Annotated in this window: 57 protein-coding genes, 1 tRNA gene and 1 pseudogene (2 of these 59 only partly in view); 28 read left to right on the forward strand and 31 right to left on the reverse strand. The window is 59.6% G+C overall.

Translation table 11 applies throughout. From position 1 onward, the window contains the following. The 5 genes from tauB to CAF63_RS07735 form a co-directional block, all read right to left on the reverse strand. Positions 1–148: the start of a taurine ABC transporter ATP-binding subunit gene (tauB, locus tag CAF63_RS07715; protein WP_085684175.1), read on the reverse strand. It extends 647 nt beyond the left edge of the window; the window shows 148 of its 795 coding nt (coding positions 1–148); it begins with the start codon at positions 146–148; its stop codon lies off the left edge, out of view. A 16-nt stretch (positions 149–164) separates the two neighbouring features. Then, positions 165–1,142 carry a taurine ABC transporter substrate-binding protein gene (gene tauA, locus CAF63_RS07720; RefSeq protein WP_085684173.1) on the reverse strand — a complete coding sequence of 326 codons (978 nt, stop codon included), beginning with the start codon at positions 1,140–1,142 and terminating at the stop codon, positions 165–167. 347 nt (positions 1,143–1,489) lie between these two features. Further along, on the reverse strand, positions 1,490–3,073 hold the full coding sequence (gene gshA, locus CAF63_RS07725; RefSeq protein WP_085684171.1) for a glutamate--cysteine ligase: 1,584 nt from the start codon (positions 3,071–3,073) through the stop codon (positions 1,490–1,492). 317 nt (positions 3,074–3,390) lie between these two features. After that, complete coding sequence (locus tag CAF63_RS07730) at positions 3,391–3,774, reverse strand: PaaI family thioesterase (protein ID WP_085684169.1); 384 nt, start codon at positions 3,772–3,774, stop codon at positions 3,391–3,393. Continuing rightward, positions 3,774–6,098, reverse strand: coding sequence for a Tex family protein (locus CAF63_RS07735; protein WP_085684167.1), 2,325 nt, complete (start codon positions 6,096–6,098; stop codon positions 3,774–3,776). The genes CAF63_RS07730 and CAF63_RS07735 overlap by 1 nt, the downstream gene beginning before the upstream one ends. Positions 6,099–6,458: 360 nt before the next feature. Between CAF63_RS07735 and ompR the strand changes: the two genes are divergently transcribed. Together ompR and CAF63_RS07745 are read left to right on the forward strand one after the other, a co-directional pair. Beyond that, on the forward strand, positions 6,459–7,199 hold the full coding sequence (gene ompR, locus CAF63_RS07740) for a two-component system response regulator OmpR (protein ID WP_007952694.1): 741 nt from the start codon (positions 6,459–6,461) through the stop codon (positions 7,197–7,199). A gap of 114 nt (positions 7,200–7,313) precedes the next feature. Beyond that, the gene (locus CAF63_RS07745) at positions 7,314–8,627 is read left to right on the forward strand and encodes an ATP-binding protein (RefSeq protein ID WP_085684165.1); all 1,314 of its coding nucleotides are present in this window, start codon (positions 7,314–7,316) and stop codon (positions 8,625–8,627) included. Between the two features lie 130 nt (positions 8,628–8,757). Here the strand turns inward: CAF63_RS07745 and rimK are convergent, their stop codons facing one another. Genes rimK through CAF63_RS07760 form a run of 3 tightly spaced genes read right to left on the reverse strand, consistent with a single transcriptional unit; the run spans position 8,758 to position 10,935 of the window. Next, on the reverse strand, positions 8,758–9,663 hold the full coding sequence (rimK, locus tag CAF63_RS07750; RefSeq protein WP_065257794.1) for a 30S ribosomal protein S6--L-glutamate ligase: 906 nt from the start codon (positions 9,661–9,663) through the stop codon (positions 8,758–8,760). Continuing rightward, positions 9,660–10,106, reverse strand: coding sequence for an ATP-dependent zinc protease (locus tag CAF63_RS07755; RefSeq protein WP_170844915.1), 447 nt, complete (start codon positions 10,104–10,106; stop codon positions 9,660–9,662). Before CAF63_RS07755 ends, rimK begins: the two co-directional genes overlap by 4 nt. 49 nt (positions 10,107–10,155) lie before the next feature. After that, positions 10,156–10,935: an EAL domain-containing protein gene (locus tag CAF63_RS07760; RefSeq protein ID WP_085684163.1), complete on the reverse strand. Its 780-nt coding sequence runs from the start codon at positions 10,933–10,935 to the stop codon at positions 10,156–10,158. 116 nt (positions 10,936–11,051) lie between these two features. Here CAF63_RS07760 and CAF63_RS07765 point away from each other — a divergent pair, with 116 nt between their 5' ends. Beyond that, entirely contained in the window at positions 11,052–11,459 is a 408-nt protein-coding gene (locus tag CAF63_RS07765; RefSeq protein ID WP_085684161.1) for an RNA-binding S4 domain-containing protein, read from the forward strand. A gap of 68 nt (positions 11,460–11,527) precedes the next feature. On the opposite strand, the gene CAF63_RS07770 is transcribed toward CAF63_RS07765, so the two are convergent. Beyond that, the gene (locus tag CAF63_RS07770) at positions 11,528–12,328 is read right to left on the reverse strand and encodes a phosphatase PAP2 family protein (RefSeq protein WP_085684159.1); all 801 of its coding nucleotides are present in this window, start codon (positions 12,326–12,328) and stop codon (positions 11,528–11,530) included. A 104-nt stretch (positions 12,329–12,432) separates the two neighbouring features. Between CAF63_RS07770 and hslO the strand changes: the two genes are divergently transcribed. Next, on the forward strand, positions 12,433–13,335 hold the full coding sequence (hslO, locus tag CAF63_RS07775; protein ID WP_085684157.1) for an Hsp33 family molecular chaperone HslO: 903 nt from the start codon (positions 12,433–12,435) through the stop codon (positions 13,333–13,335). 181 nt (positions 13,336–13,516) lie between these two features. Then, positions 13,517–15,058: a phosphoenolpyruvate carboxykinase gene (locus CAF63_RS07780; RefSeq protein WP_007952682.1), complete on the forward strand. Its 1,542-nt coding sequence runs from the start codon at positions 13,517–13,519 to the stop codon at positions 15,056–15,058. Between the two features lie 172 nt (positions 15,059–15,230). On the opposite strand, the gene CAF63_RS07785 is transcribed toward CAF63_RS07780, so the two are convergent. The 5 genes from CAF63_RS07785 to CAF63_RS07805 form a co-directional block, all read right to left on the reverse strand. Continuing rightward, entirely contained in the window at positions 15,231–15,503 is a 273-nt protein-coding gene (locus CAF63_RS07785; RefSeq protein WP_085684155.1) for a type II toxin-antitoxin system RelE/ParE family toxin, read from the reverse strand. Continuing rightward, complete coding sequence (locus tag CAF63_RS07790) at positions 15,503–15,946, reverse strand: hypothetical protein (protein WP_085684408.1); 444 nt, start codon at positions 15,944–15,946, stop codon at positions 15,503–15,505. Before CAF63_RS07790 ends, CAF63_RS07785 begins: the two co-directional genes overlap by 1 nt. A gap of 157 nt (positions 15,947–16,103) precedes the next feature. Further along, positions 16,104–16,403 carry a hypothetical protein gene (locus tag CAF63_RS07795; RefSeq protein WP_085684153.1) on the reverse strand — a complete coding sequence of 100 codons (300 nt, stop codon included), beginning with the start codon at positions 16,401–16,403 and terminating at the stop codon, positions 16,104–16,106. Positions 16,404–16,750: 347 nt separating this feature from the next. Next, positions 16,751–17,878 (reverse strand): hypothetical protein, encoded by a 1,128-nt coding sequence (locus CAF63_RS07800; protein WP_085684151.1) that lies wholly within the window; start codon positions 17,876–17,878, stop codon positions 16,751–16,753. 102 nt (positions 17,879–17,980) lie between these two features. Then, positions 17,981–18,262, reverse strand: a complete 282-nt coding sequence (locus CAF63_RS07805) for a hypothetical protein (protein WP_085684149.1) — start codon at positions 18,260–18,262, stop codon at positions 17,981–17,983. A gap of 304 nt (positions 18,263–18,566) precedes the next feature. Here CAF63_RS07805 and CAF63_RS07810 point away from each other — a divergent pair, with 304 nt between their 5' ends. The 4 genes from CAF63_RS07810 to CAF63_RS07825 all read left to right on the forward strand — a co-directional run bounded on the left by CAF63_RS07810 (position 18,567) and on the right by CAF63_RS07825 (position 23,166). After that, positions 18,567–19,070 carry a polysaccharide deacetylase gene (locus tag CAF63_RS07810; RefSeq protein ID WP_085684147.1) on the forward strand — a complete coding sequence of 168 codons (504 nt, stop codon included), beginning with the start codon at positions 18,567–18,569 and terminating at the stop codon, positions 19,068–19,070. A gap of 371 nt (positions 19,071–19,441) precedes the next feature. Further along, positions 19,442–21,370, forward strand: coding sequence for an ATP-dependent DNA helicase RecQ (locus CAF63_RS07815; protein ID WP_085684145.1), 1,929 nt, complete (start codon positions 19,442–19,444; stop codon positions 21,368–21,370). A gap of 109 nt (positions 21,371–21,479) precedes the next feature. Then, positions 21,480–22,703, forward strand: coding sequence for a 3-hydroxyacyl-CoA dehydrogenase (locus tag CAF63_RS07820; protein WP_085684143.1), 1,224 nt, complete (start codon positions 21,480–21,482; stop codon positions 22,701–22,703). Between the two features lie 31 nt (positions 22,704–22,734). Further along, positions 22,735–23,166, forward strand: coding sequence for a thioesterase family protein (locus CAF63_RS07825; protein ID WP_085684141.1), 432 nt, complete (start codon positions 22,735–22,737; stop codon positions 23,164–23,166). Between the two features lie 64 nt (positions 23,167–23,230). On the opposite strand, the gene CAF63_RS07830 is transcribed toward CAF63_RS07825, so the two are convergent. The 4 genes from CAF63_RS07830 to CAF63_RS07845 all read right to left on the reverse strand — a co-directional run bounded on the left by CAF63_RS07830 (position 23,231) and on the right by CAF63_RS07845 (position 28,158). Further along, positions 23,231–23,710: a YMGG-like glycine zipper-containing protein gene (locus tag CAF63_RS07830; RefSeq protein ID WP_011331978.1), complete on the reverse strand. Its 480-nt coding sequence runs from the start codon at positions 23,708–23,710 to the stop codon at positions 23,231–23,233. A 283-nt stretch (positions 23,711–23,993) separates the two neighbouring features. Beyond that, positions 23,994–26,342 (reverse strand): FdhF/YdeP family oxidoreductase, encoded by a 2,349-nt coding sequence (locus CAF63_RS07835; RefSeq protein ID WP_085684139.1) that lies wholly within the window; start codon positions 26,340–26,342, stop codon positions 23,994–23,996. Continuing rightward, positions 26,339–27,178, reverse strand: coding sequence for a formate dehydrogenase accessory sulfurtransferase FdhD (gene fdhD / locus CAF63_RS07840; protein WP_085684137.1), 840 nt, complete (start codon positions 27,176–27,178; stop codon positions 26,339–26,341). The genes CAF63_RS07835 and fdhD overlap by 4 nt, the downstream gene beginning before the upstream one ends. 92 nt (positions 27,179–27,270) lie before the next feature. Continuing rightward, positions 27,271–28,158 carry a LysR family transcriptional regulator gene (locus CAF63_RS07845; RefSeq protein ID WP_085684135.1) on the reverse strand — a complete coding sequence of 296 codons (888 nt, stop codon included), beginning with the start codon at positions 28,156–28,158 and terminating at the stop codon, positions 27,271–27,273. A 137-nt stretch (positions 28,159–28,295) separates the two neighbouring features. Here CAF63_RS07845 and lysM point away from each other — a divergent pair, with 137 nt between their 5' ends. Continuing rightward, a complete protein-coding gene (lysM, locus tag CAF63_RS07850; RefSeq protein WP_085684133.1) occupies positions 28,296–28,736 on the forward strand; it encodes a peptidoglycan-binding protein LysM in 441 nt (146 codons plus the stop codon). Between the two features lie 92 nt (positions 28,737–28,828). Here lysM and yrfG read toward each other — a convergent pair whose 3' ends face one another. Beyond that, entirely contained in the window at positions 28,829–29,491 is a 663-nt protein-coding gene (gene yrfG / locus CAF63_RS07855; protein ID WP_085684131.1) for a GMP/IMP nucleotidase, read from the reverse strand. 88 nt (positions 29,492–29,579) lie between these two features. Here yrfG and nudE point away from each other — a divergent pair, with 88 nt between their 5' ends. Both nudE and cysQ read left to right on the forward strand, forming a co-directional pair. Continuing rightward, the gene (gene nudE, locus CAF63_RS07860; RefSeq protein ID WP_085684129.1) at positions 29,580–30,146 is read left to right on the forward strand and encodes an ADP compounds hydrolase NudE; all 567 of its coding nucleotides are present in this window, start codon (positions 29,580–29,582) and stop codon (positions 30,144–30,146) included. A gap of 5 nt (positions 30,147–30,151) precedes the next feature. Beyond that, on the forward strand, positions 30,152–30,985 hold the full coding sequence (gene cysQ / locus CAF63_RS07865; RefSeq protein ID WP_085684127.1) for a 3'(2'),5'-bisphosphate nucleotidase CysQ: 834 nt from the start codon (positions 30,152–30,154) through the stop codon (positions 30,983–30,985). A gap of 13 nt (positions 30,986–30,998) precedes the next feature. Here cysQ and CAF63_RS07870 read toward each other — a convergent pair whose 3' ends face one another. The 4 genes from CAF63_RS07870 to rfbC all read right to left on the reverse strand — a co-directional run bounded on the left by CAF63_RS07870 (position 30,999) and on the right by rfbC (position 35,340). Further along, positions 30,999–31,454: a YiiD C-terminal domain-containing protein gene (locus tag CAF63_RS07870; RefSeq protein WP_085684125.1), complete on the reverse strand. Its 456-nt coding sequence runs from the start codon at positions 31,452–31,454 to the stop codon at positions 30,999–31,001. A gap of 40 nt (positions 31,455–31,494) precedes the next feature. After that, on the reverse strand, positions 31,495–32,883 hold the full coding sequence (locus tag CAF63_RS07875; protein ID WP_085684123.1) for a sigma-54 dependent transcriptional regulator: 1,389 nt from the start codon (positions 32,881–32,883) through the stop codon (positions 31,495–31,497). Then, complete coding sequence (locus tag CAF63_RS07880; protein ID WP_085684121.1) at positions 32,880–34,688, reverse strand: ATP-binding protein; 1,809 nt, start codon at positions 34,686–34,688, stop codon at positions 32,880–32,882. The genes CAF63_RS07875 and CAF63_RS07880 overlap by 4 nt, the downstream gene beginning before the upstream one ends. Before the next feature lie 106 nt (positions 34,689–34,794). Continuing rightward, complete coding sequence (gene rfbC / locus CAF63_RS07885; protein ID WP_085684119.1) at positions 34,795–35,340, reverse strand: dTDP-4-dehydrorhamnose 3,5-epimerase; 546 nt, start codon at positions 35,338–35,340, stop codon at positions 34,795–34,797. A gap of 179 nt (positions 35,341–35,519) precedes the next feature. Here rfbC and CAF63_RS07890 point away from each other — a divergent pair, with 179 nt between their 5' ends. The 9 genes from CAF63_RS07890 (at position 35,520) to CAF63_RS07930 (ending at position 45,119) form a co-directional block, all read left to right on the forward strand. Next, entirely contained in the window at positions 35,520–38,432 is a 2,913-nt protein-coding gene (locus CAF63_RS07890; protein ID WP_085684117.1) for an aminotransferase, read from the forward strand. Positions 38,433–38,609: 177 nt separating this feature from the next. Next, the gene (gene aguA / locus CAF63_RS07895) at positions 38,610–39,716 is read left to right on the forward strand and encodes an agmatine deiminase (RefSeq protein WP_074689481.1); all 1,107 of its coding nucleotides are present in this window, start codon (positions 38,610–38,612) and stop codon (positions 39,714–39,716) included. Positions 39,717–39,961: 245 nt separating this feature from the next. After that, positions 39,962–40,174: a hypothetical protein gene (locus CAF63_RS07900; RefSeq protein ID WP_065257771.1), complete on the forward strand. Its 213-nt coding sequence runs from the start codon at positions 39,962–39,964 to the stop codon at positions 40,172–40,174. Between the two features lie 244 nt (positions 40,175–40,418). Then, positions 40,419–41,087, forward strand: coding sequence for a DsbA family protein (locus CAF63_RS07905; protein ID WP_085684115.1), 669 nt, complete (start codon positions 40,419–40,421; stop codon positions 41,085–41,087). A gap of 299 nt (positions 41,088–41,386) precedes the next feature. Further along, entirely contained in the window at positions 41,387–42,673 is a 1,287-nt protein-coding gene (locus tag CAF63_RS07910; RefSeq protein WP_085684113.1) for an OprD family porin, read from the forward strand. A gap of 233 nt (positions 42,674–42,906) precedes the next feature. Next, a complete protein-coding gene (locus CAF63_RS07915) occupies positions 42,907–43,653 on the forward strand; it encodes a 2OG-Fe dioxygenase family protein (RefSeq protein ID WP_011331995.1) in 747 nt (248 codons plus the stop codon). A gap of 79 nt (positions 43,654–43,732) precedes the next feature. Next, positions 43,733–44,110 (forward strand): GNAT family N-acetyltransferase, encoded by a 378-nt coding sequence (locus CAF63_RS07920; RefSeq protein WP_007952618.1) that lies wholly within the window; start codon positions 43,733–43,735, stop codon positions 44,108–44,110. Continuing rightward, the gene (locus CAF63_RS07925; RefSeq protein WP_011331997.1) at positions 44,107–44,823 is read left to right on the forward strand and encodes an AzlC family ABC transporter permease; all 717 of its coding nucleotides are present in this window, start codon (positions 44,107–44,109) and stop codon (positions 44,821–44,823) included. Before CAF63_RS07920 ends, CAF63_RS07925 begins: the two co-directional genes overlap by 4 nt. After that, on the forward strand, positions 44,802–45,119 hold the full coding sequence (locus CAF63_RS07930) for an AzlD domain-containing protein (protein ID WP_007952614.1): 318 nt from the start codon (positions 44,802–44,804) through the stop codon (positions 45,117–45,119). Before CAF63_RS07925 ends, CAF63_RS07930 begins: the two co-directional genes overlap by 22 nt. Here CAF63_RS07930 and CAF63_RS07935 read toward each other — a convergent pair. After that, positions 45,036–45,962 (reverse strand): LysR family transcriptional regulator, encoded by a 927-nt coding sequence (locus tag CAF63_RS07935; protein WP_085684111.1) that lies wholly within the window; start codon positions 45,960–45,962, stop codon positions 45,036–45,038. The genes CAF63_RS07930 and CAF63_RS07935 overlap by 84 nt on opposite strands. 447 nt (positions 45,963–46,409) lie before the next feature. On the opposite strand from CAF63_RS07935, the gene CAF63_RS28745 reads away from it, so the two are divergent. From CAF63_RS28745 to CAF63_RS07955, 4 genes are all read left to right on the forward strand, one after another. Continuing rightward, positions 46,410–46,943 (forward strand): PBECR2 nuclease fold domain-containing protein, encoded by a 534-nt coding sequence (locus CAF63_RS28745; RefSeq protein ID WP_158090783.1) that lies wholly within the window; start codon positions 46,410–46,412, stop codon positions 46,941–46,943. Between the two features lie 348 nt (positions 46,944–47,291). Then, positions 47,292–47,510: a 4-oxalocrotonate tautomerase family protein gene (locus tag CAF63_RS07945; protein ID WP_007952610.1), complete on the forward strand. Its 219-nt coding sequence runs from the start codon at positions 47,292–47,294 to the stop codon at positions 47,508–47,510. Beyond that, on the forward strand, positions 47,507–48,151 hold the full coding sequence (locus CAF63_RS07950; RefSeq protein WP_085684109.1) for a DsbA family oxidoreductase: 645 nt from the start codon (positions 47,507–47,509) through the stop codon (positions 48,149–48,151). Before CAF63_RS07945 ends, CAF63_RS07950 begins: the two co-directional genes overlap by 4 nt. 33 nt (positions 48,152–48,184) lie before the next feature. After that, positions 48,185–48,895 carry an SDR family NAD(P)-dependent oxidoreductase gene (locus CAF63_RS07955; protein WP_085684107.1) on the forward strand — a complete coding sequence of 237 codons (711 nt, stop codon included), beginning with the start codon at positions 48,185–48,187 and terminating at the stop codon, positions 48,893–48,895. 58 nt (positions 48,896–48,953) lie between these two features. Here the strand turns inward: CAF63_RS07955 and CAF63_RS07960 are convergent, their stop codons facing one another. After that, complete coding sequence (locus tag CAF63_RS07960) at positions 48,954–49,220, reverse strand: DUF3077 domain-containing protein (protein ID WP_085684105.1); 267 nt, start codon at positions 49,218–49,220, stop codon at positions 48,954–48,956. A gap of 527 nt (positions 49,221–49,747) precedes the next feature. On the opposite strand from CAF63_RS07960, the gene CAF63_RS07965 reads away from it, so the two are divergent. After that, positions 49,748–50,173 carry a type II toxin-antitoxin system HicB family antitoxin gene (locus CAF63_RS07965; RefSeq protein ID WP_085684404.1) on the forward strand — a complete coding sequence of 142 codons (426 nt, stop codon included), beginning with the start codon at positions 49,748–49,750 and terminating at the stop codon, positions 50,171–50,173. Positions 50,174–50,301: 128 nt separating this feature from the next. On the opposite strand, the gene CAF63_RS07970 is transcribed toward CAF63_RS07965, so the two are convergent. Beyond that, positions 50,302–51,464 (reverse strand): IS3 family transposase gene (locus tag CAF63_RS07970; protein ID WP_143492432.1). Its coding sequence is split into 2 segments (ribosomal slippage): positions 50,302–51,209 and positions 51,209–51,464, totalling 1,164 coding nucleotides; the frame shifts between segments, so codons are not numbered across the junction. Between the two features lie 566 nt (positions 51,465–52,030). Then, on the reverse strand, positions 52,031–52,234 hold the full coding sequence (locus tag CAF63_RS07980) for a Com family DNA-binding transcriptional regulator (protein ID WP_371807396.1): 204 nt from the start codon (positions 52,232–52,234) through the stop codon (positions 52,031–52,033). A 146-nt stretch (positions 52,235–52,380) separates the two neighbouring features. Between CAF63_RS07980 and CAF63_RS28300 the strand changes: the two genes are divergently transcribed. Further along, positions 52,381–52,656, forward strand: a complete 276-nt coding sequence (locus CAF63_RS28300) for a hypothetical protein (protein WP_143492433.1) — start codon at positions 52,381–52,383, stop codon at positions 52,654–52,656. Here CAF63_RS28300 and CAF63_RS07985 read toward each other — a convergent pair whose 3' ends face one another. From CAF63_RS07985 to CAF63_RS07995, 3 genes and pseudogenes are all read right to left on the reverse strand, one after another. After that, positions 52,657–52,830, reverse strand: coding sequence for a Com family DNA-binding transcriptional regulator (locus CAF63_RS07985; RefSeq protein WP_085684101.1), 174 nt, complete (start codon positions 52,828–52,830; stop codon positions 52,657–52,659). Between the two features lie 24 nt (positions 52,831–52,854). Continuing rightward, a pseudogene (locus tag CAF63_RS07990) lies at positions 52,855–53,810 on the reverse strand (hypothetical protein). Continuing rightward, positions 53,795–54,382, reverse strand: coding sequence for a hypothetical protein (locus tag CAF63_RS07995; protein WP_085684099.1), 588 nt, complete (start codon positions 54,380–54,382; stop codon positions 53,795–53,797). Before CAF63_RS07995 ends, CAF63_RS07990 begins: the two are co-directional and overlap by 16 nt. 95 nt (positions 54,383–54,477) lie before the next feature. On the opposite strand from CAF63_RS07995, the gene CAF63_RS08000 reads away from it, so the two are divergent. Beyond that, positions 54,478–54,948 carry a hypothetical protein gene (locus CAF63_RS08000; RefSeq protein WP_085684096.1) on the forward strand — a complete coding sequence of 157 codons (471 nt, stop codon included), beginning with the start codon at positions 54,478–54,480 and terminating at the stop codon, positions 54,946–54,948. A 94-nt stretch (positions 54,949–55,042) separates the two neighbouring features. Here CAF63_RS08000 and CAF63_RS08005 read toward each other — a convergent pair. Continuing rightward, positions 55,043–55,060, reverse strand: a tRNA-Thr gene (locus CAF63_RS08005) (it continues 58 nt past the right edge of the window).

Here is a 55,060-nt window from a genome sequence, read left to right on the forward strand (position 1 = left end):
GGTTCAACAGCGAAGTCTTGCCACTGCCGGACGGGCCGAGGGCTACCAGCAATTGCTGAGGGCCGAGGGTCAGGGAAATGTCGGACAGTACCGGTTCCGGGCTGCCGGGATACTGTGCGCTGATGCGCTCCAGCTGTAGCAAGGCCATCGCAATTAACTCCCGATCAGTTGGTGATGTACTTGGGGGTGACGTACGGCGCGTAGTCCGGCAGTACCGCTTCGACCTTGCCTTGCTCCTTGAGGAACGCAGCGGTGTCGGTGATGGCTTTGGTGGTCGGCGCGCCGAGGTCACTGACCTGATCTGCCGCCAGCGGGTAGACGTTGCCCTGCAGCAGCAATGGGATGTCGCTGGCCTTGGCGCCCGAGAGTTTCACCAGCTTGTCGACGTTGCTTTGATTGGCCAGCCAGGCTTTCGGATCCTTGCGGTAGTCGGCGTAGGCGTCGAGGGTGACCTTGGCGAACGCGGTGACGATGTCCGGGTGCTTCTCGGCGAAGTCCTTGCGCACGATCCAGGCGTCGAAGGTCGGCGCGCCGAACTTGGCGAGTTCACCAGACGTGATCAGCACTTTGCCGTTTTCCTTGGCCACACCCAGCGCCGGATCCCAAACGTAGGTGGCGTCGATGTCACCGCGTTTCCACGCGGCAATGATCGCTGGCGGAGCAAGGTTGAGGACGGTGACTTTTGATGGATCAATGTTCCAGTGCTTCAGCGCGGCGAGCAGGCTGTAGTGACCGGTGGACACGAACGGCACGGCGATTTTCTTGCCGACCAGATCCTGCGGCGTCTTGATGCCGGAGCCGTCACGGGCGACCAGTGCTTCGGCGGCGCCGATCTGGGTGGCGATGAGGAAGGTTTCCACCGGGACTTTGCGGGTGATCGCAGCGGTCAACGGGCTGGAACCGAGGTAACCGATCTGCACGTCGCCGGAGGCGATGGCGGCGATGATGTCGGCACCGTTATCGAATTTGCGCCAGTTGATGTCGGCCTTGGTGGCTTTTTCATAGGCGCCGTCGGCCTGGGCGACTTTCGCCGGGTCAACGGTGGTCTGGTAGGCGACGGTGAGGTCGGCGGCCTGAGCCAGGAAACTCGCGGCAGCCAGAGAGGCCACGGCCAGCAGGCGAAGCGGGAAATTCAGTTTCATTGAAGAGCTCCATATCAGGCGACCGAGCGTCGGCGTGAAAGGAGACTAAATGATCTAAGAATCTAAAAATAAATAACTTTTTAGAATGAGCTTATGAGCGGAAAAATCTAAGGGAAAGAACGTGATAGTTCCCGTGCAGACGGTTGATAGTTCCCACGCTCTGCGTGGGAATTCAGCTCGTGACGCTCTGCGTCACTGGGACGCAGAGCGTCCCTTGAGGCTTTTTTTGATCGTTCCCACGCTCTGCGTGGGAATGCAGTTCGTGACGCTCCGCGTCACTTGGACGCGGAGCGTCCATTGAGGCGTTACCACGCAGAGCGTGGGAACGATCAAAGAACCTTCTGATGTCAGTTGCTGATCGCCAGAATACTCGCCTGATACGACCCGACAAACACGTCGAAATCGCCCACCTCGTTCTGCTCCAGCTCAGCCTGTTGCGCCAGCGACGACCGTGCCAGCTCTTCAAACTTAGCTTGTTCCTCAGCCGCCAACGGCTCGCTGCGGAAGAACTCGGCGTGAGCCTGGCTCTGGCGCAGGGAGAATTGCGCGAAGCTTTCCTTGTGCGTGGCCATCGCCGCCAGCACCTGAGCCGAAGGCGTCAGGGACGAATCCTTGACCTTGGCCAGCTGCGCATCGAGCGCCTTGCTGTGGGCATCGCCGCCGTGGCTTTGATCCAGCAGCGCCGCCAGCGGAGCGATTTTTTCCAGCAGTTCGGCGGCCCATTCCTTCAGCTCCACCGGTTGCCCGTCGCGCTGCAATTGCAGGCCCGGACGGCGACCTTCCTTGACCACGCTGAGGAAGTTGGAGGTGGCGTTGCCGCAGGAGTTGTTGGTCAGCAGCGGGCTTTCGTTCAGCGCGCAGTACAGCAGGAAGGCGTCGAGGAAGCGCGACTCGGTGAGGTCGATGCCCATCGGCAGGAACGGGTTGATGTCCAGGCAGCGCACTTCGACGTACTGAATGCCACGGGCCATCAAGGCCTGGATCGGCCGCTCGCCGGTGTAAGTCACGCGTTTCGGGCGGATGTTGGAGTAGTACTCGTTTTCGATCTGCAGGATGTTGGTGTTCAGTTGCACCCACTCGCCGTCCTGGTGCGTGCCGACTTCGACGTACGGCGCGTACGGCGTGGCCACCGCTTTGCGCAGGCTGTCGGTGTAGCTCGCCAGGTCGTTGTAGCAAGGGGTCAGGCCGGCCTGGGCGTTGCTCTGGTAACCGAGGTCGCTCATGCGCAGGCTGGTGGCGTAGGGCAGGTACAGGGTGTCCGGATCCAGCTGTTCCAGCTGGTGCGGGCGACCGCGCAGGAAACCCGCGTCCAGTGCCGGCGAAGCACCGAACAGGTACATCAGCAGCCAGCTGTAGCGTCGGAAATTGCGGATCAGCGCGATATAGGACGACGACTGGAAATCCCGGTCGGTGCCGACGAAGCCTTCGGCTTCCTTGAGCAACGGCCAGAGCTTTTCCGGCAGGGAGAAGTTGTAGTGAATCCCGGCGATGCACTGCATGGTCTTGCCGTAACGCAGGGCCAGGCCCTTGCGGTAGACGTACTTGAGCTGACCGATGTTGGAGGTGCCGTAGTAGGCGATCGGGATGTCTTCCTCGGCCGGCAACGGGCACGGCATCGATGGACTCCACAGGTACTCGTTGCCGAGCTTGCTGTAGGCGAAGCGATGAATCTTGTCCAGGCTCGCCAACGTGTCGGCAGGGTCTGGCAGGGCGGGCGTGATGAACTCCAGCAGCGACTCGGAATAGTCGGTCGTGATCTGTTCGTTGGTCAGCGCGGAACCCAGGCTTTCGGGGTGCGGCGTTTGGGCCAGGCGGCCTTCGCCGGTCACGCGCAGGCATTCACGTTCGATACCGTGAAGGCACTGCTCAAGCAGAGAGAGGTTAGCGCGCTCGCCGAGCAGAGCCAGGCGGCGGTTGAGAAGTTCGCTCAATTTGGATTCCTTCACGCGTCAGTCGCCCCAATATGGGGGTGGGCAGGACGGTCTACAAGGGTGAAGTTGAAACTGGCGTTTTCGCCTGGTTATTCGGGCTCTGAAGCCCCCGTTGAAACGCCAACTTCACTCCCTGAATCTGGCCGATGCACGCGAAGATTACGCAGTCCCTGTGGGAGCTGGCTTGCCCGCGAATGGGGCGTATCAGCCAGTATCAACTTGTCTGACACACCGCTTTCGCGGGCAAGCCCGCTCCCACAGAAAAGCTCGACGCTGCGATCACAGCGCCGAAATTAACTCAAAATGATGAACAACATCTACAGGACAGCGAACGTGCCTTGCGCTTTTGCGACCAGTTTGTCGCCCTGCATCACGTCGGCTTCGACCACCAGCGTGCGCCGGCCCGGGTGGATCACCCGCGCCGTGCATATCACCTCGCCCTCGGAGACGGCGCGGATGTAGTTGATCTTGCACTCGATGGTCGCGCTCTGCTGGTCAAAGCCGTGAGTGCTGGAACAGGCCAGCCCCATGGCGATATCCACCAGACTGAACAGCGCGCCACCGTGCAGCTTGCCGCCGCGATTGCGCAGTTCGGGTTCCAGCGCCAGAGCGACTTGCGCCACCCCGGTTTCCAGACTGTGCAGGCGGCAGCCCAACAGCTTGAAAAACGCGCTCTCGACGAGCCCGGCCGGAATCTCCATCAGCGTTTCTTCAACTGCTTGGCGTTGGCAAACAACGACGCCATCGCGTTATTCACCGGAGCAGCCGGGGTGCTTTCCTTGCGTGGCGCCGAACCCTGCGACTGGCGTGGTGCCGAGCCCGGACGCGAGCCACGGGCACCGTCGATCTTCTCGCCCGGGGTGTCGCTCATGCGCATCGACAGGCCGACGCGTTTGCGCGGGATGTCGACTTCCATGACCTTCACTTTCACCACGTCACCGGCCTTCACCGCTTCGCGCGGATCCTTGATGAACTTCTCCGACAGCGCCGAAATGTGCACCAGACCGTCCTGATGCACGCCGATGTCGACGAACGCACCGAACGCGGTCACGTTGGTCACCACACCTTCGAGGATCATCCCCAGTTGCAGGTCCTTCAGGTCCTCGACGCCTTCCTGGAACTCGGCGGTCTTGAACTCCGGACGCGGGTCGCGGCCCGGTTTCTCCAGTTCCTGCAGGATGTCGGTAACGGTGGGCAGACCGAAAGTCTCGTCGGTGAACTTCTTCGGATCCAGGCGCTTGAGGAACGCGGCGTCGCCGATCAGCGAGCGGATGTCGCGGTCGGTTTCAGCGGCGATGCGTTGCACCAGCGGATAGGCTTCCGGGTGAACGGCCGAGGAATCCAGCGGGTTGTCGCCGTTCATCACGCGCAGGAAGCCGGCGGCCTGTTCGAAGGTTTTCTCGCCCAGACGCGCGACTTTCTTCAGCGCCGCCCGGGTCTTGAACGCGCCGTGCTCGTCACGGTGGGCCACGATGTTCTGCGCCAGGGTCGCGTTGAGGCCGGAGATCCGCGCCAGCAGTGCCACGGAGGCGGTGTTCACGTCCACGCCCACGGCGTTCACGCAGTCCTCGACCACGGCGTCCAGGCCGCGCGCCAGTTTCAGCTGCGACACGTCGTGCTGGTACTGGCCGACACCGATGGATTTCGGATCGATTTTCACCAGTTCGGCCAGCGGATCCTGCAGACGACGGGCGATCGATACCGCGCCACGGATCGACACGTCCAGATCCGGGAATTCCTTGGCTGCCAGTTCCGATGCCGAATACACCGATGCGCCGGCTTCGGAGACCATGACTTTGGTCATTTTCATCGCTGGGTATTTTTTGATCAGTTCGATCGCCAGCTTGTCGGTCTCACGGCTGGCGGTGCCGTTGCCGATGGCGATCAGGTCGACCGAGTGCTTGGCGCACAGGGCGGCCAGGATGGCGATGGTCTGATCCCATTTGTTGTGCGGTACGTGCGGGTAAACCGTGGCGTGATCCAGCAGCTTGCCGGTGGAGTCGACCACCGCAACCTTGCAACCGGTACGCAGGCCCGGGTCGAGGCCCAGGGTCGCGCGTGGCCCGGCCGGGGCGGCCAGCAGCAGGTCGTGCAGGTTGTGGGCGAACACATTGATCGCTTCGGTTTCGGCGCTGTCACGCAGCTCGCCGAGCAGGTCGGTTTCCAGGTGGGTGTAGAGCTTGACCTTCCAGGTCCAGCGCACCACCTCACCCAGCCATTTGTCGGCTGGACGGTTCTGGTTCTGGATGCCGACGTGCTGGCCGATCATGCCTTCGCACGGGTGCAGGGTGCCCGGCAGTTCTTCGCCGACTTTCAGCGCGGAGCTGAGAATGCCTTCGTTGCGGCCACGGAAAATCGCCAGCGCGCGGTGCGACGGCATGCTTTTCAGCGGTTCGTCGTGTTCGAAGTAGTCGCGGAATTTGGCGCCTTCCTCTTCCTTGCCGGCGATCACGCGGGCACTGAGGGTGGCTTCCTGCTTCAAATAGTTGCGCAGTTTTTCCAGCAGGTTGGCGTCTTCGGCGAAGCGCTCCATGAGGATGTACTTGGCGCCTTCCAGTGCAGCCTTGGCGTCGGCCACGCCTTTTTCGGCGTCGATGAAGCGCGCGGCTTCGGCTTCCGGGGCCAGCGACGGGTCGTTGAACAGACCGTCGGCCAGCTCGCCGAGGCCGGCTTCCAGGGCGATCTGGCCCTTGGTGCGGCGCTTCTGCTTGTACGGCAGGTACAAGTCTTCAAGGCGGGTCTTGGTGTCGGCGAGTTTGATTTCGCGCTCCAGTTCAGGGGTGAGCTTGCCCTGCTCCTGAATGCTGGAAAGAATGCTGATGCGCCGTTCGTCGAGTTCTCGCAGGTAGCGCAGACGCTCTTCCAGATGACGCAGTTGGGTGTCATCGAGGCTGCCGGTCACTTCTTTCCGGTAACGGGCGATGAAGGGAACGGTAGAGCCTTCATCGAGTAGCGCGACGGCCGCTTCGACCTGTTGTGGGCGTACGCCGAGTTCCTCGGCGATGCGGCTGTTGATGCTGTCCATAAAACCACCTGACAAATTGTGAAAGCAGGCTCGCAGGCGCGTAAATGAAGGCCCGGAGTCTGGTGGGGCGGCTTGATGCTGGCCGCTGCCTGGGTCAAAAGGCATCCCATTGACCCGTTAAATCGAACAATTACTGCGGCGCCCATGAAAATAAAGGACGGCCACCTGCGGTAACGATTCAGACGTTGCCTGACACAAAAGGCCGCGCATTATAACCAGCGTTCTGTCATTCGGGGGCGACGCAGTCTGTAGGCACAAGCCCCGGTTTTCTGGCAGTGAAGGAAAAATCTGCTAACAATGCACACGGTGCGTATAACGGCAGCTACGCCATAATGCGCGCCGAGCTAAAAGGAGCATCCAATGAGCAGCACTGCACAAACTGCTGAAGGCGAAAAAATTCTCATCGTTGACGACGATCCGGGGCTGAGCAGCCTGCTGGAACGCTTTTTCGTCAGCAAGGGCTACCGTGCCCGCGCCGTACCGAATACCGAGCAGATGGATCGTCTGCTGTCGCGTGAAGTGTTCAACCTGGTCGTCCTCGACCTGATGCTGCCGGGCGAAGACGGCCTGACCGCTTGCCGCCGCCTGCGTGGCGCGAACAATCAGATTCCGATCATCATGCTCACCGCCAAGGGCGACGAGCTAAGCCGTATCAAGGGCCTGGAACTGGGCGCCGACGACTACCTGGCCAAGCCGTTCAACCCGGACGAGCTGATGGCTCGCGTCAAAGCCGTGCTGCGCCGTCAGGCCGCGCCGGTACCGGGCGCGCCGGGCAGTGAAGAGGAAAACGTCACGTTTGGCGACTACGTGCTGTCCCTGGCCACCCGCGAACTCAAGCGCGGCGACGAAGTGCACATGCTCACCACCGGTGAGTTTGCGGTACTCAAGGCTCTGGTGATGAACGCCCGTCAGCCGCTGACCCGCGACAAATTGATGAACCTGGCCCGTGGTCGTGAGTGGGATGCCCTGGAGCGTTCCATCGACGTGCAGATTTCCCGTCTGCGCCGGATGATCGAACCCGATCCGTCCAAACCGCGCTACATCCAGACTGTCTGGGGTGTCGGCTACGTGTTCGTGCCGGATGGCAACTCCACCAAGTGATGGGTGATTTGTAGGAGCGGGTCTGTGCGAAACGGTCGGAAACGCCGTCCGCGCAGACTCGCAATCCGCAATATGCGAGCATTGCTCGCTCCTGCAAGTGTGTAGCGGTTATCCATGAAAACCCCCGTCTGGTTCCCCCAAAGTTTCTTCTCCCGCACCCTGTGGCTGGTGCTCATCGTCGTATTGTTTTCCAAGGCACTGACCCTGGTTTATCTGTTGATGAACGAGGACGTGCTGGTGGACCGTCAATACAGCCACGGCGTCGCCCTGACGCTACGTGCCTACTGGGCCGCCGATGAAGAAAACCGCGCGAAAATCGCTGATGCTGCGACCCTGATCCGGGTGGTAGGTGCTGGTGTGCCGGAAGGCGAACAGCACTGGCCGTACAGCGAAATCTACCAGCGGCAGATGCAGGCGGAACTGGGTGCCGACACCGAAGTGCGCTTGCGCATGCACTCGCCGCCGGCCTTGTGGGTTCGCGCGCCGAGCCTCGGTGACGGTTGGTTGAAAGTGCCGTTGTATCCACACCCGTTGCGTGGCCAGAAAATCTGGAACGTGCTCGGTTGGTTCCTGGCGATCGGTTTGCTGTCCACGGCGTCCGCCTGGATTTTCGTCAGCCAGCTCAACCAACCGCTGAAACGTCTGGTTTATGCCGCCCGGCAACTCGGCCAGGGCCGTAGCGTGCGCCTGCCGATCAGCGACACCCCCAGCGAAATGGCTGAGGTTTATCGCGCCTTCAACCAGATGGCCGAAGACGTCGAGCAGGCCGGTCGCGAGCGTGAGCTGATGCTCGCGGGGGTATCCCATGACTTGCGCACGCCGCTGACTCGTTTGCGGTTGTCGCTGGAGTTGATGGGCGACCGCACCGACCTGACCGACGACATGGTGCGCGACATCGAAGACATGGACGCGATCCTCGACCAGTTCCTCGCATTCATTCGAGATGGTCGGGACGAGTCGGTGGAGGAAGTGGATCTCAGCGATCTTGTGCGTGAAGTGGCGGCGCCGTACAACCAGAGTGAAGAGAAAGTGCGCCTGCGCCTGGAACCGATCCAGCCGTTTCCGCTGCGTCGGGTGTCGATGAAGCGTTTGCTGAACAACCTGATCGGCAATGCGTTGAATCATGCCGGCGGCAGCGTGGACGTCGCGGCCTATGTGTCCGGTGACACCAGTGCGCCGTACGTGGTGCTGAGCGTGATGGACCGTGGGGCGGGGATCGACCCTTCCGAGCTTGAGGCGATCTTCAACCCGTTCACCCGGGGCGATCGGGCGCGGGGCGGGAAGGGCACCGGGCTGGGGTTGGCAATCGTCAAACGGATTGCGTCGATGCACGGCGGCAATGTCGAACTGCGCAACCGCTCCGGTGGCGGGCTTGAGGCGCGGGTCCGGTTGCCGCTGGGATTGATGCTGCCGCGGGATGCTGTTTAACGGCAGATATCCTTGCTGGGTCTGACGGCCTCTTCGCGAGCAAGCTCGCTCCCACAGGGGGAATGCATTTCAACTGTGGGAGCGAGCTTGCTCGCGATGGCGGCCATCTGGCCGCCATATCGGTTCAGCTCTAGCCCTTGCCTTTTGTGCGGGTCATGTTCGGCCCGCCATTCTTCTCGAGATGCTCGATGATGATCCCTGCCACGTTCTTGCCTGTGGTGGTTTCAATGCCTTCCAGACCCGGAGACGAGTTGACCTCCATCACCAGCGGCCCGTGATTGGAGCGCAGGATATCCACACCCGCCACCGTCAGCCCCATCACCTTTGCGGCGCGCAGCGCGGTCATGCGTTCTTCCGGGGTGATCTTGATCAGGCTGGCGCTGCCGCCCCGGTGCAGGTTGGAGCGGAACTCGCCGGGCTTGGCCTGGCGCTTCATCGCGGCGATCACCTTGTCGCCGACCACGAAGCAGCGGATGTCGGCGCCGCCGGCTTCCTTGATGTACTCCTGAACCATGATGTTCTGCTTCAGGCCCATGAATGCCTCGATCACCGATTCCGCCGCCGTTGCGGTTTCGCACAACACCACGCCAATGCCCTGAGTGCCTTCCAGCACCTTGATCACCAGCGGCGCGCCGTTGACCATGTCGATCAGGTCGGGAATGTCGTCCGGCGAGTGGGCGAACCCGGTCACCGGCAAACCGATACCCCGGCGCGACAGCAATTGCAACGAACGCAATTTGTCCCGCGAGCGGGCGATGGCCACCGATTCGTTGAGCGGAAACACCCCCATCATTTCAAACTGGCGCAACACTGCGCAGCCATAAAACGTCACCGACGCGCCGATCCGTGGAATCACTGCATCGAAACCCTCCAGCGGTTTGCCACGGTAGTGGATCTGCGGCTTGTGGCTGGCAATGTTCATATAGGCGCGCAAGGTGTCGATCACCACCATTTCATGCCCGCGTTCGGTTCCGGCTTCGACCAGACGGCGGGTGGAATACAGACGCGGGTTCCGCGACAGCACAGCGATCTTCATGCAACACCTGTGGAGGAGGTAGATACCGGGAACACCGGCTTGTCTTGTACATATTTGATGCCCGGATTGACCACCAGCTGGCCGTCGATCAGGGCTTTGGAACCGAGCAACAGGCGATAGCGCATGGACTTGCGGCAGGCGAGGGTGAACTCGATCGGCCAGACCCGGTCACCCAGGGCCAGGGTGGTGCTGATCACGTAGCGCACCTGGGCCTGGCCATTGGAACTCTTGATGGTCTTGCGGGCGACCAGCGGCGCTTCGCATCGTCGATGGCGCAACTGCACGACAGTGCCCAGGTGCGCAGTGAAGCGCACCCACTTCTCGCCGTCGCGTTCGAACGGCTCGATGTCGGTGGCATGCAGGCTGGAGGTGCTGGCGCCGGTGTCGATTTTTGCCCGAAGGCCAGCGACTCCCAGATCCGGAAGCGCCACCCACTCGCGCAGACCGATAACGGTCAAATGGTCAAATGTCTTCAATGGAAAAAACCAACAATTAACGCGTCCACGCTTCAGGGGATACCTGGGCCAACGCTTTGAATGCGGGTCTGGCGAACCAGAATCCCTGCATCAGAAATATTCCGCAGTCCGCCAGAAAATCCCGTTCACCCGCACTCTCTATGCCTTCGGCGATGACTGTAACGTCCAACTCCGCACAGATTGTGACAATCCCCCGAACGATAGCCTGACGAACACGGTCACGGTCGATATCGCGGATCAGCGCCATATCGAGCTTGATCAGGTCCGGTTGGAAATCGGCCAGCAGATTGAGCCCCGAATAGCCGGCACCGAAATCGTCGATGGCCGTCTTGAAGCCGAATTCGCGGTATTCACGCAGAATATTGGTCAAATGGCGATAGTTATCTACATGCTCGCTTTCCAGTGTTTCGAAAATCAGCCGGTCGATCGGGAAATTGTGTTTTCTGGCAGCCTCCAGGGTGCTGCGAATGCATAACTCTGGACGATAGACGGCGTTGGGCATGAAGTTGATCGACAAGTGTGTCTGCATATTAAGTTCGGCTGCGCCTTCGATGGCGCGAGTCCGGCAGAGCTGGTCGAAACGGTAGCGGTTATCTTCTGTAACCTGATCCAGCACGGTTAATGCGCCTTCACCGGCCGCACCACGAACCAGTGCCTCGTAGGCGTACATCGACTTGTCACGCAGATCCACGATGGGCTGATACGCGAAGGAAAAGTCGAAGCCCAGCGGCTCGCTTTGCTGGCAGCCCAGGCACCCGGATTTGGGCGAGGTCAATGAAGACGGAAATTTGGTCACTCGATCACTCCATGCCGTTGAACCGGCGAAGATCACAGTTTATCTGGAGGGCCGGATTCTTGCGCCCGACAGAATCGGTAGTACAGTTCCGACTACTGGCTGAACGAGGAATTCATATGGCGCAAAAACAGGAAGAGGACGACAAGGTCCGTCTCGACAAGTGGTTGTGGGCCGCGCGTTTTTTCAAGACTCGCGCTTTGGCCAAGGCTGCCATCGAGAGCGGCAAGGTGCATTGTCGGGGAGAGCGCTGCAAGCCTGGCAAAGAGCCACGCATTGGCGATGAGTTCGAGATCCGCACGGGCTTTGACGAGAAGACCATTGTGGTTCAGGCCCTGTCGATCGTGCGTCGCGGCGCACCTGAGGCGCAGACGCTGTATGCCGAGACCGAGGCGAGTATTGCCAAGCGTGAAGCCGCTGCGGCGATGCGCAAGGCGGGCGCCCTGGGTGTGACCACCGATGGCAAACCGAGCAAGAAGCAGCGTCGGGATCTGTTTAAATTTCGTGGGAACAGTAGCGGCGAATAAAAAAACGCAGCCTGCCGGCCTGGGTTCGAGACCCGCCGGCGGCTGCGTTTTTTTTCAGTAACCGATGATTACTGCGCGGACACCACACTCATCCGCGAAACCACCGGCAGTTTGCCCAGCAGCCGGAAAACCGGCGCCGTGACCTTCAACCAGAAATTCGCCGCGTGATAAGCAAACGGCGTGTAGTAACCCCAGCCCAGTGCCCACACCGCCAGCAGCATGCCGCCGATGTAATCGTCCTGGCCCCAATGAGCACCGGCGACCAGACGCGGCAACATGAACAGCAGTGCCAGGCCCCAGATCACCAGAAACTGACCAGCCGTACGGCTGAACACGCCCATGAACAGCGCCCAGATCAGCAGCACCGAGGCGTGGTCACCGGGGAAACTCTGGCTCGAGCGATCCTTCAGCTCCCAGGTCTTCTCCAGATGCGGGAAGTAATCGCTGATATGCACGGCACCTTCGAGCACCATCGACGGGCTGCTGTGCTGCCAGCCCATGTGATCGGAGAATTTGGAAAACAGCGCGCGGATCACCACCATCAGCAGCAGGATCGAGAAAAAACCGAAAAAGGCGCGGCGCACGTCAATCGCCCTGAACACCCAGTCGCCCTTGATCAGCAGCGTCAGCAGAATCAGGCCGACGATGATGTCGAACGGTCGCAGACTTGCAATTGCCCAGATGTGGAGCCATATGGGGTTGCTGGCCAGCGGTGCGTTGAGTGAGCGGAACAGCCACTCGTCGAAAATCACACACATCATCTGACCTGTAGGCCATAACCAGAAAGCCAGTAGTGCCAATGGCACAACGTTGCTCAGAACCAGCCGGCCGAGGTTCCACCTTGATTGGAACAAACCCGGATTGTTCATAAAATGCCTCCCGTGGCTGAACATCGGCATCAAAAAGGATGCCAGAAGCGCGGGATTTTCATTCTTTGTAACCATTTTGTCATCACATTCAGATACCCAAACCTATGACCGATTTCCTCGATACCGATTACACCCAACGCTTCATCTTCGATGACAGCGACACGCGCGGCGAACTGGTGTCGCTGGAGCGCAGCTACGCCGAAGTGCTCGCCAAGCACCCGTACCCGGAACCGGTTGCGCAATTGCTGGGCGAACTGATGGCGGCCGCCTCGTTGCTGGTGGGCACCCTGAAATTCGATGGCTTGCTGATTCTTCAGGCCCGTTCCGAAGGCCCGATCCCGCTATTGATGATCGAATGCTCCAGCGAGCGAGAAATCCGTGGCCTGGCGCGCTACCACGCCGAGCAGATCCCGGCCGACGCAACCCTCGGCGACCTGATGCCGAACGGTGTCCTGGCCTTGACCGTCGACCCGACCGTTGGCCAGCGTTACCAGGGCATCGTCGACCTCGACGGCGAAACCTTGTCCGACTGCTTCACCAACTATTTCGTCATGTCCCAGCAGGTCGGCACCCGCTTCAAGCTCTGTGCCGATGGCCGTCGTGCCCGTGGTCTGTTGCTGCAGCAACTGCCGGCCGATCGCCTGAAAGACGAAGAAGAACGCGCCGCCAGCTGGCAGCACATCACCGCGCTGGGCAACACGCTGACCGCTGATGAACTGTTGAGCCTGGACAACGAAACGGTTCTGCATCGCCTCTACCATGAAGAGCAGGTTCGTCTGTTCGATGTGCAGAAACTGCGCTTTCACTGCAGCTGCTCCCGCGAGCGTTCGGGCAATGCACTGGTCAGCCTGGGTCTGGAAGATGCGCAGGCGCTCGTGGCCGAGCAAGGTGGAAAAGTCGAGATCGATTGCCAGTTCTGCAACCAGCGCTACCTGTTCGATGCGGCAGATATCGCTCAATTGTTCGCTGGCGCGGGCGTCGAGACGCCGTCAGATACCCGGCACTAAAACGGTTCAGCGCAGGTAAATTCACTGCTCAACGACGGAATAACGCCGTTACGACGGGAGGGCCCTACTCTTTTTGGGCTTTTCTGGCATAATCCGGCCCACTTTTTTCGCGGTAGTAGTGCACGACTTTCTACTACAAAACGTTTGGAGCACACTCGGCCACTGGCCGACGGGGAACCTCATGACGCAAGCCAATAACGCCGTGTACACCGATCTGAGTGTTGATGATCTGGTAAAAGAAGCCCTGAACCGCGGTGAAGGCGAGCTTGCCGATACCGGCGCTCTGGTTGTTCGCACCGGTCACCGTACCGGCCGTTCGCCAGTCGACCGTTTCATCGTTGAAGAGCCTTCCACCCAGGCTGCCATTGCCTGGGGCCCGATCAACCGCAAGTTCCCGGCCGACAAGTTCGACGCGCTGTGGGCTCGTGTTGAAGCATTCAACAACGCGCAAGAGCATTTCGTTTCCCATGTGCATGTAGGCGCGGCCGAAGATCACTACCTGGCCGTGAAGATGACCACCCAGACTGCCTGGCAGAACCTGTTCGGTCGTTGCCTGTTCATCAACCCGGCTCAGTACAACCCGGCCGGTCGCGAAGAGTGGCAAGTGCTGAACGTCGCCAACTTCGAGTGCGTGCCTGAGCGTGACGGCACCAACTCCGACGGTTGCGTGATCATCAACTTCGCGCAGAAGAAAGTGCTGATCGCCGGCATGCGTTACGCCGGTGAAATGAAGAAAGCCATGTTCTCCGTGCAGAACTTCCTGCTGCCGGCCGCTGACGTGCTGCCAATGCACTGCGCTGCCAACATCGGCGAAGAAGGCGACGTGACCCTGTTCTTCGGTCTGTCGGGCACCGGCAAGACCACCCTGTCCGCCGATGAAAGCCGTTACCTGATCGGTGACGACGAACACGGCTGGGGCGAAGGCGTTGTCTTCAACATCGAAGGCGGCTGCTACGCCAAGTGCATCGACCTGTCCGAGAAGAACGAGCCGGTCATCTGGAAAGCCATCAAGCACGGCGCCGTGCTGGAAAACGTCGTGATCGACGACGCCAAGCACGCCGACTACGCCGATGTCAGCCTGACTCAGAACAGCCGCGCGGCCTACCCGCTGGAGCACGTTGCCAAGCGTTCCGAGAAGAACCTGGGCGGCGAGCCAAACGCTGTGATCTTCCTGACCTGCGACCTGACCGGCGTCCTGCCGCCAGTGTCGATTCTCAACGAAGAACAAGCGGCCTATCACTTCCTGTCCGGCTACACCGCTCTGGTGGGCTCGACTGAAATGGGTTCGGGCAGCGGCATCAAGTCGACCTTCTCCACCTGCTTCGGCGCACCGTTCTTCCCGCGTCCGGCCGGCGAATATGCTGAACTGCTGATCAAGCGCATCCGCGGCTTCGGCTCCAAGGTCTACCTGGTCAACACCGGCTGGACCGGCGGCGGCTACGGCGTCGGCAAACGCTTCAACATCCCGACCACCCGTGCGGTGATCGCAGCGATCCAGAGCGGCGCGCTGATCGGTGCAGCCACCGAGCACCTGGACACCATCAACCTGGACGTGCCACTGGCCGTACCGGGCGTCGAAACCAACCTGCTCAACCCGCGCAACACTTGGGCTGACAAGGCTGCGTACGACGAAGCTGCCAAAGCACTGGCCGGTCTGTTCATCGAGAACTTCAAGAAGTTCGAAGTGAGCGACGCGATCAAGGCTGCCGGGCCTAAGTTGTAAGACTTAGTTCTGGTGAATGAAAAAGCCGCCTCTTGAGGGCGGCTTTTTTGTGGGTGGTGGGTTGGATTTCATTGTCAGAGCAACTGCTATTATTCCCGCAGAATCCGCGTTAAACAGCCAGAATAATGCTACTTAAGGAGCCGCGAACTCCTAAGCATTTTCCCTCCAACCATCATGGCCATTGCCGTCTGGTATGCAGCACTCGTAGCACTTCCACAACATTAACTTTGACTGCGTAGATGATGACGTAGTTTGGAGTGACGACGATTTCGCGGGTACCTTCCGCGATACCTTTTCGGTACAGGGCTGGGTGCTGGCGAGCGCTTTCTCCTTTCAGTTCGAAGGCCTCATCGAGTTCAATCGCTGCAACGGGATTTTCCTGGCTGATACGCTCCATGATGTTGTCTCGGTCATCCAGCGCCTCTTGGCGCCAGACCAACCTCATCAACGTACTCGCTGACGCAGGGCATCCCGCTTGGCGGCAAATATCCTGCGAGCGTCTTCATCGCTGACGCTGGGTCTTGGGTCATCAATGCTGATTTGTACCTGTTGCTTGACCCATTCTTCATACGCAGCTGCTTCATGAGCTTGTTTCATCGCTTCGGCGCGATCTGGGCGGGCATAGGTTTTTATCTGAAGAGGGTCATAACTGGAGGCGTCCACATCGAAGTGATTGATGCCCACTCCTTGCAGGTAGGTCACCAGTGTTTCAAACCGCTTGAACAGACGTACCTGGCCACTGCGTTGTGCGGTCAGTGAGTATTCTTTGCTTCCTTGCTGAATCTGAATCGACCAGCCACCGGGTTTGGCGACGATATGTGCGCTACTGATCGAACCGTTCTCAAACAGCCGCTTGAGAGTGCTGTGATCAATGGTTTCAGTGGTCATGAAGGCAAGCCCTTGGTTGAACAATGGCTCCCATCGTACGCAATCAATAATAGTTTGCAAAATTCTGATCCTTAAGTTTCGCGCCGGAGATGTCAGCGTCAGTGTTCGAGATAGGGGCAGGCAGTTCTAGCTGTGAACACGCCTGTCGAGGAGTTCGTCAGGCCGGGGCTTTCCAACTGAGCATTTTCTGCTGGGCGACCTGCAATAGGTCACAGCCGTCTTTGGTCAGCAGGTAGAGCGCGTGGGTGATGTGCGGGATGTCTTCAACGTCGGCGTGTTTGAAGCAGAGGCAGTAGAGAGTTTGCAGCAGGTCGCTGGAGGCGCGCAGGCGCTGGACGGCGCATTCGAGGATGTCTTGCGGGTTGGCCTCGGTGTCGATGACCAGGGGCTTGGTGTCGGTGAGGTTGGAGTCGAGTGGGCGGTAGCGATCGGAGTGGAGCTCGTTCCATGATTTCATTTTTTAGATCCTCAATTGCTTCGAATGAAGCCACCACATCGTGACCAAGCGACTGGAGGCGACTGTGTTCGGGTTGGTCAACCGGTGAGGATCATGCACATACCCGGCACGCTCGAGAGCGTCCCAAACACAGCCACCATAACGCTGCTGGCAATTGAGTGCCGGCAGCATACAGCGGACGCGAATGCATGATCCATTCGGGTGACCAAGCCCGAGCCGCTGAATTGGCAGCGACAGTCACAACTATAGGTTTCGGCCCGCTGGCGCCGATAGAAGACAAGGCGCCACTGCCTGTAGGAACGGGATGCAGATTTGGGCAGGTCGTTCCTACAGATCAATCACGGTTTTCAACGAATCGCCCGATACGCCTCAACATCCAGCACACTCGTGGTCAGCCCTGTCGCCGGACTGTAGATCGTGCCTTTCACCGTCGAGAACGGAACGCCTTTGCTGCCCAGCGAAACGTAGCGCTCGCCTTGATCCAGCTCGGTGAACCAGGTGTAGGAACACTTCTCCATGGCCTTGTATTTCGCTGCCGCGTTGACGATGGCGGCGGTGTGGTTGCGAAGGTCGGCGTCGGTGAGGTTGAGGTTTTTGTCTAGGGCGGTGCCCCAGCGTTTCAGGCAGACCTCGGCAAAGTGGCGGACGATCAGGCCGGGTTCGGCCAGCACTTTTGAACCACTGTTGCCGTCGGCGGAGGCGTTGCCGACCAGGGTGGCGTGACGGCCGGGCATGGGGAAGATGCTGGTTTTGGTGCCGGTCGCGGTTTGCGGGATGACGCAGCTGAAGCCTTTGGAACGTTCATCCCGCGCGTAGAAACCCACATACTCTTTTACGTTGCTGTTGAGCTTTACCCGTTGTTCCTGAAAGTTACCGATGCCCGGTACCGGGTCGATGGCAAAGATATTCACTGGAATGTTTTTCAGTGCACTGTCGTTGAACATGGCATTCGCCAGCATGTGGCAACTTATACCGCCGCGACTCCAGCCCACCAGATTGACTTTTGTTGGAATAACACCGTCCTTGCGAAAGGTTTTGATAATTTGCTCCTGTAACTTCTGCTGCGTAACGCTGCGATCGCCATAGTTGTATTTACGCCACAGCCAGGAACCTTCGACTTTTACATCTTCAATGGGGATGCCGGCGGCTTTTAGGCGGTTGTATTCCGCTTCGGTCAGTTGCTCGCGCTGCCAGTCACATTGGCCTTTGATGATGTTTACCGCGTGCTGGACGTTTTCCTCCCAGCCCTTGCCGAACAAGGTCCCGCTGAGGCCGTAGTCCTTGGATTGGGTGAACAGTTCATCGGCTTGCAGGTTGCTGGTGCCGGGGCCATCGACCACGATCCATTCGGCGAACTCGCGACCGACGTGATGAGAAGCCAGTGTGGAAACCAATTCACCGTCCCAATAGTTTTCGTGGGCGTTATCAAACTTTGTCGAACCTGTACCGCAAAAGAAAATAGTCAGCGTAGTCATGTTTTTGCTCTTGGTTGATGTAAGAGCAAACAGGCTAGTTCCAATATTTGTTGTAATGGAAGCGATGGGTTGTTGCGAACTTTGTAAGTTGGTTGGCTGGCTTTAACTATTTATTTGTTGTCTGGCAACTTCCAGCAAGTCACAGCCGTCCTGCGTCAATAAATAAAGCGCATTGACGATGTTGGGGATATCTTTCACGTCGGCCTGTTTGAAACACAAGCAGTAAAGAGTTTCCAGCAGATCACTGGCGGCACGCAGGCGTTGATCGGCGGCATTGAGCAAATCACCCGGTTTTACTGCGGTGTCGATGACCATTACCGGATTGTCGCCGGTGCAGGTCTTGAGAGGGCGAAAACGAGTATTCAGCGGTGTGAACATGTTCATGATTGAGGCGTGTCCTTTACGAAGTCGCTTCGGCGGGCCGACACAGTGTTTTCAGTTGCGCCGGCCACTATAGAAGCGCGCTGTCGAGTGGGACAAGACAGCCACAATGGACAGAATTCGTAGGGGTTTTTCCGGGGGGCGGGCACTTGCCCTACGCGTTTTTGCGGCTTTTTCACAGCCAAACCCTGATGGGCGAAATTTCCCACGCGTTTGTCGGGCGATTCCCGTTAAACATCTGTATGGTGCGCGCCAGAATCCGTAGGGCGTTTCCAGGCGTCCGACACCGACTTAAAGGGAATTAGGTATGCATTGGCTACGAATGGCCTCGATCGTTTTGCTATGGGCCAGTGGTTGTCGTTTGGCGTTGGCCTCCGAGGCGGGCAATGGACTGGTGCTCACGCAAGTAGAGCGCACCGAATGGCCGGACGCACTCACGACCCAGGCCAGCATCGACACGGCGTCTCGTGCCGAAGTGCTGATGTTCGGCAAGGCACTGCTGGCCAGCGAAGGTCTGGATGAACCCGGACTCAAACAACGTCTGGGCGTGCCGCATGTGCAGCTCAAGTCGGTCCGCCAGGTGCGTGACGGTCTATGGGATCGTCTGTTTACCACCTATCGCAACGCCAGCCAGAACTGCGACGAGCAAGCGTTCTGCCCTCGGGTGCGCAGTGTCGCTGACCTGCGTCAGTTGGCGGCGGCATTCACCGGTGATATCAGCCCGGCCCATGCACTGTGGGCCAGCAAAAGCCGGGGTCTGCATGAGCGGCTGTTGAACGAGCAATTGCGAGTGGCGGTGTTGCAGCCGTAGCGCCAGTTAGGTCGTAAGCGTATGACCCGCTGTCACTGCGCTGGCAAGTGGGGGAAGGTCGCCGGGAAAGGGGGAGCAGCCGCCGAGCAACAGGGCCGTGATGAGAAGAGCGAAGGGCAGTTTCAAACGATTCGACATGTGTCTTCCTTAGTGAGAATCCAGAAGCATCGGCCGTCCTGGCGCGATGTTCGATGGACCTTACACTCGCCATCGTGACTTCAGCGAGGAACAAAGTGTTTCGTTTGTTTCAGGCCATGGCTCAGCATTTCACGCTGTATCATCCCGTATCGATTTGACCCCGGCCTTTTCTCGACTCGCTGCGATCGCCCGCTAGGCTGTTGGCATCACAGCGGTCAACGGAGTGACAGCGAATGCATAACACCCTGGAACAGGTTTTCGGTTATCCACAGTTTCGACCCGGTCAGGAAGCGGCAATCAGCGCCGTTCTCGCCGGGCGCTCGGCCGCTGCGATATTTCCCACCGGCTCCGGCAAGTCCCTTTGTTACCAGGTCCCGGCACTCTTGCTGCCACACCTGACGCTAGTGGTCTCGCCGCTGCTGGCGCTGATGCAGGATCAGCTCGAGTTCTTGCGACGGCACGGGATTTCGGCAGGCAGCATCGATTCGGCGCAGAGCCGCGAAGATGCCAACGATGTGATGGCCCGCGCCCGTTCCGGCGAACTGAAGATCCTGATGATTTCCGTGGAGCGTTTGAAGAACGAACGCTTTCGCAACTTTTTGCAGCAGGTGCCGATCTCGCTGCTGGTGGTGGACGAGGCGCACTGCATCTCCGAGTGGGGCCACAACTTCCGCCCCGACTACCTCAAGCTGCCGGACTACCAGCGCCAGTTCAACATCCCGCAGACCTTGCTGCTGACCGCCACAGCAACGCCGAAAGTCATCGCCGACATGCAGGCGAAATTCGCCATCGCTGAAGAGGATGTAGTGACCACCGGTTTCTATCGGTCCAACCTCAATCTGCTGGTCGAGCCTGTGCGTGGGCAGGACAAGCGTCGACGGCTGGTGGAGTGGATGAGCGAGCGCGTGGGTCAGCCGAGCATCGTCTACGTCACCCTGCAGAAAACCGCCGAGCAGATTGCCGAACATCTTGAGCGCAATGGCATTCAGGCCGAGGCTTATCACGCCGGTTTGCCCCATGAGCAACGGGACGGGATCCAGAAGCGCTTCATGGGCGGGCAGTCCAATTGCATCGTTGCCACCATCGCGTTCGGCATGGGTATCGACAAGAGCGACATCCGCAACGTGGTGCATTTCGACCTGCCCAAATCCACCGAAAACTACAGCCAGGAAATCGGTCGCGCCGGGCGTGACGGGCAGCCGTCCGACTGCCTGGTGCTGGCCAACCGCGACAGCCTCAACGTGCTGGAAAACTTCGTGTATGGCGACACGCCGGAACGGGACGGCATTCGTCATGTGCTGGACGAGTTGCAGGCCGCCGCGCCCGAAGGCCAATGGGAATTTCTGCTCGGGCCGCTGGCGGATCAGAGCAATATTCGTTCGTTGCCTTTGAAGACCTTACTGGTGCAACTGGAGCTGCGAGGGCTGATTGCCCCGCGCTACGCGTACTACGCCGAGTACCGCTTCAAATATTTGCTGGAACCCGATGCGTTGCTTGAGCGTTTCGAGGGCGAGCGCAGGGATTTCGTTGCCGCGATCATCCAGACCTCAAGCCATGCGCGCACCTGGGCCACGGTGAATTTCGAGGCGATGTACGAGCAGTATTCCGCCGAGCGCAATCGGGTGGTGAAGGCGCTGGATTACTTTCAGGAAAAGGGCTGGGTCGAGCTTGAGAGCAAGCAGATGACCGAGGTCTACAACGTCCTGCGCGGCGATTTCGACAGCCAGGCCTTGAGCGCTGAGCTGCATGACTATTTCACCCGCCATGAGCAAACCGAAGTGGCGCGGATTCACGCCATGCTCGAGCTGTTCGCCACCAAGCGATGCCTCGGATATCGGCTGGCCGAATATTTTGGCGATCACAATGCGCCGCAGCAGTGCGGGCATTGCTCGGTCTGTCACGGGCACGTCGCCCGGCTGCCGGCACCTCCGGAATTGCCGGCGCTTGTGGATAAAAATTTTGCGGCGTTGTGTAGCGATTTTATCCACAGGCACCAGCAGCACACTGGCAGTGCTCCGTCGGCGGAGCGGTTGACCCGGTTTTTGTGCGGGATCAGCGTGCCGTTGTTTACCCGGCTCAAGGCCCGGGCCATCTCAGGATTTGCGGCGCTGGAGGAGTATCCCTATGCCGAGGTGCGGGCCTGGGCTCAGGCGCATCTTTGAAGTCTCGAATCCATCTGCTGAATGTCGATCATCACGGCAATGAACTTCAAAAATGCCTGTTGGCTGACTATGGTGATGGCTGTCTTCGGATCGCCAACAAGAGAACAACATGAGCCAGACATCCTTCGCTATTCAGCAGGCCGCCGTGATCGGCGCCGGTACCATGGGCCGCGGCATTGTCATGTGCCTGGCCAATGCCGGCGTGTCAGTGCAGTGGGTCGATAACAATCCACAGATGCTCGAACAGGCGCTGGCCGTCGTGGCCGATACCTACGCGCACAACGTGCGACAGGGCCGGATCGACCAGGCCGAGGCCGATGCGCGGATCGCCCGTGTCAGTGCGGCGCCGGACTATGTGGCGATCCGCAACGTCGACTTGGTGATCGAAGCTGTTTATGAAAATCTTGAGCTCAAGCAGAAGATCTTCCGTGAACTCGACGGCTTGCTGAAGCCCGAAGCGCTGCTGGCGAGCAATACCTCGGCGCTGGACATCGACGCCATTGCCGCCGCGACACGCCGCCCGACCCAAGTGTTGGGCCTGCATTTCTTCAGCCCGGCGCACATCATGAAGTTGCTGGAAATAGTCCGTGGTGCGCAGACCTCACCGGTTGTGCTTGAGGCTGCTTTAGAGCTGGGCAAGCGCATGGGCAAGGTTAGTGTGGTGTCGGGCAACTGCCACGGTTTTATCGGCAACCGCATGCTGCATCCGTATGTGCTCGAAGCGCGCAAGATGTTGCTCGAAGGGGCGTATCCACATCAGGTCGATGCGGCGTTGCAGAGTTTCGGTTTCGCCATGGGGCCGTTTCGCATGTACGACGTGGTCGGCATCGATCTCGAGTGGCGTGCCCGCGAACTGGCCGGCAAAGGGCAGGACGCGCCCGAGGTTCAGGTGGATAACCGCTTGTGCGAACTGGGTCGGTTTGGTCAGAAGTCCGGTAATGGTTACTACCACTACGAGCCGGGTAGCCGTCAGGCCGAGCATGATCCCGAGGTCGATGCACTGGTGTTGAGCGTCAGCGAAGGTCTGGGGTTTCATCGGCGGGATATCGGTTCGGAGGAGATCCTCGAGCGGTGCCTGCTGGCGTTGGTCAACGAGGGGGCGAAGATCCTGCAGGAAGGGATTGCCGAGTCGGCGCATGACATCGACCAGGTCTATCTGAATGGCTACGGCTTCCCGGCGGAGCGGGGCGGGCCGATGGCCTGGGCGGACGATCAGGGGCTGGCCGATATTCACAAGCGATTATTGGCGCTGGAGACCCGGCAGGGCGATCACTGGCGGCCGGCGCCATTGATTGGTGAGCTGGCGGCGCGAGGCAAGGGTTTTTACCTTTAGACTGGGCAGATCACTCCAGGAATCGACACTGATGTCCAACCCGATGCCGCAACGCAGCGATTACCCGCACTTCCAGCCGATCACCACGCGCTGGCATGACAACGACGCCTATGGTCACGTCAACAACGTCACCTATTACAGCTTCTTCGACACCGCGGTGAACACCTACCTGATTCAGGTCGGAGGGCTGGATATCCATGACGGCGAGGTGGTGGGGTTTGTGGTGAGTTCGTCTTGCGACTACTTCGCGTCGATCGCTTTCCCTGATCGAATCGAGATCGGTCTGCGAGTCGGCAAGCTGGGCAACAGTTCGGTGCAATACGAACTGGCGGTGTTCAAGGAAGGAGAGGTGGAGGCCTGTGCAGCCGGGCGCTTCGTGCATGTATTTGTTGACCGGGCATCCAATCAGCCGGTGTCGATTCCGGGCAGGTTGCGCGAAGCGCTGGAACACCTGGCGGTGTGACAGGCAAAAAAAATCGCAGCCCGGGGGAGCTGCGATCTGGCTTTTACGGCAACGAGGTCAAGCCTCAGTCGCGGTAGTAGCGATGGTGCTTGCGATGGCCATAGGCATGACCACGACCTGGGTGGCGGTCACGGTAGTAACGACGATCATCATGGCGACGATCGTAATGACGATCGTCATCATCGCTCTTGTTGCCCATGTAGTTGCCCAGCGCGCCACCCGCGCCGCCGCCGGCTGCTGCGCCGATCAGGCTGCCGGTGGTGCCGCCCATGCTGCGGCCGACCACGTTGCCGCCGGCTGCGCCCAGCGCACCGCCAATGGCTGCTTCGCCACGGCTGCGCTTGTCCGCGCCCACCGCACTACCACCCGCGCCGCCCAGGGCTGCGCCAATGGTTGAACCTGTACTGCCGCCTAGCGATTGACCGACGACCGAGCCAAGAACCCCGCCCAATGCGCCGCCCACACCTGCTTCGGTGGTGCCTCCGGCAGAAGCGAAGCCACTGACCAGGCCAAGGGACAACAAGAGAATCGAGGAGAACTTCATAGAGGAGCCTCAAAGGGATGACGGCGCGATCCTGAGGCTCTGGAATGGGCGTGACAATCGAAATCCGACGAATAACACGACTTGTATACAATTCTGCAACTTACTGATTTTTGGGTGGAACTTAATCGATTTTCGCCGGTCTTTAACTACTTCGGACAGGCCGCTTTGATCACAAAGCGGCCTTTTTGTGGGCGTTTGAAAAGTGTTCGCGCAGAAAAAAACATTGATTCTGCTGCCGCTTTCGCGAGCAAGCTCCGACGAAGGCGCCCGTTCAGGCGCCGTATCAGGCCGACTTGGCCATGATCAGTCCTGTCTCACTCGCCGCTTCCAGGCGAATGGCAATGAACTTCGATGTCGGCGTATGGCTGCCATCGCCGGTGCTTTCCAGCGGCACCAACGGGTTCACCTCAGGGTAATAAGCCGCCGCTTGTCCCGCCGGTATATCGAACGCCAGCAGTGTGAAGCCTTTCACCCGACGTTCGCGGCCATCGTCCCATAGCGACACGATGTCAGCCTTTTGGCCCGGCTTGAAGCCGAGACGAATGATATCCGCCTCGTTGGCAAACAGCACGTCGCGCTGTCCCTTCACCCCGCGATAACGGTCATCCAGACCATAAATCGTGGTGTTGTACTGATCGTGTGAGCGCATCGATTGCAGAATCAGGTCCGGCAGTTTTCCGGTGGCTCGGGTGCGTTCGTGGATCAGGTCCTTCGGTAGCATGTTCGGCTTGAAGTTGGCCCGGCCCGAGGTGGTGTTCCATTTGCGTGCACCGGCGCTGTTGCCCAGGTAGAATCCGCCCGGATTCTTGACCTTTTCATTGAAGTCCTTGAAGCCCGGAATGGTGTCGGCGATCAGTTCGCGGATGCGCCGGTAGTCGGCCACCAGCCAGTTCCAGTCCACCGGTTTGCTGCCCAGGGTCGCGGCGGCGATGCCGGCGATGATCGACGGCTCCGAGCGCATCTGGTTCGACAGCGGCTGCAACTGACCGTTGGAGGCGTGCACCATGCTGAACGAGTCTTCCACAGTGACAGCCTGCGGGCCTTCGGTCTGGATGTCGATGTCGGTACGGCCCAGGCACGGCAGGATCAACGCGTCCTTGCCGTGAGCCAGGTGGCTGCGGTTGAGCTTGGTGCTGATCTGCACGGTCAGATCGCAGTTGCTCAGGGCCTGGAAGGTACGCGGGCTGTCCGGCGTGGCTTGGGCGAAGTTGCCGCCCAGCCCGATGAACACTTTGGCGCGACCTTCGGCCATCGCGTGAATCGCTTCGACCACGTTGTGCCCGTTGTGGCGCGGCACCTTGAACTGGAAGCGGCGCTCCAGGGAATCGAGGAACGCCACTGGCGGACGCTCGTTGATGCCCATGGTGCGGTCACCCTGCACGTTACTGTGGCCGCGTACCGGGCACAGACCGGCGCCGGGCTTGCCGATGTTGCCGCGCAGCAGCATCAGGTTGGCGATTTCCTGGATGGTCGGCACCGAATGACGGTGCTGGGTGATGCCCATCGCCCAGCACATGATTACGTTCTTGCCTTTGGCGTACATGCGCGCCGCCTGTTCGATTTCCACCAGGGTCAGGCCGGACTGCGTGACGATTTGCTCCCAAGGAGTGTCGTCAATGACACCGATGTACTCGAGCACGTTGACGCTGTGTTCATTGAGGAAGTCGTGATCAAACACCGCCGGCGCACCGGCCTTCTGCGCATCGCGTTCCCATTGCAGCAGAAACTTGGCCATGCCGCGCAGTACCGCCATGTCGCCGCCCAGTGCCGGGCGGAAATACGCGGTGTTGGTCGGCTTGTCGCCGTTGGTGAGCATTTCGATCGGATGCTGCGGATGCTGGAAGCGTTCCAGACCACGCTCTTTCAGCGGGTTGATGCACACCACCTGAGCACCGCGCTTCACCGCTTCGCGCAGCGGTTCGAGCATGCGTGGATGGTTGGTGCCGGGGTTCTGGCCCCAGACGAAAATCGCATCGGCGTGTTCGAAATCGTCGAAGGTCACGGTGCCTTTGCCGACGCCGACACTCTGCGCCAGGGCCACGCCGCTGGCCTCGTGGCACATGTTCGAGCAGTCGGGGAAGTTGTTGGTGCCGAAGGCGCGCACGAACAGTTGATACAGGTACGCCGCTTCGTTGCTGGCGCGGCCCGAGGTGTAGAACTCGGCCTGATCCGGGCTCGACAGCGCTTGCAGGTGTTTGCCGATCAGCGCGTAGGCATCGTCCCAGCTGATGGGTTTGTAGCGGTCGGTTTCGGCGTCATACACCAGCGGTTCGGTCAGACGACCTTGATATTCAAGCCAGTAGTCGCTCTGTTCCAGCAACGAGGTGACACTGTGCTTGGCGAAGAACTTGCCGTCGACCCGACGCTTGGTCGCTTCCCAGTTCACTGCCTTGGCGCCGTTCTCGCAGAACTTGACCATGCCGCTTTCCGGCGAATCACCCCAGGCACAGCCCGGGCAGTCGAAGCCGCCGTTCTGGTTGGTCTTGAGCATCATGCGCAGGTTTTTCAGCGCGTTGTCGCTGGTCAGCCAGGCCTGGGCCACGCTGATCAGTGCGCCCCAGCCACCGGCCGGGCCCTTGTAAGGCTTGTAGCGCGGAACGGGTTTCTGGTCGGCTTGATGATGTTGGCTCACGGGTGTTTCTCCATTTCTGGGCTATACACCCGCGGCGCGTTTTTCTGCGGCAGGTGAATGAGATTGAGGTTGTGGCGTCGCGCCCATTGCACGGCGAGACCGGTAGGCGCGGACAGGCTGACCAGGGTCTGAATCCCGGCCCGCAGAACTTTCTGGATCAATTCGAGACTGCAACGGCTGGTGACAATCGCCAGCCCGCCGGCTGTGGATATCTTTTGCCGGATCAGGCCGCCGATCAGTTTGTCGAGGGCGTTGTGCCGGCCGATGTCTTCGCGGCCCAGCAGCAATTCACCGCTGGCGTTCATGAACACCGCCGCGTGCACCGCGCCGCAATGCTGGCCCAGTGGCTGGAACGCGCCGATGCGCTGGCGCAGACCGTCGAGCCATTCGATGGGCGGCAAGGGGGCGCCGGGTAAAACCTTGAGATCAGGCAGCGCCTGTTCCACCGCTTCCACGCCGCACAACCCGCAACCGCTGGTGCCGGCCAGTTGCCGACGCTGTTGCTTGAGGTTCCAGAAGGCGCGGTTGGCGATGGTGACTTGTGCGTATTGCGCCGAGCCCGAACCGGTCAGTTGCAGATCATAGATATCCGAGGCGTCTTCGATAATGCCGCTGCCGAGACTGAAACCGACGATGAAGTCTTCAAGATCTGTGGGCGTGACCAGCATCACAGCCTGGCTGATGCCGTTGTAGGCAATCGCCAACGCGACTTCTTCGGCCAGCGCGGTGCTGGCCGATTCCGCGAGGGGGAGATCGCTGTAACTGTAAGTTTGACTGGCGGCAGGCGCGGGCGTTTCGAGAGCGGGCGCCGCGCAGGCCGGGCGCTTGGCGTTCATGGCATCACCAACGGATTGATCAACGCTAAGACTAGGCGCGGCAAACTGTCGCGTCTAATCGCTAGTTTCGATCTCCCGATAGATGCTGTCGATCAAGAGTCGGCTGGTGATTTCTGATAAATCGCGAAACAGGCCTCGGCCAACGCCGATCGAGGCGCACCGCGGCGCATGATCAGGCCCAGCCGGGCGAGCGTCTGAGCGCTTTCGATAGGTTGCAGGCGCAAGTGATCGGTCAGGTTTTCCAGACCACCGTCCAATGGCATCACTGCGCAGCAAAGACCACCGTGCACGGCTTGCAACAATTGGTGGACGGCGTCGGTTTGCAGCAACGGCTGTGGTGTCAGGCCTCGGCTGTGGAAGTTGTGGTCGATGGACTGACGAAAGTGCATGCCGCTGGTGAGCATGCCGAGCGGCAGTTCGATCAGAGATTCCCAGCTCAGCGGCGCCTCGCTGAAGTTGAAGAAGCGCTGGTCATAGAGCAGGCCCATCCGGGTTTCGCTGAAGGCCAGGGATTCGAATCGTTCACTGTCGAGGCGTTCCAGATAAGACACGCCAATATCGATGCGATTGTTCGCCAGTTGCTCCAGCACTTGCTCCGAGCTCAGCGATGACAGCTCAAAACGCAGGTTCGGGTGTTCGGCATGCAGGCGTTGCATCAGGGGCAATGCGTCGAAGCTCGACAGCGGCACCACCCCCAGCCGCAATGTGCCGATCAGGTTGCCGCGACAAGCTGCGGCTTCGGCCTGCAAGCCATCGTAAGCCGCCAGTACTGTGCGGGCCCAGGCCAGCACTCTCTCGCCGGGTGCCGTGAATCCTTCGAATCGCTGACCACGATTGACCAGCGGCAGATCGAGCTCTTCTTCGAGGCTGCGCAGACGCATCGACAGGGTTGGCTGGGTGATGTGACAGCGCGCGGCGGCCTGGCCGAAATGGCGGGTTTCGTCGAGGGCGATGAGGAATTTCAGCTGCTTGATGTCCATCTTCGTTCCGGGGCGCTGGCAAGAGTGGGTGATTCTACCGCTTGCGCGGGGGCAGGGTCATTGGTCGGGCCGCAACCGGGTTTGTCCGGCGTGGTCTAGGCTTGGGCGTCTGGAACTTAAATCAAGGAGTGTGCGCTATGAGTCTTTTGAGCTTTGTGAAAGAGGCCGGTGAGAAGTTGCTCGACCTGTTGACTCCCGGCAACGCCAATGCCAGCGACCAACTGAAGGAGCACATCAGCAAGGTCGGGTTGGGTAACCCGAATGTCCAGGCGACCGTGGACGGTGACAAGGTGACGGTCACCGGTGAAGTGTCGAGCCAGGAAGAGAAAGAGAAAATTCTGCTGGCAGTGGGCAACATTGCCGGTGTCGGCAGTGTCGATGACCAGATCACCGTGACCGGGCCGGTTGTGGCGGCGGCGCGTTTTGTGGTCGTGAAGAAGGGCGACACTCTCAGCGCGATTTCCCTGGCGGTGTATGGCAACGCCAACCAGTACAACAAGATTTTCGAGGCCAACAAGCCACTGCTGTCACACCCGGACAAGATTTATCCGGGGCAGACGCTGCGTATTCCCGAGTAACCGCAGATACCGCTATCGCGAGCAGGCTCGCTCCCACATTGGAATGCATTTCAATCGTGTGAGCGAGCCTGCTCGCGATGGGGCGATGCGGTTTAGAGGCCGGCAATCAAATCCCGATAATCCTCGACTGCCGAAAACTCCCCGGTGTCCTTCGGCCCTTTGCGGCTGTCCGGCTCCTTCACGGCCAACAGATGCGCCACGCCGAAATTTTGCGCACTGCGCAGGATCGGCAAGGTGTCATCAATGAACAGGCTGCGTGCCGGGTCAAAACCGATATCGGCCTGCAAGGCGTCCCAGAATTGCGGGTTCTCCTTGGGAAAACCGTAATCGTGGGAGCTGATCAGCCGCTCAAAATACGGCGCCAGTTCGATTCGCTCCAGTTTCAGCGACAGTGAATCGCGGTGCGCGTTGGTGATCATCACCACGCGTTTGCCAGCTCGTTTGATTGCTTCCAGAAAGGTATCTGCGTCCGGGCGCAGGGCAATCAGGTGGGCGGTTTCCAGTTTCAGTTCACGCACCGACAGCTTCAGTTCCGCGCTCCAGAAATCCAGGCAGTACCACTGCAATTGACCGGCATGGCGCGCGAACAGCGGCTGCAATTCCATTTCCGCCATGGCCCGGCTCACGCCATGCAGTTCGGCGTAGCGTTGCGGCAAGTGTTCCAGCCAGAAGTGGTTGTCGAAGTGCAGGTCGAGCAACGTGCCGTCCATGTCCAGCAGAACGGTATCGATGTCGGACCACGGTAATGAAGGCATGGCAACGTCTCGAACGGTAAAAAGATATCCGACGCAAACAATCGGAAAAGCCGCGTTATAGTAGCGCGTTCACGCCAAGGAGCTTTGCATGCGCCAGAAACCCACCGTACTTGCCCGCGAGATCGTCGCCACCAGCCGGCTGTTCTGCGTCGAAGAGCTGAAGCTGCGTTTCTCCAACGGCGTGGAACGCACTTACGAGCGGTTGGTCGGCAAGGGCGCCGGTTACGGCGCGGTGATGATTGTGGCCATGCTTGATGCCGAACATGCGGTGCTGGTCGAGGAATACTGTGGTGGTACCGACGAGTACGAATTGTCCCTGCCCAAAGGTTTGATCGAACCGGGTGAGGATGTGCTGGCGGCAGCCGAACGCGAGCTCAAGGAAGAAGCCGGTTATGGCGCGCGACAGCTCGAGCATCTGACCGAGTTGTCATTGTCCCCGGGCTACATGAGCCAGAAAATCCAGGTAGTGCTGGCTACGGACCTGTACGAAGAACGTCTCGAAGGTGATGAACCCGAGCCGATGCGGGTAGACAAGGTCAATCTGCGGGATCTCTCTTCATTGGCGCAAAATCCGCAATTTTCCGAAGGTCGTGCCTTGGCGGCGTTGTACCTGGCCCGCGACCTGCTGACCCAGCGCGGCTTTTTTCAGTCATGAGTGAGATGTCTATGAATTTTCCCCATCCGTTGATGGCGCCGGTGGTTGAACTGGCGTTGCGCGCCGGCGAGGCGATTCTGCCGTTCTGGCGCGCCGATGTGGCGGTGACCGCCAAGTCCGATGATTCGCCGGTGACGGCGGCGGACATGGCCGCTCACCACGTGATCGTGGCTGGCCTGACCGCGCTGGACCCGAGCATCCCGGTGTTGTCCGAAGAGGACGCCAACATCCCGCAAAGCGTGCGCGCGGGTTGGCAGCGCTGGTGGCTGGTGGATCCGCTGGACGGCACCAAGGAGTTCATCAGCGGCAGCGAAGAATTCACCGTCAACATCGCACTGATCGAGAACGGCCAGGTGGTGTTTGGTGTGGTGTCGATGCCAACCAACGGTCGCTTCTACGTCGGCGGCGCGGGTCTGGGTGCCTGGCGTGGCGACACGGGCAGTACACCGGTGGCGATTCAGGTGCGTGACGTGCCGGGGCCTGGTGAAGCCTTCACCGTGGTTGCCAGCCGTCGTCATTCGAGCCCGGAACAGGAACGTCTGCTGGCCGGTTTGAGCGCCAGTCTTGGCGAGTTGCAACTGGCCAACATCGGCAGTTCGCTGAAGTTCTGTCTGGTGGCTGAAGGTGCTGCCGATTGTTACCCGCGTCTGGCGCCGACTTCGCAGTGGGACACGGCGGCGGCGCAGGGAGTGCTGGAAGGGGCCGGCGGCGAGGTGCTGGACCTGAGCGGCGAAGCATTCTGTTACCCGCCACGGGAGTCGTTATTGAACGGTTTCTTCCTGGCATTGCCGGCGAAAGCCGCGTGGCGGGCGAAGCTGCTCGAACTTGCCCGCGCGTAAGCGCGTTCTATCTTCAGCGGTGCAGGACGTACTGCCCGCTGAACGTCACCGCATCTTCATCACTCCCGGCATTGACGACTCGCGTATGCAGCGTCAGTCGCGCCCGTCCGTAGCGCTGATACATCGCCAGAAACTTCTTCCACACCGCCGCGCTCGGTGACGGGCAGATTGCAATGGCATCGCCGGTGACTGGCAGTGGATAACTGATCTGCCCTTCCTGGATCACGATGTGTCCGTCCTCGATGCCTTCCTCTTTCAAACTCAAATGCAGCCAGCCCCAGCCGGCCAGCACCGCCCCGCAATACAGGCTGCCACCGAACATGGTGCTCTTGTGATTGACGTTGGCGTCCAGCGGCAGGTGCAGGCGTAATTGCTGTTCCTGCCAGTCGAGCACCTTGAGGCCCATGTCCCGCGTCAGCGGGATGTCGTGGTGAAGAACGGATTCCAGATAACGACTGTCGTGCTTCATGCCCGGACCTCTTGCGGCAGAAAAGTGAATTGATCGTGCTTCATTCGGATTCGTCGGAATGGCCGCCGCTGCCAGCGAAATTCAGCCCGTGCTTGCGCAGTTTGTCGTGCAGGGTCTTGCGCGGAATGCCCAGAGCTTCGGCGAGACTGCGCACGGAACCGTGGGAGCGGGCCAGTTCGGCGGCGATCAGGGACTTCTCGAAGTTTTCCACTTGCTCGCTTAGCCCTCCCGCCGCGATTTCGACGGTGGTGCCGGGGCTGCCATCGGGTTGCGTGTTGTCCAGTGCCAGCTCCAGGCCGAGGGCAAAACGCTCTGCCGCGTTCTGCAGTTCCCGCACGTTGCCCGGCCATGAATGGCGCAACAGCAACGCCCGTTGCGCCGGTTGCAGTTCATGCGGCGGCAGACCGTGGCGAGCGCTGGCTTCGTCGGCGTAATGCTGGAACAGCATCAACGCGTCTTCGCCCCGTTCACGCAGTGGCGGAATGCGCAGCGGCGCCACGTTGAGTCGGTAATACAGGTCCGCCCGGAAACGTCCCTGATCGGCGGCCTGGCGCAGGTCTTCCTTGGTGGCGGCAATGACGCGGATGTCCAGCGGGATCAACTGATTGCCGCCCAGGCGCTCGACCACGCGCTCCTGCAACATGCGCAGCAGTTTGACCTGCACATCCATGCTCATGCTCTCGATTTCATCGAGAAACAACGTGCCGCCATTGGCGAATTCGAATTTGCCGATCCGGCGCTTTTGCGCGCCGGTGAAGGCGCCGGGTTCATGGCCGAACAATTCGCTTTCGACCACCGATTCAGCCAGCGCCCCGGCGTTGATCGCCACGAACGGGCCGTTACGCCGGCTCGACAGATCGTGCAGGGCGCGGGCGACGACTTCTTTACCCGCACCGGTTTCGCCAAGGATCAAGACGTCGGCCTTGGTTGCCGCCAGCGCGCCGATCTGCTCGCGCAGGCGCGACATCGGCGCGGACTGACCAACCAGCCGCGCGCTCAGTTCGTTGCGATCACTCAGGGCCATGCGCAGGCTGCGGTTGTCCAGCACCAGGCGGCGCAGGGCCAGGGCGCGACGCACGCTGTCGAGCAGGGCGTCGCTGGCGAAGGGTTTTTCCAGAAAGTCGTAGGCACCGGCACGCATGGCCTGCACGGCCAGTGGCACGTCGCCGTGGCCGGTGATCAGCAGCACCGGCAGTTCCGGATCCTGGGCGTGCAGTTCGCTCAGCAGTTCCAGGCCATCCATGCCGGGCATGCGGATGTCGCTGACCACCACACCGGGCCAGTCGCGCTCCAGTTGCGCGGCCAGGCCCTTGGCTTCGGACAGCGGAAGAATTTTCAGGCCGGCCAGATCCAGAGTCTGGCCGAGGGCCTGACGCAGGTGCGGATCGTCGTCGATCAGCACCACCTGAATGCGGTTGTCGATGGTCATGCGCTTCGGTCCTCGGACGGTTGCAGGCTGACCCCGGGCGCGCCGGCGCGCAGCCGCAGGGTGATCAAGGCGCCACCTTGCTTGTGGTTGGCGAACGACAGTTCTCCACCGAAGGCGCGCATCAGGGTTTCGCAAATGGCCAATCCCAGACCGAGACCCTGCGTGCGGGTCTTGGTGGTGTAAAACGGTTCGCTGGCACGGCCCAGTGCTTCCATGCAGAAGCCGGGGCCATTGTCGCGAATGTACAGGTTGACGCCTTCGTCGGTGGATTCGGCACTCAGCCACAATTTACGCGGCGGGCCTTTTTCGGTCAGGGCGTCGAGGGCGTTTGCCAGCAGATTGCCCAGCACTTGGCGCAGACGGGTTTCTCCGGCTTCGACCCACAAAGTTGCGGCAGGCAGGTCGCGGATCAGTTCGACGTCCATGCTGCGGCGACGTTTGGCCAGCAAGGCAAGTGCGTCGTCCAGCGCTGGTTGCAACGCGACGCTTTCCGGGGCGTGGCGGTCGCGGCGGGCGAAGGCGCGCAGGTGAGCGATGATCGAGGCCATGCGCCCGGTCAGTTCGCTGATCAGTTTGAGGTTGCCGCGAGCATCTTCGGTCCGCTCATGGTCGAGCAGCACTTCGGCGTTTTCGGCGTAGCTGCGGATCGCCGCCAGCGGCTGGTTGAGTTCGTGGCTGATGCTCGCCGACATCGTCCCCAGCGCCGACAGCTTGCCGGCCTGCACCAGATCGTCCTGGGCGCGGACCAGTTCCTGCTGGGCCTGTTCGCGCTCAAGCACTTCCTGCTTCAAGCGCCGGTTGAGGCCTTCGAGATCGCTGGTGCGCTCGGCAACCCGGCCCTCAAGTTCCCGTCGGGCCTTGGCTTCGAAGGCGATGCGTTCCAGGTAATGACGACGACGCTGCATCATCAGGCCCAGCAACAGCATCACCACCAGCAAGGTAGCGCCGCCGATCGCCACCACGGTGCGCACCGGTCGGTCGATCAATGTGCGCGGGGCGAGGATGCTGACGCTCCAGCCGGTTTCCGCGATGTCCTGGGTCTGCGGCAGCCACGCGGTCGGGCTCAGGTTCAAGGGGCGTGGCTCGCGGGTCGGATAGGGCTGGATTGCGGTAATCGCCGCACGTTCGGTATCACTCAGGGGGCGGGTCGCGCGAAAGCGCCATTCCGGGCGCGAGGTCAGGATGACCACACCGTTATGGTCGGTCACCAGCAGTTGTTCCGGGGTTTTGCCCCACAGGCTTTCGGTGTGATCGAGGTCAACCTTGATCACCAGCACGCCGATGATTTTTTCGCCGCTGCGCACGGCGGCGGCGAAGAAGTAGCCGCGCTTGGCGGAGGTGGTGCCCAACCCGAAAAAGCGCCCGAGGCGGCCGGCCATGGCCTCGCTGAAGTAGGGCCGGAAAGAGAAATTGCGGCCGACGAAACTGTCGTGCTTGTCCCAGTTCGATGCCGCGAGCGTCTGGCCGCTGGTGTCCATCAGGTACATGACTTCGGCACCGGTCTGCGCGGCGATGTTCTTCAACAGGCGGTTGGCGTTGCCCTGGGTCACGCCGTCGTCGGGCGCCCCGAGCACCGCGCGCAGGGCCGGCAGGTCGCCGAGGATTTGCGGCAGCACTTCATAGCGATGCAGCGTGCCCAGCAGGTTGGCGACGTAGAGGTCGAGGGTCTGACGGTTCTGGCCGGCCAGTTCGCTGCGGTAATAGCGCTCGGCCAGATGTTCCAGCGGCCACAGCAGCGGTGCCAGGCACAGGGCCAGCAGGGCAAGACTGCGCCAGCGGGGGCGGCGGGGAAGGGTCGGAGTCATGAGCATCGAGCGCCTGTGGGTACAGGCGCATTATGCCTAGGCTTGCCGGCGCAGTCTGCGCACCCGTGGCCGGGTGTGCAGCGGCGCGGAAGATTCACACAGGACTTCAGGAAAAGACGTCGGCGTCCTTGAGGAAAGCGGCCGCCTGATCCTTGGCCGACAGTTTTGGCGCTTCGTCCAGCTGCCAGTCGATGCCCAGGTCCGGGTCATCCCAGCGAATGCTGCGCTCGGCGGACGGGGTGTAGTAGTTGGTGGTCTTGTAGAGGAACTCGGCGAACTCGCTCAGTACCACGAAGCCATGGGCGAAACCTTCCGGTACCCACAATTGACGATGGTTGTCGGCAGACAGACGCACCGCCACCCACTTGCCGAAATGCGGCGAGCTGCGGCGGATATCCACGGCGACATCGAGGACTTCGCCGACGGTGACGCGGACCAGTTTGCCCTGGGTGTTTTCCAACTGGTAATGCAGCCCGCGCAGAACGCCTTTCTGCGAGCGCGAATGGTTGTCCTGCACGAACTGCGTGTCGAGGCCGGTCGCGTCCTGAAAGGCGTTGGCATTGAAGCTTTCGTAAAAGAACCCGCGCTCGTCACCGAACACCTTGGGTTCGATGATCAGGACACCAGGCAGGTCAGTGGGGATTACATTCATCGGGATATTCCAGTGGCAGGTTTGAATGGCCGACATTCTTGCGCAAAGTGCCGTTGGGTGCGAGGGGGGCATGCAAATCCATCTGCCTCGCTGCATGTCGGGGGACGGATGGTCGGGGGTTGCTTATCGCCCGAAGCAATGGCGATATAGGCGCCTAATAAAATTTCAGGGGTCGTTCCATGTCGTTCGCCACGTTGATTCATCGCGCCAGTTTGCCCAGTCCTCAGGTTTCGCTGGAGCAGGCCCGGCATCTGCTGGCGCAGCATTACGGCTTGAACGGCACGTTACTGGCTCTGGGCAGCCAACAGGACCTCAATTACCGGGTCGACAGCGAGCGTGGGCGGTTCGTATTGAAGATCTGCCGGGGCGACTATTCGCTGGTCGAGCTTCAGGCCCAGCACGCTGGCCTGAAATATCTGGCTGAACACAGCGATGTCCACGTTCCCCGGGTTATCCCGGCCAGTGACGGCCAAGACCTGTTGACCCTGGACATCGATGGTGAGTCGGTGCATGTGCGGCTGCTCGATTACATCGAAGGCCAGCCACTGACGGCCCTTGATCACCTTGGCCATGAGGTTGTCGCGGGGTTCGGCCGGCTCTGCGGCGAAATGGATCTGGCCCTCGTCGGTTTCGACCATCCGGGGCTCGAACGCACGTTGCAATGGGATGCGCGCCACGCCAGCGCACTGATCGAGCATTTGCTGCCGGTCATCAATGACGAGCGCCAGCGCGCGCTGATCACCGATACCGCCGAACAGGCCGGGCGTCGCTTGCAGCCGCTGGTGGAAAAGTTGCCGGTGCAGGCGATCCACATGGACATTACTGACGACAACGTGGTCTGGCAGCGTGACGCAGGGCGACACTGGCAATTGCAGGGCGTCATCGATTTCGGCGATCTGGTGCGCACCTGGCGCATCACCGATCTGTCGGTCACCTGTGCCGCGCTGCTGCATCACGCCGCCGGCGATCCGTTCGTGATCCTGCCGGCCGTGCGGGCCTATCACGCGGTCAATCCGCTGCAACACGAAGAATTGCAGGCGCTGTGGCCATTGATCGTGGCGCGGGCGGCGGTGCTGGTGCTTAGTGGCGAGCAACAGGTCAGTATCGATCCGGGCAACACTTACAGTCGCGACAACCTCACCCATGAATGGGAAATCTTCCGGGTCGCCACATCGGTGCCGCTGGCATTGATGGAGGCGGCGATTTTCTCTGCGGTCGGGCAGGCATTGCCGGCCATCGACAGTGAAGGCTTCGCACCATTGTTGCCGGGTCTGGTCGGGCGCGAATTTGCGTTGATCGATCTGGGTGTGTTGAGCGCGCACTTCGAGGCGGGTAACTGGGAGCAACCTGGCATCGATCAGCGTCTGTTGAATGAAGCCGCCGCCGTCCACGGCCTGGCCGCCAGTCGATACGGGCAATACCGTCTGTCCCGCACCCGGCCAGACAGCGCCGAGGAACCGGAGACGTTCCCGCTGCACGTTGAGTTGCGCGTACCTCAGGGCACGACGGTGGAAGCGCCATTTGCCGGCGTTCTGCACCTGTCGGCTGACGGTGTGCTGCGACTCGATGGCCCGCAACTGAGCGTGCGCCTGTGGGGCGTGACGCCGTCGCTGCACAGCGGCGCGGCGCTGGTCAAAGGACAGGAGCTGGGATCGGTTGACGGGCCGCTGATTGTGCAACTGATCCGCGATGCGCATCTGGAGGCGCCGCTGTTCTGTACGCCGACCCGCGCGCCGGCGTGGCAGGCGCTGTCACCATCGCCAGCGGCGCTGCTGGGCCTGGCCTGCGACGCCGAACCCGAGCTGGACGCGGCAACCCTGCTGGCGCGCCGCGACGCCAGTTTCGCCCGCACCCAGAAGCACTATTACGTCGACCCGCCGCGCATCGAACGCGGCTGGCGCAATCACCTGATCGACATGCAGGGCCGCTCCTACCTCGACATGCTCAACAACGTCGCGGTGCTCGGCCACGGTCACCCGCGCATGGCGGCGGTCGCGAGCCGGCAGTGGTCGCTGCTCAATACCAACTCGCGATTCAACTATGCGGCGGTCGCCGAGTTTTCCGAGCGCTTGCTGAAACTGGCGCCGGAGGGCATGGATCGGGTGTTCCTGGTCAACAGCGGCAGCGAGGCCAATGACCTGGCGATTCGCCTGGCGTGGGCCGCCAGCGGTGGGCGCGACATGATCAGCGTACTGGAGGCCTATCACGGCTGGACGGTCGGCGCGGACGCGGTCTCGACCTCGATTGCCGATAACCCGCAAGCCCTGAGCAGTCGCCCGGACTGGGTGCATGCGGTGACCGCTCCGAACACCTATCGCGGCGAGTTTCGCGGCGCGGATTCGGCGCCGGATTACGTGCGCAGCGTCGAATATCATCTGGCGAAGATCGATGAGCAAAAACGGCAACTGGCCGGGTTCATCTGCGAGCCGGTCTACGGCAACGCGGGCGGGATCTCGTTACCGCCGGGCTACCTGAAAAGCGTCTATGAAATGGTGCGCGCCCGTGGCGGCGTATGCATCGCCGATGAGGTACAGGTCGGTTACGGCCGCATGGGCCACTTCTTCTGGGGTTTCGAAGAGCAAGGCGTGGTGCCGGACATCATCACCATGGCCAAAGGCATGGGCAACGGCCAGCCGCTGGGCGCCGTGATCACCCGCCGGGAAATCGCCGAGGCGCTGGAGGCCGAGGGTTATTTCTTCTCGTCCGCCGGCGGCAGCCCGGTGAGTTGCCAGATCGGCATGGCAGTGCTGGATGTGATGGAAGAAGAAAAACTCTGGGAAAACGCCCAGGTGGTCGGCGCCCACTTCAAAGCCCGGCTGGAGGCGTTGATCGATCAATATCCGTTGGTCGGCGCGGTACACGGTTCGGGGTTCTATCTGGGGGTCGAGCTGATCCGCAATCGGGAAACCCTGGAACCGGCGACCGAGGAAACCACGCTGTTGTGTGATCGTCTGCGGGAACTGGGGATTTTCATGCAGCCGACCGGCGATTATCTGAATGTCCTGAAGATCAAGCCGCCGATGGTCACCTCGCGCCAGAGCGTGGATTTCTTCGTCGACATGCTGGCGAAGGTGCTTGAAGAAGGGCTTTGAGGCGATCTGAATCTTCAAATATCGATTTGTATCGGTATTTGAAGGGTTTATTTGAGGATGTTTTTTATTTGTGGCTTCTAAAGCCGATATTTATCGTTTATAAAGTCGGCATAGTCCGTCGTCCAACCCTGTACGGCGTGTTGAAAACCCTCGACGGTTCCCTGGAGTCTGATCGACATGACCACATTGAAAAGCACACCACGCGCCGATGGCTTCTACATGCCGGCCGAATGGGCACCGCAAACCCAGACCTGGATGATCTGGCCCGAGCGCCCGGACAACTGGCGTTTGGGCGGCAAACCGGCGCAGGCCGCTCACGCCGCTGTGGCCAAGGCCATTGCGCGTTTCGAACCGGTGACCGTGGCGGTCTCCGCCGGCCAATACGAAAACGCCCGTGCTCGTCTCGACGTGCCGAACATCCGCGTGGTCGAGATGTCCAGCGATGACGCCTGGGTTCGCGATAGCGGCCCGACGTTTGTGATCAACAACAGCGGCGAAGTGCGCGGTGTGAACTGGGATTTCAACGCCTGGGGCGGTTTTGATGGCGGCCTGTATTCGCCGTGGAACCGTGATTCCCAGGTCGGCGGCAAGATCCTCGAAATCGAGCGCAGCCCGCGCTACCGCACCGAAGGCTTTGTGCTCGAAGGCGGCTCGATTCACGTCGACGGCGAAGGCACCCTGATCACCACCGAAGAATGCCTGCTCAACCGCAATCGCAACCCGCATCTGGGCCGCGAAGAAATCGAAGCGGTGCTCAGCGAAAACCTGTCGGTAGACAAGATCATTTGGCTGCCGGATGGCCTGTTCAACGACGAAACCGACGGCCATGTGGATAACTTCTGCTGCTATGTGCGTCCGGGCGAAGTGCTGCTGGCGTGGACTGACGATCCGCAGGATCCGAACTTCCCGCGCTGCCAGGCTGCGATGAAAGTGCTGGAAAGCAGCACCGACGCCAAGGGTCGCCCGTTCACGGTGCACAAGATGCCGATTCCGGGGCCGCTGTTTGCCACTGAAGAAGAATGCGCGGGCGTGGATCCGGTGGACGGCACCCAGGAGCGCAACCCGAGCGTGCGTCTGGCCGGTTCCTACGTGAACTTCCTGATCGTCAATGGCGGCATCATCGCACCGAGCTTCGACGACCCAATGGACGCGCCGGCCCGCGAAATCCTGCAGAACCTGTTCCCGCAACACGAAGTGGTCATGGTGCCGGGCCGTGAACTGTTACTGGGGGGCGGTAACATTCACTGCCTTACCCAACAGCAACCCGCACCGCACAAAGAGTGAGTGCGGATGTAACAGCTTGAGTTGATTGGAAAATCGACCGGGCAGTCATTTGTTGCCCATGCTTGAAGAGAAACCCGCAGCCCGTCAGGACTGCGGGTTTCTTTATGTCCGCTGGTCGACAATTTGATTACGTTGGCATAGCTCTTGTATCGCTTATGGCGCACTAGGGAGGGGGGAGAACTTCAACGGTTCTGTCATAAACCTTGGATAACTTAGCCGCTCATGAACGGGGAGAGAGCGCTGAAATGAACGCCGAAGTGAACGTAATCAGCGAGCGGACGTTGCATCCCATGGCTGTAAATAGTGAGTCGCTCCAGATTGTCGCGCACTGGTTGAAGTCCAATGGAACGCGTCAGATCAGGGAACCTGATCCGCGCCGGATGATGATCGAGCGTTACCCCGCTGGCCTGTTCAGCGAGGCCGAACTGGATGCACTCTGGGATGTGATGGAAGGATAAGAAGAACAAACAAGGATTGTAAAAAGCGCTGCCGGGATGGCAGCGCTTTTTTTATGGGTGCGATATCAGAAGCTGTAGGTGCCAATGCCCACCAGGTTGTCTGCCTGATCTGGAAGTGGCCACTGCCGGTCCCGATTTGACCGATTGCCGAAACACACTGAAAGCCATTCCGGCGTTTTTCCGCAATGACCGAGGGACTAATGTGCCGACATCATTTTTCCCACCTTCTGTCCGGAGCTTTCCGATGAATCTTCATTACATCTACGACCCACTGTGTGGCTGGTGCTATGGCGCCAAACCGCTGGTGCAAGCCGCGCAGCAGGTGCTGCCGGTGATCGCCCACGCCGGCGGCATGATGACCGGTGCCAACCGCCAGAGCGTTTCGCCGCAACTGCGCAATTACGTGATGCCTCACGACCGACGCATCGCCGAATACACCGGTCAGCCGTTTGGCGAAGCGTACTTCGAAGGTCTGTTGCGCGATCACTCGGCGGTGTTTGATTCGACACCACCAATTGCCGCTGTGATGGCAGCCGAAAAAATCGACGGCCGTGGCCTGGAAATGCTTGGGCGTTTGCAGACTGCGCACTATGTCGAAGGGCGGCGAATTGCCGACGAAAGTGTGCTTGTGGAATATGCAGTAGAGCAGGGCTACAACGCCGATATGTTCTTGAATGCCTTGCAGTCCGTCGACACCGAACAACATATAAAGAACAGCCGCGCCCTGTTGGCAAAACTGGGTGGGCAGGGTTTTCCAACCTTTGCGCTGGAACAGGACGGACGATTCACGCTTGTTGATATCGGGCCGTGGCTCGGCAAAACAGAAGCCTTCGCCCAATGGTTGAGCGAGTCGTTTACGCCTGCGCCAGGGACTGAAAGCCTGCCGGTCTGTGGCCTCGACGGTTGCGCATGATCCCGCATTAAAATCCCTGATTGCTGGCAGTTCCGTGCAATCGGCCATCGCAAAATTTACTTTTTTTAGACGTTTTTCGCCTATTTAAAGACGATTCTTGAAATTGACACATTGTTGAGGGCGCGGCTACGATTCGGCCCAACGCCTGTGGCTAACCGCCATGATTCAAAATCAGGAGCAGGCCCGCCATGACATTGTCTTGAGCGGGTCTTTTTGTTTCGGGGTGAATAAAAGAGTGCACCAAGCGCCGTTTCAGCCGTTCGACACAGCGCGTTTCAACCCGTAATAAGGAAAACAAAATGTTGAACAAGCGAATCAGTTTGATCGCACTGGGGATGTTGAGCGCCACTTCGGCCATGGCTAGCGACCAGTCCGAATCCAAGGGTTTTGTTGAAGACAGCAGCCTCAAAGTGCTGCTGCGCAATGCCTACATCAATCGTGACTACAAAGATGGCAACCAGGACAAGGCCGAGTGGGGCCAAGCGGCCATCGGTACGTTCTCGTCCGGCTTCACCCAAGGCACCGTAGGTGTGGGTGTGGATGCGTTCGGTCTGTATGCACTGCGTCTGGACGGCGGCAAGGGCCGCAGCGGCGCCGGCGGTATCGACTTCTTCAAACAGGGTGACAGCGGCAATGCGGCTGACGATCTGTCGAAGGGCGGCGCAGCGGTGAAATTCCGTCTGTCCAACACCGTACTGACCTACGGCGACCAGATGCCGGCGCTGCCGGTGCTGAGCTATGACAACGTGCGTCTGTTGCCGGAAAGCTACACCGGAACCTTGATCACTTCCAAAGAGATCAAAGGCCTGGAGCTGAACGCCGGTCGCTTCACCGCCGAATCGCGTAAAAGCGCTGAAGGCCGTGATAGTGGTGGTCTGAAGTCGATCAACGTGTTGGGCGGTAGCTATCAGTTCACCGAACAGTTCAAGGCCGCGCTGTACGCTTCCGACGTCGAAGACGTGCTGAAGAAGCAATACGTGAACGCCAACTACGTGTTCCCGATCGATAAGGATCAGTCCCTGACCCTGGACTTCAACGGTTACCGCACCAAGCTGGACAATTCCTACGTCCGCGAAAACGGTGTGACCGGCGACGACAACAAGATCTGGAGCCTGGCGGCGACCTTCGCCACCGGCCCGCACTCGTTCACCGTGGCGCACCAACGCTCCACCGGCGACAGCAACCTGGGTTACGCCTATGGCGGCTATCAGAAAGGTCAAGGTCGTGTGGGTGACGGTGGCAACACCATCTATCTGGCCAACTCCTACTGGTCGGACTTCAACGCTGAAGACGAGCGCAGCTGGCAGCTGGGTTACGGTCTGGACTTCACGGCGTTCGGCGTACCGGGTCTGAGCTACAACTTTGCGTATGTGCGTGGCGATAACATCACTACGTCCACCAGCACCGGTGGTACCGAGCGCGAATACTTCAACCAGTTCAAGTACGTCGTGCAAAGTGGCCCGGCCAAAGACCTGAGCATCAAGCTGCGTAGCTCGATCCTGCGTGTTTCGCAGAAATCCAGCGAATACAACGTCAGCGGTAACGAAGTGCGTGTGTTCGTGGATTACCCGATCAACATCTTCTGATGGTTGGTTGAACCCGCGAAACGCGACAGAAAAACCCCGACTCGTTCGGGGTTTTTTTTTGACGCTTTTTGAAAAAACAGCATAAAAACCCGTGTTTTTGTCATTTGAAATGCACTTTCAAGCCGTTTCAAATCGCGTTTCAAACAGGGTTTTAAATGCCTGAAATTCTTTCTCATGGACGCAAATTCTCCACCTAATAGATTAGGCCGCTCAACGCAGCGGAGAATTGGGTAATGATCGTTTTAACCAGAGAAGTGGGCGAATCGCTACGGCGCGACAAGTACGCCAATGTGCAGGGTGCTGACTTCAATCTCTACGGTCATTTCGCCGACTTCGTCAGACTGACCAAAAGTTGGGAAAACATGGAGCCTGACAGTTACTACGGTCAGGCCGAAGCCGGCATGCGTTACCGTCGTTACAGCGACTTTGAATACAACCCCAAGACGCGCGAACTGAAGCAGCTGGAACATCGCGCGTACGTGCAGTCCAAGGCCAACAACAGCTATGTGGGCGGCGTGGTACGGCACTTTCAGGACTTCTCGGACGAAGTCATCAGCTCGCCGGTGATGCGCAGCCTGATCGACACCGATTTCGAAGTGTACAAAAGCGTTCTGCCGGAAGAGCTGCACGATGAAATCTGGCAGTGCCAGATCCATCAGATCCGTATCGAGATCAAACCCGGCAAACAACTGGAAATCACTCCGGAGGGCATTCACTGCGACGGTTATCCGTTCAGCGGCGTGCACTTTTGGGGCCGCAACAATGTCGAGGGCGCCGAAAGCCGCCTGTACGACATTCACGAGCAGCAACTGGCGTCGACCACTTACCAGGAAATCCTCGACACCACGTACTTCCTCGACCGCGACATGCGCCACTACGTGACACCGGCACGCAACACTCACTCCCACGCCATGGCGTACCGGCAGATCCTGGCGATTTCCTTCTCGCGGCCCGGGACCGCTTTCGACATTGTTCGCTAATCAGATCACCCCAATCGACGGCGTCGAATGCTCGACGCCGGTGGTGCTGCGGCGCGCGACGGCCAAGGACGCGCAGCGCATGGAGCGTTTCTTCCGCCAGTTCGACGAAGTGTCGTTCTGTGAATGGCAGGACGCCAAATGCCTGCGCGGCGTGCTGATCCAGAAAACCACCACGGCCTATCTGGCCTTCGATGTCGAAGGTGAGATCGTCGGCGCGGTGCTGGGTGGCATGCTGGGCAGTCGCGGCACGATCAACCATCTGGCGGTCAGCCTGCGCTATCGCAGTCAGGGCGTGGGCCAGCGGCTGGTGGAAGCGGCGTCGGCCGACATGAAACGGGTCGGAGTGCTGCGGATGTTCCTGTTCGTCGATGATGCTAACCTCGCGGGCAAGCGTTTCTGGACGGCCCAGGGTTTTTGCGAACCTCACGGCGAGCGGACATTTGAGAGGGATCTATGAATGAAACATCCGGCAGTGCGCCGCTGATGGTCGACCGTCAGCCGTCGCGCACCTTTGCCGAAGCCAGCCCGGTGGTGGCCGGTTACTTCACCGTGTCGTTCGTGTTCGGGCTGATGGCGGTCAATGCCGGGCTGCCGCTGTGGCTGCCGGTGGCCATGTGCCTGTTCGTGTATGCCGGGGCATCGCAATTTGCGGCGTTGGCGCTGATCAGCAGTGGGGCGTCGTTGACCACCATCGTGCTGACCACGTTTCTGATCAACGCGCGGCACATGCTGATGTCGGTCTACATGGCAAAAGCCTTGCGGGCACTGGGCCTGAGCCGCATGGAGCGCTGGTGCTACGCCGGCGGGCTGACCGATGAATCGTTCGCCTTCCACAGCGTCAAACTGGGCACTGGTGCGCCGGTGAACGTTCGCTATCTGATCGGCTTCAACCTGTTCTGCCACACCTCCTGGGTGATCGGCGGATTGCTCGGCGCCCTCTGCGCGCAGTACGCCTCGCACCTGATCAAATACCAGCTCGACTACGCGCTGACCGCGATGATGCTCTACGTGCTGGTCTCGCTGTGCAACACCCGCAATAAACTCATCGCCGCTTTGGCCGCAGTCGTCTGCATGGGCGCACTGAGCCTGGTGGGCAGTTCGCCGTTCAACGTTTTCATCGCCACGTTTGTGGGCTGCGGAGTGGGTGTATGCCTGACCAAACGTTCCTGATTCTGGTGGTTGCGCTGATGATGGCCGTGACCTTCCTGCCACGGGCCTTGCCGCTGCAGGTCAACACCGAGCACTGGCCGCCCTTCGTCGCCCGGGCGCTGGAATACCTGCCGGTGGCGATCGTCGCTGCGATCAGCCTGACACCCTTGTTGATCAAGGATCAGCACATACAGCTCGATCGCCCGGAATTTTATGCAGCGATTCCGACGCTGTTATGTGCGTACTTCAGCAAAAACCTCTTTCTCAGTGTGGCGGTTGGGACGGCTGCGTACATTGCGCTCGGCTCGTTCATGTAGCGGCAGATCGACCACGTCGTTCAACGCCTGGCCGGACAGGTCCGGGTTGTTCACCGCCAGGCGCACTTCGAGGAAATCCTCGAACCCGGGGAAGATCGTCAGGCCGTTTTTCTGAGCGGCCTCGCGAGAGACCATGCCGATGGCGTCCATCTGCGTGATGAGCGACAAGGTCAGCGTTTCGCTGCAGGAGTAGATCGTCCGCTGACTGTTCTCGTGATTGCCCAGCCCGGCGTCGAGAAAACGCAAAAAGCTGTGGGAATACGGACAATCTTCTGCCGGACGCACCTGAAATTTGTTGCCGAGCAACGTCAGCGGATCGTTCTCCTGACCACAGTGCGCGCCGACCACCTGCACCTGCACTTCCGGCAGGACAATGCTCGGCAAGCCCGGACGCTGCGGCCCGATCAGCACCGCCAGATCGAAATCCTCGTTCTTCAGCTTGCTGAGGTTTTCCATCGACTCGGCGTAGCTGAATTCCATCTGGTAGTCGGGAAACACCTCGATCAGGCGTCCGATCAGTCGCCGGTTGAAATCCGGGTCCAGCGTGGTGTTCAACGCCACTTTCAGCGTGCGCTGTCCCGGTACCTTCAACGCCTCGACTTTCTCTTCCATCTGCCGCGTGGCAATCAGCACTCTGTCCATATAAGGCGTCAGCTCCGTGCCTTGCGGCGTCAGCGTCAGCCCCTTGTTGGATCGTCTAAACAAGCGGAAACCGAACTGTTCTTCGACCTTGTTCAACTGCGCGGCCAGGGCCTGCACGGTCAGGCACGAATGCTCGGCTGCGGCCGACAAGGAGCCGGTCTGCACGATGCGCATGAGGTTGCGTAAGGTTCTGCTATCCATGGGTAATGCCCTCTGAAGTGGGCTGGGTATTGTTGTGTACGTGACGGCCTGAACGGCGCCATTTGCCGGCTATATTCCTGTACCTGAGCATAGTTGTCGCGCAATTAGTAGCGAATCGATGTCCCCGCCGATGGCTGGAGGCTGACACAGGATCGGGGTTTTTGGTGACGTGGGGGTGATTGGGGTCAAAAAAAGTGCCCGACTCGAAGGAGTCGGGCACTTTTTTTGTGCGGTGGGGTTACAGCGGCTGGGACATTTTCGTACAGCCATCTCGCGCTGTTCAGCGTTGATGCCGGAAGCCTCCTATTGAAAGACAAGAACGGGCTGATTTATTACCGCAGCACAAGTGGCTGAAATATCAGGCAGTTAATTTCGGGACATTTTCAGTCCGAGGCCATTGGATATCCAGGCAATGCCGGCATCCGCGAAGCTAGCGAGAGGATGCCAATGAGTGTGCCTGGGAGCAGGGCGTTATCTGAACAAAAGAACTGGAAGGATCTTGGTTTACCGGACATTCGGGACATTGGTCCCGAGTTGCTGACTTCTGCGATCAGAGAACGTCCAGGTGCCGAGAGTCTGGAGGCTGCATGGAAGCAAGTTTCCAAAGGCTTCGGACTTCATGACGGCCTCAATTCAACAGTGATTGAGACACCCATTTGCTCTGTTCTGGTGAGGCGCGAGCACTTGTTGCACATTGTGGAAAAACGCCCGAATGCTCGGGAGCGCTTCACGGACTTCGCGCAAGACACCCTGAAAAAGCCGTTAGAGATCTGGAAGGTTTCCTACGATGACGATTCTTTCCGACTGACATACATCGGTGTCTACAACACGAAATACCAGATGCTGGTAGTGATCCATATCGATCACGGCAACGTACTCTGGAACTTCATGAACTGTGACAAAAAGGGACTGAACAAGCATCGGCATGGAGAGCTGCTGTTCCAACGTTACCGATGGCCCAAACAAAAAGGGCAGCCTTAACAGGCTGCCCTTCACGAAAAAGTTGCTTGATATTGTGCTCCCTCAAGCAAGGGAGAAGAGGTCTCACCCGAACGCTGATTTTCAGGTCATCAACGGGGTTCCTAACGCCGACTATCGCCACCTGATGGCAGTCGGTTTCGCGCTCTTGGGGCCGATTCTCGGCCACTGAATCTGATGTGTCAACCTACGACTTCAATGGGTAAGCGGTAGCGACATAGGCGTATCAATTCATTACACCGCATTACAAATGAAGTACCCCACCCCTACTTTTTCCCCTCCCGGCACACGCCTACATTGAGCTCCAACACCTGACCATCATCCCGAGGGCAGGTCACTGGAGTAATCGTCATGCCATTTGTCAGCGTACGCATCACCCGCGACGGTGTTACCCGTGAGCAGAAAGCTCAGGTGATCGCCGAAATCACTGAAACCCTGGAACGCGTCCTCAACAAACGCCCGGACCTGACCCACATCGTGATCGAAGAAGTCGACACCGATAACTGGGGCTACGCCGGCATCACCACTACCGAGTACCGCCGACAGCTGGCGGAGCGGGGCCAGTCATGACCCCGACCGTGACCATCGATTTCGTTTCCGACGTGGTGTGTCCCTGGTGCGCACTCGGGGCGACAGCGCTGGAGCAGGCGATCGGCAATCTGGCCGGCGAGATTTCGGTGGAGCTGACCTACAAGCCCTTCGAACTCAACCCGGACATGCCCGCCGAAGGCGAACCGGCCGTGCAGCACCTGATGCGCAAATACGGCCGCACCGCCGAAGACGCCGCCGCCGGCAAGAAGATGCAGATCGAACGCGGCAAAGCCATCGGTTTCGAGTTCGACCTGGAGAAACGCACGCACTTTCACAACACCTTCGATGCCCATCGATTGCTGATGTGGGCAGCGCAGGAAGGGCGGCAAGTCGCGCTGAAAAAGATCCTGCTGCGCGCTTACTTCCGCGACGGCGACAACCCCAACGATCATCCGACGCTGATCCGTCTGGCGACCGAAGCGGGGCTGGATGCGGCGAGGGCCCGCAAGGTGCTGGCCAACGACGAATTCGCCAGCGAAGTGCGGCAACTGCAGGCGTTTTACCGGCAGCACGGGATCCACTCGGTGCCCGCGCTGATCCTGAACGGCAAGCACCTGGTGTCCGGTTCGCAATCGGTCGAGTACTACGAACAAATGCTGAAACAACTGGCTAGCGCCTGATTCAACACCCACTTATTGATTGAGGATTTCATCATGAGCAATTCGAAAAAAACCGTCGTTATCACCGGTGCTTCCCAAGGTCTGGGCGAAGGCATGGTCAAGGCCTTCCGTGAGCTGGGCTACAACATCGTCGCCACCTCGCGCTCGATCAAGCCGTCGAACGACCCGCAGATCCTGACCATCGCCGGCGATATCGGCGACCCGGCCACTGCTCAACGCGTGATCAGCGAAGGCGTTGCACGCTTCGGCCGCATCGACACCCTGGTCAACAACGCCGGTATCTTCGTCGCCAAACCGTTCACCGCCTACACCCCGGAAGACTACGCGGCGGTGCTGTCGGTCAACCTCAACGGCTTCTTCTACATCACCCAACTGGCCATCGGCGAGATGGAAAAACAGGGCAAGGGCCACGTGGTCAACATCACCACCAGCCTCGTCGACCACGCCATCGACGGCGTGCCCTCGGTCCTCGCTTCGCTGACCAAGGGCGGCCTCAACGCCGCCACCAAATCCCTGGCCATCGAATACGCCAAACGCGGAATCCGGGTGAACGCGGTATCGCCGGGCATCATCAAGACACCGATGCACGGCGAGGAAACCCACGCGGCACTGGGCGCGCTGCATCCGGTTGGACACATGGGCGAGATCGACGACATTGCGCAGGCGGTCGTGTATCTCGATAACGCCAACTTTGTGACCGGTGAGATTCTGCATGTGGATGGCGGGCAGAGCGCTGGGCACTGATTGATCCGGTAACACAAAGCCCTCGCAGCGATGCGAGGGCTTTTTTATGGGCGGCGGATTACGGATCTGGACTCAACACTTTGACCGCGTCATCGACCAGCGCCTTGCTCAACTCCTGCAAGTATTGCGAGGCGCGGGCGTGGAGTTCCGGGTCGTTGGCGGCAGAGGTATCCGAGGTGAGCAGTTTGGAAATATGAAGCAGATGGGAGGCGTGGGAGAGGGCGGTGACGACCGGGACGCCGGGGTTGGTGCGGAAGAGTGCGTGGTTGGATTGGAAGGAAAAATGGGTGAGGCCGAGGGTTTTCAGATCGTTGGGGTTGGTCATGGCTTCACCTACCGTTGGCTGGTTGGTGGAAGGGGCAGACTCTGGACGGATCGATGCTAATCATTTGTGAAACTCCCTGTATCAAATGAGCGCTGCCACTTCGTTCTCAGGCGAAAGGGTGGCAGCTATGCGCAGGCTGAGAAACCGGAGATACAGGAACCCGGCAGACCCGAAGGTCTCCCACGCACAGCCGCCATTGCACGGAAATGCAGGCACAAAAAAACGCCGGCAAACGTGGGTCGGGGCGCTGGTGCGCCTGCATCTTACGCGGGTTCTCAGGCCCGGTCGCTGAATTGGCAGCGACGGGTTTGACGGTAGCGTGGGGGAGGGTTGGAGCGCAATCGTGGCCAGGTGGTGGCGAAGAGGCCGACATACTCACATGCAACACTTATGTTGCATGGGTAACAAATATGTTGCACGGTCGCTCTGCCGAAATAGCGCGTGATGCGCATAAGCGACATCGAGTTTCGGCGATGCAGCTAGGCCACAAGGGTGAGGCTGAGTTGTACCCCATGAGAGGAAACGTGATGTTCGAATATGCGTTGGAAGTCCACGAGGAGCCGAGCAGTGTCTGGTTGTCCTGCGCAGAAATTCCAGAGATGCATGCCGCTGGCGACACCCTTGAGGAAGCACTCGACGGCGCCATTGATGCAATGGAAACAGCCTTGTCGATTTACGTTGATGATCGTCGGTTGATTCCGACAGGTGATGCGGGAGAGCAGGAAAGTCACGTGGTATTGCGTCTGCCTGTACTGACTGCGGCAAAGGTTGGGTTGTGGAATACGCTTTTGGAGTCTGGAGTCAGCAAGGCTGAGCTTGCACGTCGCTTGGGTGTGCAACGGCCCCAGGTAGATCGGTTGGTCGATTTCCTGCATCACTCCAAGATCGAGAATGTCGAGCGTGCGTTGCACCAGCTTGGACGCCGGATTTTACTTTCGGTTGAGGCTGCGTAGGTTTCACAACCGAATGATGGAGAAAAGCCCCCGGCAGCAATAACTGTGGGGGCTTTTTCATTTGGGGCGGAAAACACAAACCCCAGAAACAACAAAGCCCCTGCATTTCTGCAGGGGCTTTGTAGTGGTCAACTAATCCCGGACACGACGTTAAGTTTTTCCTCGGCCCGAGCTGGTGCCAACCCACCATTGAATTGGTGAGGCCGAATCCAGTTGTACCGATGCATCAAGAAGTGGCTGATATCGCGCTTGGCTTCTTGAGTCGTTCTGTAGCCCGTGATCGGTATCCATTTCGTTTTTAGGCTGCGGAACACGCGCTCCATTGGCGCGTTGTCCCAGCAATTTCCCCGGCGACTCATGCTCTGGCGCATGCGATAACGCCACAATCGCTGACGAAATAGCCGGCTTGCGTATTGCGACCCCTGATCCGAATGAAACAGCAGACCCGAAGGCCTGCCACGCTGCTCGTAGGCCATATCCAGGGCCTTGATCACCAGTTCAGCGTCCGGCTTTTCCGACAACGCCCAGCCCACCACCCGGCGCGTGCAGAGATCCAGTACGACCGCCAAGTAATGCCATTTCCCCTGGGCCCAAATGTAGGTGATGTCGCCGCACCAGACTTGATTCGGGGCTGGCATATCAAACTCACGGTACAAGGTATTCGGGATATCGAGTCTTTCTACTGTCACTCGTTTGTAGGCATGTGAGCCGGGTTGTTTGCTGACTAAATCAAGCTCGCGCATCAAGCTGCGCACTTTGAATCGACCAAGTTGTTCACCGTCTTCAAGCATCAGCGACAAGATACTGCGGCTACCCGCAGCGCTACGACTTTGCGTGAACAACTCGTTCACCCGGCTGCGCAACCGAAGTCGTTCAACATCAGGCGTGCGGCGCTTAAGGCGCTGGGCGTAGTAGCACGAACGAGTGACTTCAAACAGCTTGCACAGCCAATCAACCGGCTCATGGACGCTCAACTGATTGATCAGCGCGTACGCTCGTGATCTTCCGACATCAAGAGCGCGGTAGCCTTTTTTAATATCGATTTTTCCCGTTCAAGCCGGGCAATCCGGGCTTCCAGCTCCTGAATTTTCTGCTGTTCCGAGGTCAATGCTTTGCTCTGCGGCGTAACACCTTGGCGCTCTTGCTGAAACTGATCAACCCAGCGGCGCAGGGCCGACTCGCCGACACCAAGTGAACGGCTGGATTCGATGTAGCTGTAGTTTTGCTTGAGCACGAGGTCGGCAGCCTCGCGTTTGAATTCAGCAGAAAAGGAACGGCGTTGTTTGGTCATCTGACACCTCGATCTGGCGGGCATTCTCACCTAAATGGGTGTCCGGTTTCATTAGACCACTACAGAGTCCGTTCAGTGGCGAGTGGGCGACGATGCCGTAATCCGATCGTGGATCGAGTCACGGCACGTCAGTTAGGGATTACCCATTGACGCCAGCGCGTTGCGGCCATTATTCGCAACGCGCTGATACCTTGGCTTACGCCGCTTGAATCAACCTCCGCCCAACCCACTCCGCGACCTGCGCAACAACGGCGTTTCCGGCAGCGAAAGCCTCCGCAAGGTTGGCCGCATCCAGTCCGAGGCAAAACCCATCATCCTCAGACGCTCGCTGCCGCTCAGCCATCTGATGCCATCCGTTCGCGTGAGCGACGAGAGTGGTACAGCCCATAGCGATCTGTGAGGGGGCTCGGTCGGCCAGTAGAGTATTGGCAGCCCAGGCATCCGCCGGCCGTGGCCATTGCTGCGACTGAGACGCTGGAGGTATTGCGTCCACTGGCGCGGCGTCAGCCAGCAGCTCGAAGGGGGCATGCGTCGATAACCTGCGACCAGGAATAGATCAAAGCCTCCTATGCCTGCGAACAGGCTGCCAAGTGTGGGTTGCTGCATTCAGGTACTCGTTGTTCTGGATGCTCGCGGCACGCTGGGGGGAGGCTCGGGGCCTTCAGGTGGTTGGGTGTCCGGCAACGCGGACACTTGATAACTAATTCAATGAAGCTACTGGTGGAGGAAAGTTTGGAGCAGTAATCACTGCAACGAATGCTTTGGATAATTTTGCACTTTTATAGCGTTAACGAAGCTTATACGAGTGAGCTCCTGGAGCTATTTCGAAAAGATATCAAAAGCTGTTGTTTCTGACAGTTTTTGGGAAAAAGTATTTTTGCGATGATTGAGTTGTATATCACTTGGAGTTTTTGAAATGGCCACAACAATCTATTTACTGTCACGGATTTCTCCATCAGCTACTTTGGGTCAAATCCAAGAAGCTCTTTGGGTACAACACAAAGTAAAGGCCGTCTCCCTTGCGCTGTACGAAGATCCGGAACTGTTCGTTGGCCGGATGGCTGTTGCTCAGGTGGAAACGCAGCTTGCGAGCGGAGCCGTACCAGCACCAAGAACTCTCAAGGTGAATGGAATAGAAAGTCTATGTTCGATTTCATCTCCATTTGCTTTGTTGTTGCAGGGGGCAATGTAGTCATCTCCGAAGAGTCTTACGCTGTGAAGCAGGTGCCTCTCGACAGTCTGGTACGGCGCTCGGGGCCTTCAAATGGTTGAGTGTCCGGCAACGCGGGCACTTGATCTGTAATTCAGTGAAGCCGCTGGCGGCAGCGCGTTTGCGGCAACAGTGGCCGCAGCGGATGTCTTGCAAGGCATCGTCCTTGATTGGGAAAAATCACTCTGTGATGGGTTCCAGCTGCCAATAAAGTTCGTCAGCGGATACGGCGTGTTTAGCAAATTCGGCGGCATTGTCGGGTCGCGGTGATGGGCCGTGTTTGTGGGCCGCGATGGCTGCGTTCATCCGTTCCACCAGATAGATCAGATCAACCAGCACCTGCAGCACGTTGACGTCTTCAGAACCTAGCCAAGTCTCGGGAGCTTTGAAGCGCTGTGCAATCTTCGCCACGCTGTCGCGCAGCCCTTGGATCTGCTCCTGCATGTCACCGCCGATTACAGCGTTCAGTTTTTGCCCGACCACCAGATTCAGATCCCGGCCGGTGGCCACGTGCAGATCATCGACGGCCGCGAGGCTGGTAGATCCGCCGGATAACAGCTTCAGCGCGCCCAGCGCCTCGGTCTTTTTGATGCCACCGACCGTCTCGGTGCTGTGGTCGTCGACCTCGATGACGCTGGTCTGATAGCGCTCGGTGTTGTCCAGCGCTTCAACCTCGCGCTCGCTGGCCCGGTCGGTCATCTTGGCGTCTGTCTGTCGCGTCCAGTTTCCCTCGGCGTCGGCACGCTGTTGCACGGCCTCGCTGTGCTGCCAGAGCTGATCGCCTTTGGGCACTTTTGGCAGGCTCAGGCCGTGCGGCAGGATCTGTGCGGTAAGCCGTAGGTAAAGCTGACCACCACGGTGGTGCCTTCTTCGGGGAAGGCATAAAACCCCATCTCGTTGCCCCCGCCAGACACCGGCAAAGCCACACCCAGCAAGTGCGGCAGTTGTGGATCTGCCTCGCCATCGGGGCCGAGCACTTCCAAGTCCACGGCATAGCGTGGGCGGAAGTCGTCGCACAGGCCGGCGTCGGCCGGTGCATCGGCGACCGCCAGTACGAGGGCGAAGCGGGGCAGGTGATAGGCACCGACCAGCTCCGGGAACCGCCGCTCGATGATGCGGGTTACGGCGTCTTCCATTTCAGCACCATTTGCGTACCGGTCAGCGTCACCGAGGTGATGCGCTGGCCATTGTTGATAGATGCGCCAGGGCGCAAGCCGGGGAGGGTGGCAATCTCGGCGCTCTGATTGCCTTGATAGGTGTCGAACAGCTCGACCGGCAGTTGTAGCGCCGGCCGGGTGCCCCAGTAGCTGTCGGCCCAGCTGCCCACGTACATCTCGCCGTCACCTTGCTGGTGCCAGACGAAGTCGGGAATGCTGAACACCTGCGCCAGACTGTCCAGCGCCTGAATGCCGCCGCCGAGCGAGTAGAAGTAGGGCGCTCTGACCTTGGCATAGGCTGTGTCCGGTACGCGAAAGCGCAGCCCCTGCTCTTGCTTGTTGGCCGTGGTGCTACGCTCGATGTAACCGACAAAGTGGCGCTGCAACGGTTTGTCGTTGTAGCCCAGATCGAGCGTGACCAGCCCACGCAGCGGGGTCGCGGCCTTGACGGTAAAACTGGCCCGACCCGGGGTGCGCAAGTCCAGACGGACCTCGTCGCGGACCAGGTCAACCGGCTGGCCGTTGATGCTTAATACTTTGTGCAGCTTCATGGGGCAGGGGCCAGGTAGTCGTCGACGCGTTTCAGAATGCTTTCAAACCCGCTGAGCTCAGGCGCCTCGGCACCGGCGTCTGGACCTCTCTTGTTGTGGAAGAAGCAAGCAAAGAAAGTGAGAGTGTTAAGGCAGCTTTGCTTGCCGAAGTCGGAGCACTCGTTGAGATAGTGGAGCTGCGGGGCTATGTAACTGACCTCAAGTTTTGCGAGGCGAAATTGCTTTATCGTCGTTCAGCAGTGATGAATGCGTTCAACACTAGTCCCGAGTTTTATCAAATCCGCATTGATGGCCAATTCAACCGGGTTTTCCAAGCGAACGTCACGAAGCTGGGGGTGCTGAGTAAAGACCAAGCGAGGCAAATCGTCCGCTTTCATCAGTTGGCTGATAGCGTCAGGCAGGACGTGATCGAGGGCGGTGTGCTGGCTGGAGGAACTGACAGGCCCGAGATGTTTCGGGAGGCGATCGATTTGCTTGAAGAAGCGATGAGTATCGGCCGGGCAATGATTGCGGCGGATGCGGAGGGTGGGTGTAGCTGGTTTGGTTTGAGAGAGGCAAAAAAATGAAGTGTGGACACTTTGTGGACACTTTCACGTTTTGACGTGAGATAAGTCTAAGACCCCAGAAACGACAAAGCCCCGCATTGCGGGGCTTTGAATATGGTGCCGGCACCAGGAA

Source organism: Pseudomonas sp. B20(2017) (assembly GCF_002113125.1).
Taxonomy (GTDB): domain Bacteria; phylum Pseudomonadota; class Gammaproteobacteria; order Pseudomonadales; family Pseudomonadaceae; genus Aquipseudomonas.

What these genes read in the sequence shown, in the direction of transcription:
- tauA (WP_085684173.1), bottom strand. Translation starts at nt 1,142, where the DNA reads ATGAAACTGAATTTCCCGCTTCGCCTGCTGGCCGTGGCCTCTCTGGCT.
- CAF63_RS07730 (WP_085684169.1), bottom strand. Translation starts at nt 3,774, where the DNA reads ATGGAGATTCCGGCCGGGCTCGTCGAGAGCGCGTTTTTCAAGCTGTTG.
- CAF63_RS07735 (WP_085684167.1), bottom strand. Translation starts at nt 6,098, where the DNA reads ATGGACAGCATCAACAGCCGCATCGCCGAGGAACTCGGCGTACGCCCA.
- ompR (WP_007952694.1), top strand. Translation starts at nt 6,459, where the DNA reads ATGAGCAGCACTGCACAAACTGCTGAAGGCGAAAAAATTCTCATCGTT.
- CAF63_RS07745 (WP_085684165.1), top strand. Translation starts at nt 7,314, where the DNA reads ATGAAAACCCCCGTCTGGTTCCCCCAAAGTTTCTTCTCCCGCACCCTG.
- rimK (WP_065257794.1), bottom strand. Translation starts at nt 9,663, where the DNA reads ATGAAGATCGCTGTGCTGTCGCGGAACCCGCGTCTGTATTCCACCCGC.
- CAF63_RS07765 (WP_085684161.1), top strand. Translation starts at nt 11,052, where the DNA reads ATGGCGCAAAAACAGGAAGAGGACGACAAGGTCCGTCTCGACAAGTGG.
- CAF63_RS07770 (WP_085684159.1), bottom strand. Translation starts at nt 12,328, where the DNA reads ATGAACAATCCGGGTTTGTTCCAATCAAGGTGGAACCTCGGCCGGCTG.
- hslO (WP_085684157.1), top strand. Translation starts at nt 12,433, where the DNA reads ATGACCGATTTCCTCGATACCGATTACACCCAACGCTTCATCTTCGAT.
- CAF63_RS07780 (WP_007952682.1), top strand. Translation starts at nt 13,517, where the DNA reads ATGACGCAAGCCAATAACGCCGTGTACACCGATCTGAGTGTTGATGAT.
- CAF63_RS07785 (WP_085684155.1), bottom strand. Translation starts at nt 15,503, where the DNA reads ATGAGGTTGGTCTGGCGCCAAGAGGCGCTGGATGACCGAGACAACATC.
- CAF63_RS07790 (WP_085684408.1), bottom strand. Translation starts at nt 15,946, where the DNA reads ATGACCACTGAAACCATTGATCACAGCACTCTCAAGCGGCTGTTTGAG.
- CAF63_RS07795 (WP_085684153.1), bottom strand. Translation starts at nt 16,403, where the DNA reads ATGAAATCATGGAACGAGCTCCACTCCGATCGCTACCGCCCACTCGAC.
- CAF63_RS07800 (WP_085684151.1), bottom strand. Translation starts at nt 17,878, where the DNA reads ATGACTACGCTGACTATTTTCTTTTGCGGTACAGGTTCGACAAAGTTT.
- CAF63_RS07805 (WP_085684149.1), bottom strand. Translation starts at nt 18,262, where the DNA reads ATGAACATGTTCACACCGCTGAATACTCGTTTTCGCCCTCTCAAGACC.
- CAF63_RS07810 (WP_085684147.1), top strand. Translation starts at nt 18,567, where the DNA reads ATGCATTGGCTACGAATGGCCTCGATCGTTTTGCTATGGGCCAGTGGT.
- CAF63_RS07815 (WP_085684145.1), top strand. Translation starts at nt 19,442, where the DNA reads ATGCATAACACCCTGGAACAGGTTTTCGGTTATCCACAGTTTCGACCC.
- CAF63_RS07820 (WP_085684143.1), top strand. Translation starts at nt 21,480, where the DNA reads ATGAGCCAGACATCCTTCGCTATTCAGCAGGCCGCCGTGATCGGCGCC.
- CAF63_RS07825 (WP_085684141.1), top strand. Translation starts at nt 22,735, where the DNA reads ATGTCCAACCCGATGCCGCAACGCAGCGATTACCCGCACTTCCAGCCG.
- CAF63_RS07830 (WP_011331978.1), bottom strand. Translation starts at nt 23,710, where the DNA reads ATGAAGTTCTCCTCGATTCTCTTGTTGTCCCTTGGCCTGGTCAGTGGC.
- fdhD (WP_085684137.1), bottom strand. Translation starts at nt 27,178, where the DNA reads ATGAACGCCAAGCGCCCGGCCTGCGCGGCGCCCGCTCTCGAAACGCCC.
- CAF63_RS07845 (WP_085684135.1), bottom strand. Translation starts at nt 28,158, where the DNA reads ATGGACATCAAGCAGCTGAAATTCCTCATCGCCCTCGACGAAACCCGC.
- lysM (WP_085684133.1), top strand. Translation starts at nt 28,296, where the DNA reads ATGAGTCTTTTGAGCTTTGTGAAAGAGGCCGGTGAGAAGTTGCTCGAC.
- yrfG (WP_085684131.1), bottom strand. Translation starts at nt 29,491, where the DNA reads ATGCCTTCATTACCGTGGTCCGACATCGATACCGTTCTGCTGGACATG.
- nudE (WP_085684129.1), top strand. Translation starts at nt 29,580, where the DNA reads ATGCGCCAGAAACCCACCGTACTTGCCCGCGAGATCGTCGCCACCAGC.
- cysQ (WP_085684127.1), top strand. Translation starts at nt 30,152, where the DNA reads ATGTCTATGAATTTTCCCCATCCGTTGATGGCGCCGGTGGTTGAACTG.
- CAF63_RS07870 (WP_085684125.1), bottom strand. Translation starts at nt 31,454, where the DNA reads ATGAAGCACGACAGTCGTTATCTGGAATCCGTTCTTCACCACGACATC.
- CAF63_RS07875 (WP_085684123.1), bottom strand. Translation starts at nt 32,883, where the DNA reads ATGACCATCGACAACCGCATTCAGGTGGTGCTGATCGACGACGATCCG.
- CAF63_RS07880 (WP_085684121.1), bottom strand. Translation starts at nt 34,688, where the DNA reads ATGACTCCGACCCTTCCCCGCCGCCCCCGCTGGCGCAGTCTTGCCCTG.
- rfbC (WP_085684119.1), bottom strand. Translation starts at nt 35,340, where the DNA reads ATGAATGTAATCCCCACTGACCTGCCTGGTGTCCTGATCATCGAACCC.
- CAF63_RS07890 (WP_085684117.1), top strand. Translation starts at nt 35,520, where the DNA reads ATGTCGTTCGCCACGTTGATTCATCGCGCCAGTTTGCCCAGTCCTCAG.
- aguA (WP_074689481.1), top strand. Translation starts at nt 38,610, where the DNA reads ATGACCACATTGAAAAGCACACCACGCGCCGATGGCTTCTACATGCCG.
- CAF63_RS07900 (WP_065257771.1), top strand. Translation starts at nt 39,962, where the DNA reads ATGAACGCCGAAGTGAACGTAATCAGCGAGCGGACGTTGCATCCCATG.
- CAF63_RS07905 (WP_085684115.1), top strand. Translation starts at nt 40,419, where the DNA reads ATGAATCTTCATTACATCTACGACCCACTGTGTGGCTGGTGCTATGGC.
- CAF63_RS07910 (WP_085684113.1), top strand. Translation starts at nt 41,387, where the DNA reads ATGTTGAACAAGCGAATCAGTTTGATCGCACTGGGGATGTTGAGCGCC.
- CAF63_RS07915 (WP_011331995.1), top strand. Translation starts at nt 42,907, where the DNA reads ATGATCGTTTTAACCAGAGAAGTGGGCGAATCGCTACGGCGCGACAAG.
- CAF63_RS07920 (WP_007952618.1), top strand. Translation starts at nt 43,733, where the DNA reads ATGGAGCGTTTCTTCCGCCAGTTCGACGAAGTGTCGTTCTGTGAATGG.
- CAF63_RS07925 (WP_011331997.1), top strand. Translation starts at nt 44,107, where the DNA reads ATGAATGAAACATCCGGCAGTGCGCCGCTGATGGTCGACCGTCAGCCG.
- CAF63_RS07930 (WP_007952614.1), top strand. Translation starts at nt 44,802, where the DNA reads ATGCCTGACCAAACGTTCCTGATTCTGGTGGTTGCGCTGATGATGGCC.
- CAF63_RS07935 (WP_085684111.1), bottom strand. Translation starts at nt 45,962, where the DNA reads ATGGATAGCAGAACCTTACGCAACCTCATGCGCATCGTGCAGACCGGC.
- CAF63_RS28745 (WP_158090783.1), top strand. Translation starts at nt 46,410, where the DNA reads ATGAGTGTGCCTGGGAGCAGGGCGTTATCTGAACAAAAGAACTGGAAG.
- CAF63_RS07945 (WP_007952610.1), top strand. Translation starts at nt 47,292, where the DNA reads ATGCCATTTGTCAGCGTACGCATCACCCGCGACGGTGTTACCCGTGAG.
- CAF63_RS07950 (WP_085684109.1), top strand. Translation starts at nt 47,507, where the DNA reads ATGACCCCGACCGTGACCATCGATTTCGTTTCCGACGTGGTGTGTCCC.
- CAF63_RS07955 (WP_085684107.1), top strand. Translation starts at nt 48,185, where the DNA reads ATGAGCAATTCGAAAAAAACCGTCGTTATCACCGGTGCTTCCCAAGGT.
- CAF63_RS07960 (WP_085684105.1), bottom strand. Translation starts at nt 49,220, where the DNA reads ATGACCAACCCCAACGATCTGAAAACCCTCGGCCTCACCCATTTTTCC.
- CAF63_RS07965 (WP_085684404.1), top strand. Translation starts at nt 49,748, where the DNA reads ATGTTCGAATATGCGTTGGAAGTCCACGAGGAGCCGAGCAGTGTCTGG.
- CAF63_RS28300 (WP_143492433.1), top strand. Translation starts at nt 52,381, where the DNA reads ATGGCCACAACAATCTATTTACTGTCACGGATTTCTCCATCAGCTACT.
- CAF63_RS07995 (WP_085684099.1), bottom strand. Translation starts at nt 54,382, where the DNA reads ATGAAGCTGCACAAAGTATTAAGCATCAACGGCCAGCCGGTTGACCTG.